This window comes from Alkalibaculum bacchi (genome assembly GCF_003317055.1).
Taxonomy (GTDB): Bacteria; Bacillota; Clostridia; order Eubacteriales; family Alkalibacteraceae; genus Alkalibaculum; species Alkalibaculum bacchi.
In genome coordinates, this window is sequence record NZ_QNRX01000018.1 from 1 (window position 1) to 57,671 (window position 57,671).

At 33.8% G+C, this 57,671-nt stretch carries 55 protein-coding genes, 1 pseudogene and 2 riboswitches (1 of these 58 running past the window's edge); of the genes and pseudogenes, 44 read left to right on the forward strand and 12 right to left on the reverse strand.

The window, feature by feature from the left end:
• Positions 1-120 precede the first annotated feature (120 nt).
• From DES36_RS11925 to DES36_RS15080, 6 genes are all read left to right on the forward strand, one after another.
• A complete protein-coding gene (locus DES36_RS11925) occupies positions 121-471 on the forward strand; it encodes a thioredoxin family protein (protein WP_113921436.1) in 351 nt (116 codons plus the stop codon).
• A gap of 146 nt (positions 472-617) precedes the next feature.
• On the forward strand, positions 618-941 hold the full coding sequence (locus DES36_RS11930; RefSeq protein ID WP_113921437.1) for an ArsR/SmtB family transcription factor: 324 nt from the start codon (positions 618-620) through the stop codon (positions 939-941).
• A gap of 78 nt (positions 942-1,019) precedes the next feature.
• A complete protein-coding gene (arsB, locus tag DES36_RS11935; RefSeq protein ID WP_113921438.1) occupies positions 1,020-2,078 on the forward strand; it encodes an ACR3 family arsenite efflux transporter in 1,059 nt (352 codons plus the stop codon).
• A 319-nt stretch (positions 2,079-2,397) separates the two neighbouring features.
• Positions 2,398-2,790, forward strand: coding sequence for an arsenate reductase ArsC (locus DES36_RS11940; RefSeq protein ID WP_113921439.1), 393 nt, complete (start codon positions 2,398-2,400; stop codon positions 2,788-2,790).
• Between the two features lie 695 nt (positions 2,791-3,485).
• Entirely contained in the window at positions 3,486-3,776 is a 291-nt protein-coding gene (locus DES36_RS11945) for a DUF2325 domain-containing protein (protein WP_113921440.1), read from the forward strand.
• A 1-nt stretch (position 3,777) separates the two neighbouring features.
• Entirely contained in the window at positions 3,778-3,930 is a 153-nt protein-coding gene (locus DES36_RS15080; protein ID WP_207657462.1) for a hypothetical protein, read from the forward strand.
• 76 nt (positions 3,931-4,006) lie between these two features.
• Here the strand turns inward: DES36_RS15080 and DES36_RS11950 are convergent, their stop codons facing one another.
• The gene (locus DES36_RS11950; RefSeq protein ID WP_113921441.1) at positions 4,007-4,930 is read right to left on the reverse strand and encodes a DUF2935 domain-containing protein; all 924 of its coding nucleotides are present in this window, start codon (positions 4,928-4,930) and stop codon (positions 4,007-4,009) included.
• A 280-nt stretch (positions 4,931-5,210) separates the two neighbouring features.
• Positions 5,211-6,137, reverse strand: coding sequence for a ketopantoate reductase family protein (locus DES36_RS11955; RefSeq protein ID WP_113921442.1), 927 nt, complete (start codon positions 6,135-6,137; stop codon positions 5,211-5,213).
• Positions 6,138-6,389: 252 nt separating this feature from the next.
• Here DES36_RS11955 and DES36_RS11960 point away from each other — a divergent pair, with 252 nt between their 5' ends.
• The 12 genes and pseudogenes from DES36_RS11960 (at position 6,390) to pylSn (ending at position 18,581) form a co-directional block, all read left to right on the forward strand.
• On the forward strand, positions 6,390-7,067 hold the full coding sequence (locus DES36_RS11960) for a hypothetical protein (protein WP_113921443.1): 678 nt from the start codon (positions 6,390-6,392) through the stop codon (positions 7,065-7,067).
• Positions 7,068-7,208: 141 nt separating this feature from the next.
• On the forward strand, positions 7,209-7,868 hold the full coding sequence (locus tag DES36_RS11965; protein WP_170128287.1) for a vitamin B12 dependent-methionine synthase activation domain-containing protein: 660 nt from the start codon (positions 7,209-7,211) through the stop codon (positions 7,866-7,868).
• Between the two features lie 465 nt (positions 7,869-8,333).
• Entirely contained in the window at positions 8,334-9,131 is a 798-nt protein-coding gene (locus DES36_RS11970; RefSeq protein ID WP_170128288.1) for a MerR family transcriptional regulator, read from the forward strand.
• 444 nt (positions 9,132-9,575) lie between these two features.
• Positions 9,576-11,030 (forward strand): annotated as a pseudogene (gene mttB / locus DES36_RS15190) ([trimethylamine--corrinoid protein] Co-methyltransferase).
• A gap of 365 nt (positions 11,031-11,395) precedes the next feature.
• The gene (locus DES36_RS11985; protein ID WP_113921448.1) at positions 11,396-12,031 is read left to right on the forward strand and encodes a corrinoid protein; all 636 of its coding nucleotides are present in this window, start codon (positions 11,396-11,398) and stop codon (positions 12,029-12,031) included.
• A 72-nt stretch (positions 12,032-12,103) separates the two neighbouring features.
• On the forward strand, positions 12,104-12,898 hold the full coding sequence (locus tag DES36_RS11990; protein ID WP_113921449.1) for a methyltetrahydrofolate cobalamin methyltransferase: 795 nt from the start codon (positions 12,104-12,106) through the stop codon (positions 12,896-12,898).
• A gap of 258 nt (positions 12,899-13,156) precedes the next feature.
• Positions 13,157-14,392: an ammonium transporter gene (locus tag DES36_RS11995; protein WP_113921450.1), complete on the forward strand. Its 1,236-nt coding sequence runs from the start codon at positions 13,157-13,159 to the stop codon at positions 14,390-14,392.
• A gap of 52 nt (positions 14,393-14,444) precedes the next feature.
• Positions 14,445-15,275, forward strand: a complete 831-nt coding sequence (gene pylSc / locus DES36_RS12000) for a pyrrolysine--tRNA(Pyl) ligase large subunit (RefSeq protein ID WP_113921451.1) — start codon at positions 14,445-14,447, stop codon at positions 15,273-15,275.
• Positions 15,276-15,295: 20 nt separating this feature from the next.
• Entirely contained in the window at positions 15,296-16,351 is a 1,056-nt protein-coding gene (gene pylB, locus DES36_RS12005) for a methylornithine synthase PylB (protein WP_113921452.1), read from the forward strand.
• Entirely contained in the window at positions 16,348-17,490 is a 1,143-nt protein-coding gene (pylC, locus tag DES36_RS12010) for a 3-methylornithine--L-lysine ligase PylC (RefSeq protein WP_170128289.1), read from the forward strand. The genes pylB and pylC overlap by 4 nt, the downstream gene beginning before the upstream one ends.
• Positions 17,474-18,313 carry a 3-methylornithyl-N6-L-lysine dehydrogenase PylD gene (pylD, locus tag DES36_RS12015; RefSeq protein WP_113921454.1) on the forward strand — a complete coding sequence of 280 codons (840 nt, stop codon included), beginning with the start codon at positions 17,474-17,476 and terminating at the stop codon, positions 18,311-18,313. Before pylC ends, pylD begins: the two co-directional genes overlap by 17 nt.
• Complete coding sequence (pylSn, locus tag DES36_RS12020) at positions 18,285-18,581, forward strand: pyrrolysine--tRNA(Pyl) ligase small subunit (protein WP_113921455.1); 297 nt, start codon at positions 18,285-18,287, stop codon at positions 18,579-18,581. Before pylD ends, pylSn begins: the two co-directional genes overlap by 29 nt.
• 87 nt (positions 18,582-18,668) lie before the next feature.
• Here the strand turns inward: pylSn and DES36_RS12025 are convergent, their stop codons facing one another.
• The gene (locus tag DES36_RS12025) at positions 18,669-19,193 is read right to left on the reverse strand and encodes a nucleoside-triphosphatase (protein ID WP_187387080.1); all 525 of its coding nucleotides are present in this window, start codon (positions 19,191-19,193) and stop codon (positions 18,669-18,671) included.
• Positions 19,194-19,316: 123 nt separating this feature from the next.
• Positions 19,317-19,435: riboswitch (molybdenum cofactor riboswitch) on the forward strand.
• Positions 19,436-19,493: 58 nt separating this feature from the next.
• Here DES36_RS12025 and DES36_RS12030 point away from each other — a divergent pair.
• The 10 genes from DES36_RS12030 (at position 19,494) to DES36_RS12075 (ending at position 27,961) form a co-directional block, all read left to right on the forward strand.
• Positions 19,494-20,597, forward strand: a complete 1,104-nt coding sequence (locus DES36_RS12030; protein WP_113921456.1) for a molybdopterin-dependent oxidoreductase — start codon at positions 19,494-19,496, stop codon at positions 20,595-20,597.
• Between the two features lie 15 nt (positions 20,598-20,612).
• Positions 20,613-21,146 (forward strand): molybdopterin-dependent oxidoreductase, encoded by a 534-nt coding sequence (locus tag DES36_RS12035; RefSeq protein WP_113921457.1) that lies wholly within the window; start codon positions 20,613-20,615, stop codon positions 21,144-21,146.
• Positions 21,147-21,159: 13 nt separating this feature from the next.
• Positions 21,160-21,735 carry an ECF transporter S component gene (locus tag DES36_RS12040; protein ID WP_113921458.1) on the forward strand — a complete coding sequence of 192 codons (576 nt, stop codon included), beginning with the start codon at positions 21,160-21,162 and terminating at the stop codon, positions 21,733-21,735.
• On the forward strand, positions 21,728-23,209 hold the full coding sequence (locus DES36_RS12045) for an alkaline phosphatase family protein (protein WP_113921459.1): 1,482 nt from the start codon (positions 21,728-21,730) through the stop codon (positions 23,207-23,209). The genes DES36_RS12040 and DES36_RS12045 overlap by 8 nt, the downstream gene beginning before the upstream one ends.
• Complete coding sequence (locus tag DES36_RS12050) at positions 23,210-23,722, forward strand: molybdopterin-dependent oxidoreductase (RefSeq protein WP_113921460.1); 513 nt, start codon at positions 23,210-23,212, stop codon at positions 23,720-23,722.
• Positions 23,719-24,402, forward strand: coding sequence for an energy-coupling factor ABC transporter ATP-binding protein (locus tag DES36_RS12055; protein ID WP_113921461.1), 684 nt, complete (start codon positions 23,719-23,721; stop codon positions 24,400-24,402). The genes DES36_RS12050 and DES36_RS12055 overlap by 4 nt, the downstream gene beginning before the upstream one ends.
• A gap of 5 nt (positions 24,403-24,407) precedes the next feature.
• Positions 24,408-25,073: an energy-coupling factor ABC transporter ATP-binding protein gene (locus DES36_RS12060; protein WP_207657463.1), complete on the forward strand. Its 666-nt coding sequence runs from the start codon at positions 24,408-24,410 to the stop codon at positions 25,071-25,073.
• The gene (locus tag DES36_RS12065) at positions 25,057-25,806 is read left to right on the forward strand and encodes an energy-coupling factor transporter transmembrane component T family protein (protein ID WP_113921463.1); all 750 of its coding nucleotides are present in this window, start codon (positions 25,057-25,059) and stop codon (positions 25,804-25,806) included. The genes DES36_RS12060 and DES36_RS12065 overlap by 17 nt, the downstream gene beginning before the upstream one ends.
• On the forward strand, positions 25,807-26,550 hold the full coding sequence (gene mobB, locus DES36_RS12070; RefSeq protein WP_113921464.1) for a molybdopterin-guanine dinucleotide biosynthesis protein B: 744 nt from the start codon (positions 25,807-25,809) through the stop codon (positions 26,548-26,550).
• Positions 26,551-26,794: 244 nt separating this feature from the next.
• A complete protein-coding gene (locus DES36_RS12075) occupies positions 26,795-27,961 on the forward strand; it encodes an iron-containing alcohol dehydrogenase (RefSeq protein WP_113921465.1) in 1,167 nt (388 codons plus the stop codon).
• A gap of 99 nt (positions 27,962-28,060) precedes the next feature.
• On the opposite strand, the gene DES36_RS12080 is transcribed toward DES36_RS12075, so the two are convergent.
• Positions 28,061-28,420, reverse strand: coding sequence for a winged helix-turn-helix transcriptional regulator (locus tag DES36_RS12080; RefSeq protein ID WP_113921466.1), 360 nt, complete (start codon positions 28,418-28,420; stop codon positions 28,061-28,063).
• 356 nt (positions 28,421-28,776) lie between these two features.
• Positions 28,777-30,477: an MASE3 domain-containing protein gene (locus DES36_RS12085; RefSeq protein WP_113921467.1), complete on the reverse strand. Its 1,701-nt coding sequence runs from the start codon at positions 30,475-30,477 to the stop codon at positions 28,777-28,779.
• Positions 30,478-30,823: 346 nt separating this feature from the next.
• Between DES36_RS12085 and DES36_RS12090 the strand changes: the two genes are divergently transcribed.
• The 7 genes from DES36_RS12090 (at position 30,824) to DES36_RS12120 (ending at position 38,821) form a co-directional block, all read left to right on the forward strand.
• Complete coding sequence (locus DES36_RS12090) at positions 30,824-31,384, forward strand: NADPH-dependent FMN reductase (RefSeq protein WP_113921468.1); 561 nt, start codon at positions 30,824-30,826, stop codon at positions 31,382-31,384.
• 320 nt (positions 31,385-31,704) lie between these two features.
• Complete coding sequence (locus tag DES36_RS12095) at positions 31,705-32,946, forward strand: M48 family metallopeptidase (RefSeq protein WP_113921469.1); 1,242 nt, start codon at positions 31,705-31,707, stop codon at positions 32,944-32,946.
• Positions 32,947-33,319: 373 nt separating this feature from the next.
• Positions 33,320-34,486, forward strand: a complete 1,167-nt coding sequence (locus DES36_RS12100; protein ID WP_113921470.1) for an iron-containing alcohol dehydrogenase — start codon at positions 33,320-33,322, stop codon at positions 34,484-34,486.
• 59 nt (positions 34,487-34,545) lie between these two features.
• A riboswitch (molybdenum cofactor riboswitch) is annotated at positions 34,546-34,650 on the forward strand.
• Between the two features lie 63 nt (positions 34,651-34,713).
• Positions 34,714-36,513, forward strand: a complete 1,800-nt coding sequence (locus DES36_RS12105) for an aldehyde ferredoxin oxidoreductase family protein (protein WP_113921471.1) — start codon at positions 34,714-34,716, stop codon at positions 36,511-36,513.
• Between the two features lie 104 nt (positions 36,514-36,617).
• Positions 36,618-36,839, forward strand: coding sequence for a MoaD/ThiS family protein (locus DES36_RS12110; RefSeq protein WP_113921472.1), 222 nt, complete (start codon positions 36,618-36,620; stop codon positions 36,837-36,839).
• Between the two features lie 299 nt (positions 36,840-37,138).
• The gene (locus tag DES36_RS12115; protein WP_113921473.1) at positions 37,139-37,855 is read left to right on the forward strand and encodes a HesA/MoeB/ThiF family protein; all 717 of its coding nucleotides are present in this window, start codon (positions 37,139-37,141) and stop codon (positions 37,853-37,855) included.
• A gap of 78 nt (positions 37,856-37,933) precedes the next feature.
• Positions 37,934-38,821 carry a DegV family protein gene (locus tag DES36_RS12120; protein WP_113921474.1) on the forward strand — a complete coding sequence of 296 codons (888 nt, stop codon included), beginning with the start codon at positions 37,934-37,936 and terminating at the stop codon, positions 38,819-38,821.
• A gap of 170 nt (positions 38,822-38,991) precedes the next feature.
• Here the strand turns inward: DES36_RS12120 and DES36_RS12125 are convergent, their stop codons facing one another.
• The 4 genes from DES36_RS12125 to DES36_RS12140 form a co-directional block, all read right to left on the reverse strand.
• Positions 38,992-39,780, reverse strand: a complete 789-nt coding sequence (locus DES36_RS12125) for a formate/nitrite transporter family protein (RefSeq protein WP_113921475.1) — start codon at positions 39,778-39,780, stop codon at positions 38,992-38,994.
• Between the two features lie 447 nt (positions 39,781-40,227).
• Positions 40,228-41,418, reverse strand: coding sequence for an MFS transporter (locus tag DES36_RS12130; protein WP_113921476.1), 1,191 nt, complete (start codon positions 41,416-41,418; stop codon positions 40,228-40,230).
• A 333-nt stretch (positions 41,419-41,751) separates the two neighbouring features.
• Positions 41,752-43,338 (reverse strand): ABC transporter permease, encoded by a 1,587-nt coding sequence (locus DES36_RS12135; protein ID WP_113921477.1) that lies wholly within the window; start codon positions 43,336-43,338, stop codon positions 41,752-41,754.
• 2 nt (positions 43,339-43,340) lie between these two features.
• Positions 43,341-44,243 (reverse strand): ABC transporter ATP-binding protein, encoded by a 903-nt coding sequence (locus DES36_RS12140; RefSeq protein ID WP_113921478.1) that lies wholly within the window; start codon positions 44,241-44,243, stop codon positions 43,341-43,343.
• Between the two features lie 252 nt (positions 44,244-44,495).
• On the opposite strand from DES36_RS12140, the gene DES36_RS12145 reads away from it, so the two are divergent.
• The 5 genes from DES36_RS12145 (at position 44,496) to DES36_RS12165 (ending at position 49,553) form a co-directional block, all read left to right on the forward strand.
• The gene (locus DES36_RS12145; protein ID WP_113921479.1) at positions 44,496-44,969 is read left to right on the forward strand and encodes a GAF domain-containing protein; all 474 of its coding nucleotides are present in this window, start codon (positions 44,496-44,498) and stop codon (positions 44,967-44,969) included.
• 61 nt (positions 44,970-45,030) lie between these two features.
• Positions 45,031-45,702, forward strand: coding sequence for a response regulator transcription factor (locus DES36_RS12150; protein WP_113921480.1), 672 nt, complete (start codon positions 45,031-45,033; stop codon positions 45,700-45,702).
• Positions 45,702-46,709, forward strand: a complete 1,008-nt coding sequence (locus tag DES36_RS12155) for a sensor histidine kinase (protein WP_113921481.1) — start codon at positions 45,702-45,704, stop codon at positions 46,707-46,709. Before DES36_RS12150 ends, DES36_RS12155 begins: the two co-directional genes overlap by 1 nt.
• A gap of 110 nt (positions 46,710-46,819) precedes the next feature.
• Positions 46,820-47,587, forward strand: coding sequence for an ABC transporter ATP-binding protein (locus tag DES36_RS12160; RefSeq protein WP_113921482.1), 768 nt, complete (start codon positions 46,820-46,822; stop codon positions 47,585-47,587).
• Positions 47,580-49,553 (forward strand): ABC transporter permease, encoded by a 1,974-nt coding sequence (locus DES36_RS12165; RefSeq protein WP_113921483.1) that lies wholly within the window; start codon positions 47,580-47,582, stop codon positions 49,551-49,553. The genes DES36_RS12160 and DES36_RS12165 overlap by 8 nt, the downstream gene beginning before the upstream one ends.
• A 167-nt stretch (positions 49,554-49,720) precedes the next feature.
• On the opposite strand, the gene DES36_RS15380 is transcribed toward DES36_RS12165, so the two are convergent.
• Positions 49,721-50,509 carry a CAP domain-containing protein gene (locus tag DES36_RS15380; RefSeq protein WP_113921484.1) on the reverse strand — a complete coding sequence of 263 codons (789 nt, stop codon included), beginning with the start codon at positions 50,507-50,509 and terminating at the stop codon, positions 49,721-49,723.
• A gap of 209 nt (positions 50,510-50,718) precedes the next feature.
• On the opposite strand from DES36_RS15380, the gene DES36_RS12175 reads away from it, so the two are divergent.
• Positions 50,719-51,948 carry an MFS transporter gene (locus DES36_RS12175; protein ID WP_113921485.1) on the forward strand — a complete coding sequence of 410 codons (1,230 nt, stop codon included), beginning with the start codon at positions 50,719-50,721 and terminating at the stop codon, positions 51,946-51,948.
• A 291-nt stretch (positions 51,949-52,239) separates the two neighbouring features.
• On the opposite strand, the gene DES36_RS12180 is transcribed toward DES36_RS12175, so the two are convergent.
• Positions 52,240-52,776 (reverse strand): nitroreductase family protein, encoded by a 537-nt coding sequence (locus DES36_RS12180; protein WP_242981765.1) that lies wholly within the window; start codon positions 52,774-52,776, stop codon positions 52,240-52,242.
• Between the two features lie 441 nt (positions 52,777-53,217).
• Here DES36_RS12180 and DES36_RS12185 point away from each other — a divergent pair, with 441 nt between their 5' ends.
• Positions 53,218-54,516, forward strand: coding sequence for a glycoside hydrolase family 1 protein (locus DES36_RS12185; protein ID WP_113921487.1), 1,299 nt, complete (start codon positions 53,218-53,220; stop codon positions 54,514-54,516).
• 250 nt (positions 54,517-54,766) lie between these two features.
• Here DES36_RS12185 and liaF read toward each other — a convergent pair whose 3' ends face one another.
• Positions 54,767-55,492, reverse strand: coding sequence for a cell wall-active antibiotics response protein LiaF (gene liaF / locus DES36_RS12190; protein WP_113921488.1), 726 nt, complete (start codon positions 55,490-55,492; stop codon positions 54,767-54,769).
• A gap of 216 nt (positions 55,493-55,708) precedes the next feature.
• Between liaF and DES36_RS12195 the strand changes: the two genes are divergently transcribed.
• Both DES36_RS12195 and DES36_RS12200 read left to right on the forward strand, forming a co-directional pair.
• Entirely contained in the window at positions 55,709-57,082 is a 1,374-nt protein-coding gene (locus DES36_RS12195) for an MATE family efflux transporter (protein ID WP_242981766.1), read from the forward strand.
• Positions 57,083-57,121: 39 nt separating this feature from the next.
• Positions 57,122-57,671, forward strand: the 5' portion of a protein-coding gene (locus DES36_RS12200) for a DUF5662 family protein (RefSeq protein ID WP_242981767.1). It continues 56 nt past the right edge of the window; the window shows 550 of its 606 coding nt (coding positions 1-550); the start codon lies at positions 57,122-57,124; its stop codon lies beyond the right edge, outside the window.

The window sequence follows — 57,671 nt, forward strand, 5'->3', positions numbered from 1 at the left end:
CAATTATAACAAATCTGGTGTTTTCATGCTATTTTTATACCTGTAAACCCGGAATTCCAATACTTGTATTCAATTATTTATGTGCGAAGTTTGAGTTATTAAATAAGGGAGAGATTAATGATGGCATTATTTAATTTTGGAAAGAAAAAGGAAAAAGATTCAAATTGCTGTGGAGGTAACTGTGATGCCGAAAGCATAGCAAAAGCTAAGAGTACAAAGATAGAAGGTGCTTTCGTAAAGGTACTTGGAACTGGTTGTACAAAATGCAACCAACTTGAGAAAGCAACAAAAGAGGCTCTCCAGCAACTTGGCATGGACACAACAATTGATCATATAACCGATTTTTCTCAAATAGCATCATATGGTGTGATGACAACCCCTGCTCTAGTTATTGATGGAAAGGTTGTCTCATATGGCAAGGTTCTTAAAACTGAAGAAGTTGTGGGTATATTAAAAAAAGCAAGAGAGTAGGAGAAATGAAAGCGTAAGGGACAATTAACAGTCTCTAATATATGGGCTATATGGATGAATATAAAAACATATTGACATTTATCGATATGGCTCATATAATAAACATATCGATAAATCTCGATATGTTTTGAGATGGGAGTAAAGCAATGGTAGATTATAAAGAATATACAGTAGTGTTTAAGGCATTATCTGATGAGACTCGCTTAAAGATCGTTGAGATGTTGTCTTGCAATGAAATGTGTGCTTGCGATATTTTAGATTATTTTCAAATAAGTCAGTCTACACTTTCATATCATATGAAAATCTTAACAGAGTGTAATCTTATATGTAGCAGAAAGGATGGATCTTGGGTAAAGTATTCACTTAATGACCAAGTAGCAAAAAAGATAAAAATATTCTGGGAGGATTTAACTAGTGGGAAAGATGACTGCATTTGCAATGAAGTAATAAATAAGAATAAGTGCAAATGACAAAGGAGTAAGAAATATAAGTATATGCGTATCTACTCATTTAATCATAAATATAAAACAATATAAGGAGTGTTCATTATGAGTAATGAAAAAACAGAAGGTATTGATTTTTTTGAAAAATACCTTACAGTATGGGTTCTTTTGTGTATGGCAGCGGGGATTCTTATAGGAAAATTTTTACCAGGAGTACCTGCATTTCTTGAAAAAATACAATATGCACAGCAAAATATTCCTATTGCAATATTAATTTGGATTATGATTTACCCTATGATGTTAAAAGTTGATTTTCAATCAATTAAGAACGTAGGAAAAAATCCTTTGGGTGTTATCATATCCAGTGGAACCAGTTGGTTGATTAAACCTTTTCTCATGTTCGGATTAGCTACACTATTTTTTACCGTAGTTTTTAAAGCTTTTATTCCTGCAAATCTGGCCCAAGATTATATAACAGGCGCAGTACTATTAGGTGCAGCTCCTTGTACCGCCATGGTATTTGTATGGAGTAAGCTAACAAAAGGGGATCCTGCACATACTCTAGTACAGGTTTCCGTCAACGATATACTAATTATCTTCCTTTTTGTACCAATCGTTTCGTTTTTACTTGGAGTAAATAATGTTACCCTTCCATGGGATACACTTATCTTTTCTATCGTATTATTCGTAGTTGTACCCCTTGTTGCTGGGGTCTTTACGCGAATGTACGTGATAAAGAATAAGGGAGAAGACTACTTTAATGAAAAGTTTGTTACTAAATTTGATGGAGTCACAACGGTTGGATTACTTTTAACTTTGGTAATCATCTTTTCCTTCCAAGGAGATGTTATTCTTGAGAATCCATTCCATGTTTTGTTAATTGCAGTACCATTAATACTTCAAAATGTTATTACGGCATTATTTGCATATTTTATGTGTAAATGGGCGAAACAACCACATAATATTGCAGCTCCAGCGGCCTTGATTGGAGCATCTGATTTTTTCGAACTATCTGTTGCAGTGGCAATTACACTCTTTGGAGCAGACTCACCAGTAGTACTAGTAACCACTGTAGGAGTGCTTACAGAGGTACCAGTAATGTTAGCCCTTGTTAAATTTGTTAACAAGACGAGACACTGGTTTCCTGAAGGTAGCAATAATTGAATATCAAAAAATTAATTACGAAGCGTATCAATTGAAAGAAGAGTTGAATCGAGCTGGGAACTATAGTAAGGCGTGGGTAATCAATTCACCTTTGTATCAAACAGGAACGACAAGTAAAATGTTAAAGGCAAAAGCTAGCAAAGAAATAAGAATGGATTAATAAAATCTATTCTCATGCTAATAGCAATATTGCAGTTATACCTTGGAGCGCGAAAGAAATTAAAGGTGGAGAATTAAATCAGTTGCTTTTATAATAAAAGGGTAAAAGGTTGATGTTAATGAGCTTCAACTTTTTATAATAGCACAGAGGAGGAAGAATATGAAAAAGGTTGCTTTTATATGTGTACATAATTCCTGTCGTTCACAAATTGCAGAAGCTCTGGGAAAGCATTTAGCTAGTGATGTTTTTGAAAGCTACTCTGCTGGGACAGAACTCAAGCCACAAATCAATCAAGATGCCGTTCGATTGATGAAGAAAATATACGATATCGACATGGAAAAGACTCAATACTCCAAATTAATCGATGAGCTACCCCCAATAGATATTGTCGTAACTATGGGTTGTAATGTAGTATGTCCTTATTTATCTAGTGAGGAAAAAGAGGATTGGGGTTTTGATGATCCTACGGGAAAAAGCGATGAAGAGTTTATAGTTATCATCAATAAAATAGAAAAAAAAATCAAAGAGCTTGCTGAAAGGTTGAGGGATTAATACAAGCAATACCTTGATTTTTAGATAATAATAGTGCTCTAGAAGTAGCACATATAACGATTGTTAAAATAAGAAAGCAATTCAAGTACGTAAAACTTGGATTCTTTTTTATGTAGTGCAGAAGTTCTTATTTTAATGCAATCAATCACAAAATACAAAGTTGGAAAATTTGCTAGGAGAACCTTAATAATATATCAAAGTAAATATTATCATAAGTGATAATAGATTAATGTATATATATTAAGCATTTATTGCCAGCCCTTTAGAATATCTATGATATCCTCTAGTAAATAATCCCTAATGTCTTCAGTAATTGTAATTACATTTTATTGTCTTTATCTAAAGTTGCAAAATAAATATCTCTAATATCCCGTATTTTATATCAATAATATGAAAAATATCGTTTGTTCGTAATAGTGTAGAAAACTTAGGAGGATTATCCATGAGATTAGAAATAAAGTTTCTACTAACCATAATCTTTATTGTATTAGTATGCGTAAGTTTGTATTTTCTATATAGAAAGAAGATGATTTGATTTGTGTTTGTCATAAAGTAGTTTTTTCTATCCGTAGTAGGGTATTTAAACGATTAAGTGGTTTTGATTTACCTCTTGACAGTGAGTTCAATTCCGAGTAAAATAGTAGTAAGTAAATGATAACGATTATCAAAATCAAATATGAGAAAGGAGTTTTTAAATGAGTATAGTATTAGTTGGTGGTCATGATCGGTTGCATAGTGAGTACAAGGGAGTTGGTTCTCAAAGAGGGCACAAATTAAAGATTTATACTCAAATGCCAACAAAATTTAACAAAGCAATTGGTCATCCAGATGCCATTGTATTATTCACCAGCACAGTTTCGCATAAAATGGTTGGCGTGGCAGTAAAGGAAGCAAAGAAAAAGGGGATACCCATAGTGCGATGTCATAATAGTAGCCTGGGATCTTTAGAAAAGTCTTTATTAGAATTAGAATCTACATCAAAATAGAATGATGATTAAAATCTTGAAATTAAGCCATGAAGAAACAAGCAAAAGAATAATACATATTAAAAATGAATATGAATATCGTGAATATCGGGACGGTGACTTTTTACTCGATTTTCTAGGAGATAGAAGTTACCGTCCCGATATGATTTTATAAGCAAGTGAAATAATAAAAAACTGTTTGCTTCGAAGGGAATCGTTCGATTAGTGCGATGGTCCCTTGCTTTTGAATATCAATATCTTTCAAACTCTTTTAATAATCGAATAAAGTGGTTTGATTCACGTAATACATGGTCACCTAATAATGGTATGATAATGGATCTAATGTTACATCCCAACAAACCCTCCGTAGCTTGAGTATTAAAATCACGAATTCTTAAGGTAGATTCAAGGCTTTTATCTGTAACCTCAGAAATAGGTAGAGTTTGATCCATAGCTTGCTTTGCTTCTTCTGTCAATTGATCAAATTCATCTCCAAAATCATCTGCGATTTCAAACAGAGCCTCTTCTGTTGGATCAAGAAGTCCACGAATGAACTTTGAATGCTCCGCCATAATTCTATTCCAGAAGGCTTCTTGTTCATAAGCTTGTTTTTCAATATCAACTTGTTCTCTTCTTTGAAATCTTTGAATCATGCTTAAATAAAGCCTTGCTTCCCTGCGTATATGGTCGATGAGAAGTGGGTAATTAACTGTAAACATATTACAGGATAGCACACTTGATAAAACGATGGATTTAAACTGTATTAGACTAGAAACCAAACGGATAGCCCTTTCATTAATCATATGTGTTCTTTGTACAAGTGCTGGATTGACAGAGGTTAAATCTCCACCTACTAGATTATATTCCGCTCTCGTAAGATTTGTTTGTATCTGAACTGCTGTTAAATCAGATGAAGCGATTTCCGCATTTAATGTATAAGGCGTAACCACTTCACCAGATTGAATAATCGTGGGACTAACAACACCATTGGATAAATATATGACATCTGCTAATAATCGATCAAATTCTAAACGAAATTGATCTGCTCGAGTTGTAAAGCTATAATCCCTAGGCGTAAAACCAACTTCTAAAAAAAATGAATGTTCTTTCATAATCCGAATGAAAAATAGATGTGTTCCTAATGATTGTTTCACAAATTGTAAATCGGATAACATTAATATAACCCTCCTTAGTGATACTATTGCATCACACTACATTTTATGAAACATAATATAGGATGTTCACATATATAATTAATTCTAGTTTTTAACCTTATGAGGCACTATCTTATTTTATAGAAAACAAATTAAAAAAAGCAAGAACTGAATTTTTATTATTATATATCATAATTTTACCTAAACTTGATTGTTATAAGTTAGGGTATTATGGTAATATAACATTAAATCTTTTGTTTTTTAGGAGATTGAACTTATCGTCCCGATATGTCTTTCGTTTTTAATCTATTACTGTTTGGTTTGCAATGGCTTTTTCTTTTGCTTTAATCAGTTGATACAATATATCATTTACAGGTGTTGGGAGTTTGTGCTTTTTACCTAGCCTACTTACAACTCCTGCAAACATTTCTACTTCTGTCTTCCTCTTTCCGCGCATATCCTGTAGCATTGAAGTCATACCATCTGGATTTAAAGCATCTAAAATAGGATACCATCGCATTAAGTCTTCTTCCGTAAGGTTTGCACCTTCTAATTTGGACAGTGCGATTACTTCTTTCATGGCTTCATCCATAAGCTCTCTGATCTCATCTATCTTCTGGCACTTGCCATAAGGAGCATCTAATACGGCGGAGACTTGATTGACTCCTACATTAATCATAAACTTCCACCAAATTTCCTTCATAATATCATCTGCAATTTCGTAGACAATTTGAGTACGATTAAAGAATTCAGAAAGAGCCATTACTTTTTTATCATTAGGTATAAGTGAATTAAAGACGATTTTTCCTTTATTTGCAGTAATTTTTCTACCTTCTTTGACTGCAGAAATTTCTACAATAAACGAGTAAAGGAGCCTCTCCATACCATATACGGCACCAATTTCATTTTCCGTATCTATGCCATTCATTAATGAGATAATTATGGTATTCTCTCCCATAAAAGGTTTCATGAGTTCAATTGCCTTTTTTAAGTGATGATATTTTACTGAAAGAATAATGAGATCCAAAGTTCGTGGGGCTTCAGGGCTAAGACCAGTAAAATCATAATCCTTTCCATTTACTACAATCCACCCTTGATCTTGATATCTTTTTATTCTCTCTTGCTCCCCTAAAATATACACACCCTGAGGATTGTAATCGTAGATTTGGGCTGCAAGCAAGCCTCCAATGGCTCCCATTCCTAAAATCCCGACTTTATTTATTTTCATGATTATCCCCCAATCTTTGTTATCGTACTTAATCTTCCATTAATAATGTTTATATTACCATAATATTCTAATGCCAATCAATGACAATTATGTAAGATATCGAGGATATCATTATAAAAATACTTGACTTTAAGCAAATCTTAAATACAAAGATAAAACAACAAACTAAGTCCATCTATTAAAAGTGGTGTTTTGTGTTTAATAATCTGGGAATAGAATGAATAGTAATCTATTATAAAAGGAGGTCTTAATATGAAGAAAATCATTTGGTACATTATTGTATTAGCTTTGACTTTTACTCTTGTAGCTTGCACAACACAAGAAATCTCTGTAAATGATAAAGAGGATACCCAAAATCAACAGGAACAAAAGGATCAAAATGATATTAATAAAGATAATAAAGAACAACCCTCACAAGATTTGGATTTACAAATTGAAGAATTTATTGAAATCGAAGGAATGAAAGAAAAAATCACTTTAAATTTATATGACAAAGGTATCGTACCCTTTAGAACTTATATACCCTTCGATTTCACAACAGAGGAAGTCAGCAGCGGTGAAGGAGATGCTTATTGGTTTTACGCAAATTATGGAAACAAGAAAATTGATGATGTCTACTTAAAATTATACTTTTTTTCAGAAATTTCAGAAGAAGAGCCAAATCTAGATGATAACGACAATACCTTTTCTCTCATGTTGGACGGTATGGAAACAGTTAACACAAAAGAAAAACGCTATGATTGGTCCATTAAAGAGTTTAAAAGTCCTGAAGAACCAACGTACGCAATGTTAGGAAAACATCAGGATCAGTACTTTGTGATGATTCTAAATTACCCTGTGGAATACGCTGAAGGCTTCGCTCCAAGAGTAAATAAGATTCTAGAACATTTTTATTGGACAGATACACAAGAATATTTATCTCCAAAGTAAGTCTTTAACAAGTTGGTATTATATATAGCTCATATTAAGCCCTTAGCTGCAAAAATTTAATAAATTAACACATACACACATATACATTAATAGAAAAATAAGGGAAGTGATAAATTTATGACTATACTAAGTAGAGAGATAATGAAGATACCAATAGAAGACATCCATGGTATAGAAGAGTTAGTGTGTCGTATAATGAACTTTGATTTACTCAATGCCTCTTCCAAACTTAGAGACGCCTATGAAAAGACTAAGGATGTAGCGTATCATAATTTTACGATGAATGCTGTGTGCGAATCTCATGAAATTGATGAGATAGAAAATGATATTATCAGATTAAAAAACAGAGAGCTTTTAAAATCTAAGCTTTTAGCAGATATATTTCACCATTCGACTGCACTTTCTTTTTTAGTTATTACTCTATACGGCTATGATGAAGTTGATGCCAAGGAGAATGATATGCTAATGAGTATGTTTTTAGATAGTTGGGGTACAGCCTTTATGGAGTGTGGTCAATCATGGGTACTAAAGAAAATAGCTAAAAGATTGAAAAAGCAGAACCTCTATACAACACACGCATTTAGTCCAGGCCAAGGTGAAATTCCCATGGAAATGCAAATACCTATATTTAAAATACTTAAACCAGCAGATATTGGAGTATCTCTCAATGAACACTACATGATGCATCCTAAGAAATCCATATCAGGTATAGTTGGAATTCAAACAGAGAAGGACGAAAATTCGATAAGACCTTGTGATATATGTGAACGAAGAGAAACATGTGCAAATGCCTATGCATAATCAACAATTAAGACGGATTACTCAGATATGCCTATAAAGGACATAAGCCCAAGGGCATACCAGGACGGTAATTTTTTCTCCTAGGAAATGGAGTGAAAATTACCGTCTTTAGATTTTCTCATACCTATACAACCTTCCTATGCGTATTATTAGTTCTATATTACCCTTTAAGTATCTTAATAAACAATTTCAATTCTATATGATTCATATGACTTTTGCAATTTTATTACACTATATACAAACCCATTTCAAACTATATGAAAATATACTTTTTTGTTTTTATAATACGATATGGAATATACGACAACAAATGATATTTAATGCAGTAAATTCAAGTATAATTATGAAAAAATACTATAATTTAACATGTTGTAGCAACACAGAGCTATGGACGCTGTAACATATTTTCTTTTTCCAACTCATAAACATAATACATCTAATATGGTTGCCAAAGGAGGAAATAAAATGGAATACAGTACAGACAAATGCTTTACTATTCAGCAAGTTGAAAAAATTTTGGGGATTCCAAGGACAAAAATCAGACATTACCTCAATAAGGACCTTATCATTGTTGAAAAGAATGAACAGAGCGGCTATTATTCTTATTCTTTTAGCGATTTGATTCGTTTAGCCCAAATTGTGTATTACCGTGAGATTCTCGATTTATCCGTAGACACAGTTGAAAAATTACTTCAAACAACTAATATTGAAATTATTGAGGACATATTAACTTGTCAAGCTAAGAAGGCAAAGAAAAGTATTAAAAAGAAGGAGGATCAACTAAATTACCTGGAATTTAATCAACAAATGATCAATCACGTGCACAAATTTCGGAACAAAATATCCTTAGTTCCTTTCGAAACCTTTTATGTATTTCCTTATTCCTGCTACTTCGATACTAATCTATCCGTATATCCTGTACTATATGGAGCAGCAGAATTTAGCTTTGATGGAGAAAATATTAAAAGGGAAAAACGCTGCTGTATTGTGTTTGAAAAAGATCTAAAGTACTTAAATGACGATTCGGTTTATGAGGTCTGTACCAATGAAAATGCATTCAATAGAGATTTGAGCGTATATACTGTGAGTTTGACAGAAAAGGATATTGACGATCCTTCCCTATTACTACCAATGATTCAGTGGTCAGCAAAACACCGCTTTCGTGTCAATAACCCTATTTATTTGGTACACTTTTTCCCGTTTTATAAGGGCGAACACTCTTATAAATATGTAGAGGCGTATTTACCAATTGATGTTCTCTAACGAAATAAAACAAAATACATAATACATTGTAATCCATGCTAATTGCTCAGTTAACACCTATTATTTGGTAGAAAGCTGCTAAAGCATGGATTTTTGTTGTAAAGTAATAATCCAACCAATGGTTTACAGACATTTAACCCCTATTGAGCAATTATGAGAAACCTACTTAATGGTTTTTGTCATGTTTTGTCATTTTAAAATACTCTTATTTTTTCAAAAATCGCTTGACTTGGTTGTTACAACTTAGTTTACACTAAACTCAACAACAGATTATTGGCTTAAAAATTTGAAATATTTTATTAGGAGGGGATAGATATAAAAGTAGGAGTATCATTTTATAAAAACCTTATGTTTAAAACATAAGGATGTCCCGTATAAAAAGAGGGACTTAAGTAAAAGAGTGTATTAATTTTAGGAAAGAGAGGTTAGTGATCAATGACTAAAATGAATCAACGAGCATCTTATACGCAAAAAGAAGGTTTTAGTGTTGATATGTTTACGACAGAAGAATTGCAACAAATTCATTTAGCAACACTACGGGTCTTGTTCCAAACAGGTGTAAAAGTTTATAACGAAGAAGCCCTTAATGTATTCTCAGATAATGGATGTTTTGTAGATCGCTCCGAAAGGATGGTGCGCATTCCCGAGTATATCGTTGAAGATGCCATAAAATCTGCACCTAGTTCTGTATTAATGGCAGGTCGTGATCCGAAACACGATATCGTCTTGGAGAGCAATCGTGTAGCTTGGACAAATTTTGGTGCTGGCGTTAAATTATACGATGTATTTTCTGGTGTCTTGAGAACTACGACGACAAAAGACGTAGGGGAAACAGCAAGAGTTGTAGATTATTTAGATAATGTAGATGTCTATTCTCAAGCAGTTGTAGCTAGAGATACTCCTAAGGAAACAGGCGACCTATTAGCAGCAGAAGCATTTTTGACCAATACATCTAAGCATTGCCATCATATCGACCTCGTATCAGGTGCAAATGCAAGAAGATACATTGAAATGGGTGCAGCCATAGCTGGTGGGATGGATGAACTTAGAAAAAGACCCATTGTATCTGCCTTAATATGTCCTACAAGTCCTCTACAGATTTCTGAAGAAGGCTGTGACATTATTATGGAGTTTGCCAGAGCTGGTGTGCCAGTAAATATACTTTCTATGGCTTTGGCAGGAGGAACATCTCCTATTACCATTGACGGTACTCTAGTCGTACATAATGCAGAAGTACTTAGCGGAATTGTCTTAGCACAATTAGTTAACAAGGGAGCACCAGTAATATATGGTAGCTCTACATCCATTTTTGACATGCAATATGCAACTGCACCAGTTGGGTCGCCAGAACTTGGTATGATTAGCGCAGGCGTTGCAAACTTAGCTCAATTTTACAATCTGCCTAGTTATACGGCTGGTGGATAGGCTGACAGTAAAGTAGTAGATTGTCAATCAGGTTGTGAAAAAACGATCACCGCTTTATTGCCAGCAATGGCAGGTGTCAACTTGATTTATGGATTAGGAATGTTAGATTTAGGGATGACATTCAGTTACGAACAATTAATAATTGACAATGAGATTGCCGGAATGGTCAATCGAGTTCTTAAGGGTGTAAGGGTTACTGATGACTCTTTAGCAGTAGATATAATCAATAAAGTAGGTCCTGCAGGCTCTTTCCTAGGTGAAAAACATACTGTCAAGTATATGAAGACAGATCAATCTAGAGCAAAGATCTTTGACAGAAATATGAGAAGTTCTTGGGAAGCAAATGGTAGTGTTTCGATTAATGATAAGGTTAAAAAAATCGCTCAAGAAATCATTAATGAACACCAACCAATGCCTATCGACAAAGATGTATTAGATCAATTTAAAGTGATTATCGCCAGCGCAGAAAAATAATTAAAATTAGGCACTCTTAAATCCCCTAAAATTTATTGATGCCTTGACTTTAGCTAAAACTCGCTCATGTAAACTAGGATTTGATCCTTTGTGATTCCGCCGGTTTCATGTAGGTGCATGGAACTTGCAGTAATTAAAAGTTTTAAAGAAAGGTTTACTATGAACGACTTTAGCAAGGTAGATTTCAAGGAGTTTAATGCCTAAACCATCCCCCTTCGGTGTAGGTGCATCGAAGGCAAAGTGAAGGGTTTGTAACTCCAAAATATGCGCAGATGTCATGAATGTATATCCTTCCTCGTCTAAAGAGGAGAGTTGATCTATAGACGAGGAATCCTTTGAGAATAAAGAATACAGGAGGTTATCCTATGTCAGTTTTAGAATATATTAAAAACAGTGTAATAGCTGGGGACGATGAACAAGTTTTAAAAGATGTAAAAATGGCCATAGATATGAAGGAAGAACCCTTATCAATAATCAATGATGGTCTAATAGCAGGAATGAACGTAGTAGGTGCACGCTTTAAGGTAGGCGATATGTTTGTGCCCGAGGTATTAATGGCTGCTCAGACAATGGCGGCTGGCGTAGAATTAGTAAAACCTTTAATTGCCGCTGGAGATATGCCAAATAAAGGAACAATTATTTTAGGTACAGTAAAAGGTGATCTTCACGATATCGGTAAACAATTAGTAGCCATCATGTTTGATAGTAATGGTTATAATGTAGTCGATGTAGGCTTTGACGTACCTACAGAAAAGTTTGTGGAAGCTGTTAAAGAACATAATGCCGAGTTAGTGGGAATGTCTGCTCTTCTTACTACTACCATGCTAGAAATGAAGACTGTTATCGATGCATTAGAAGCCGCAGGACTCCGAGACTCTGTTAAGGTTCTCATCGGTGGAGCACCTGTAACCGCAGAGTTTGGTGAAGAAATTGGTGCAGATGGCTATGCTCCAGATGCAGGTTCGGCTACAGAATTGGCAGATACTCTGTTAGGTATCTAATAAACTTTTTATCTTCAATTTCTGCTAAAGAATTGAAGAGGATTTTTACAAATACCTTCAGGAGGTAATCTTGTGATAATTATTGGTGAATTAATCAATTCGAGTAGAAAAAATATTAAGTTAGCAGTAGAAAACAAAGATGTAGCTTATATACAGGAAATTGCTAAAAAACAAGAGGCTGCTGGTGCAAATTATATCGATGTCAATGCCGGTACTCGTGTACACGATGAAATTGAAGTACTGTCTTGGTTGGTAAAAATCGTTCAAGAAGTGGTAAGTGTACCCCTTTGTATTGATAGCCCTAATCCTTTAGCCATTGATGCGGCTTTAAAACTTCACAAAGGTCAGGCACTGGTCAATTCCATAACCGCTGAAAAAGATCGTTACGATCAATTGCTCCCTATCATTCTAGACAACAATGCGTGTATTGTCGCCTTGTGTATGGATGAAACGGGAATGCCAGAAACAGCACAACAGAGAATCGATGTTGCCAACCGATTGGCAGATGGGCTTCTAGGTGCTGGTATAAAACCGGAAGATATTTTCTTTGATCCATTAGTTAAGCCTTTAAGTGTTGATGTGAATTTTGGAAATGAAGTATTAGATACCATCGAAACTTTGAGAAAGCAGTATCCGGATATTAATATCACTTCTGGATTAAGTAATATATCCTTTGGTTTACCAAATAGATCTGATATTAATCAAGCTTTTCTCGTTATGTGTATGACAAAAGGCATGAATTCAGCGATTATCGACCCACTAGATGAGCGCATGATGTCCCTACTTGTAAGCGCAGAAACGGCCTTAGGTAAAGATAAATTTTGCATGAAATACCTTAAATATCAAAGAGCAAAAACAAATAAGTAAAACACAAGTATTCTGTCTATATATGCCCTCATATCAAAACTGTGTCAACTCCAGTTTGGTGCAGTTTTGATCCCCTAAATTTTTTAGTATATAAAAAATTATCATGGAGGGTGAATCGGAGTGATTATGCGGACTCTAAATCCGTACAGCCGGGTGCAACTCCCGGACTCTTCGCCATTTTTATTAAATTGTAGTCCCTTGAATAATCTAACAATCAAATTATTATGTAATATAAAAATCATTGAAAGAGGTAGAAATATGAATTCTGGAGATATTGCTTTTATAATATTTTGTGCAATTGCAGTATTCTTTATGACACCTGGCGTATCAATGCTATATGGAGGAATGGTAGATAAAAATAATACAGTAAATGTTATTACATCAACCTTTGTTTGTTGTGGTTTAGGTATCTTATTATGGTTTACCCTTGGGTACACTCTCAGCTTTGGTCCTGATCTCGGCGGATTAGGAATCATTGGAAATTTTGATTACGCCTTTTTCAGAGGGCTTTCGATTTCAGAAGCTGGTCCCTATTCAAGTAGTATACCGAGTGCACTCTTTGCATTACTTCAAACTATGACCGCTGTTATTACACCTGCTATTATTGTTGGCTCTGTTGTGGGTCGAATGAAATTTAAACCAATGGTTATTTTTGTAATAGCATGGATGTTTTTAGTGTTTTTCCCACTTGTTCATATGGTTTGGGCAGACGGTGGTTTAATGGTTAAGTTAAACGTCGTAGACTATGGTGGTGGTACTGCGGTACATATGAGTTCTGGAATATCAGGATTGGTAGCATGCATCATGCTAGGGAAAAGAGAAAACTTAGGTAAAAAGGCAATCACACCTCATAATTTACCTCTATACTATATCGGCGGAAGCATCGTTTATGCCGGATGGTTTGCCTTTAATGGTGGCACTGCCTTAGGTGCAAATGGCACTGCAATACATGCAATCATAAATACTGCCCTATCTTCTTCTGTTGGCATTCTAACATGGCTAATGATAGAGGCTATTGTAAATAAAAAGGTCAGCCTTTCTGGCATAATGATAGGAGCAATTGTTGGATTAGTCGGCATTACCCCAGGGGCAGGATACGTACCTTTTTGGTCTGCACCGATTATCGGGTTCTTTGTCACAATTATTTGCTATTTTTCTATGACTTCCATAAAAACAAAATTTGGATATGACGATGCATTAGATGTCTTTGGATGTCATGGTGTTGGTGGATTATTAGGTATGTTATTTGTAGGCATTTTCGCTGATCCTTCTGTTAACTCTGCCCTAGCGATGAAAGGTCTTTTCTTTGGAGAGTATCAACTTTTAATAAATCAAATATTAGCCATTTTTATTACTATTATGATTTCCGTAATAATGACATTTGTTATTATGTCATTATTACGGAAGATAACGGTTATACGAGCTTCCTCACAGGAAGAAAAACAAGGTCTAGATATATCAGAACATGGTGAGGTTGCTTATAATAACGAGTAACATCAATGTCAATCTAACAACTGAGAAGAAGACTAATTTGAGAGGTGATTCTATGAAAATGACTCAAAGTCAATTGCAACGTTTAGGTGAGTTAGGCTGTTCTGTAGATTCACTAGCAGATTATCCATCTGCAAAAGATAGAGATGAAGCTTTTAGAACCTTGGAAAAAGCACAATTAAAAGTGAATCGAAAAAAATTGGAAACATATAGAGCCACTGTAAAGCAACCTAAATTATTAGAGTTGCAAGAGACAATAGCTGCTTGCCTACGGGATAAGGGATTTATCCAAGTTGCTACCCCTACTATTATCTCTAAAAAATTCTTAGAACAAATGACTATTGATAAAGACCACAAACTATTGAATCAAGTCTTTTGGCTAGACAATAACAAGTGTTTAAGACCGATGTTGGCACCTAATCTCTACGAGATTTCAAGAAATCTATTAAATATTCTTCATAAACCTTTGGGAGTGTTTGAAATCGGATCTTGTTTTCGGAAGGAATCTCAAGGAAGTAATCACTTAAATGAGTTTACTATGCTAAATCTGGTGGAATGGGGAACTCCATTAGAATCTCGAGTAGATCGAACAAAAGAAATGGCCCAATGGATTATGGAAGCGGCGGAGATAGAAGAGTATTCCTTTGAGACCGATGAATCAGTAGTCTACGGATTAACAGTAGATGTTCTATACAAGAATATAGAAGTAGCATCTAGTTCCATAGGTCCCCATCCTTTAGATGAAGCTTGGGGCATTCATGATTCATGGGTAGGTATCGGGTTTGGTATAGAGCGCCTTCTCATGATTCGAGATGAGTATTCTTCCATTCATCCAGTAGGCAGAAGTATTAGTTATTTTGATGGCATTAGGCTAAATATGAAGTAAGAAAAGGGGGACGTGTCATAATGCTAAAAGATATTTTAAGAAAAGCCTATGATGAAAAACCATTAGATGTAAATGATGTAAAACAAATATTGATGGCATCCCAAGGTGAACAGCAGCATGAAGTGTTCCATCTTGCTAGAGAATTAAGAGAACGGTATTTTGGCAATAAGATCTTTAGCTATGGTTTTGTGTACTATTCTACCCACTGCAGAAATAAATGTAATTTTTGCTACTATCGACGAGGTAATAAGGAGGCACCACGTTACAGAAAGTTAAAGTCCGATATTGTAGGTATTGCATGGGATTTAGCTAGATCAGGAGTCCATTTAATCGACTTGACTATGGGCGAGGACCCCTACTTTCTAGCCTATCCTGAAAAATTAGTGGATATAGTAAAGGAAGTTTATGATGTGACAAAGCTACCTATTATGATTTCTCCTGGTGTAGTAGAACCGCAGGTACTGAGTTCTTTGAAAAAAGCAGGGGCTGTATGGTATGCCCTATATCAGGAAACTTATGACCAAGAATTATTCGCTAAGTTGCGCTACAGACAAAGTTATAATAAGCGTCTCCGATTAAAAAAAATAGCAAAAGATCTAGGCTATCTTGTAGAAGAAGGCTTGATGACGGGCTTTGGCGATACTTTAGGGCAGCGTGCAGAATCCATTCTTTCTATGGAAAGTATTCATCCTTCTCAAGTGAGAACTATGACTTTTGTCCCACAAAAGGGTACGCCTATGGAAGGCAAGATTATAAACAATAATCGTAATGAACTCCTTATGATTGCAGCCATGCGACTATGTTATCCAGACAAGTTGATACCTGCCTCCTTAGATGTAGAGGGCTTGGTTGGATTAAAAGATCGGCTTAATGCAGGTGCCAATGTAATCACTTCATTAATACCACCTGAGGAAGGACTTGCAGGAGTTTCCCAGAGTAAATTAGATATTAATAATGGAAGCCGTTCCTTGATACAAGTATTGCCGATGGTGGAAGAGTGTGGTTTGAGATTGGGGACCCAGGAAGAATATCAAAATTTTATTTATACAGAAGAACAATGTATGGTGACCTTATGAATATTCTAATAATAGGAGGAAAGCTTCAAGGAACGGAAATTGCCTATCTAGCTAATAAGGCTGGCTGGACGGTTCACCTAGTAGATAAAAACCCTATGGCAGCAGCTATTGATTTATGTGATTATTATTATAAATTAGATCTCTTTGATACACAAAAGATTCTACGTATTTTCAAAAAAGTAGATGTAGTAATACCCGCATTAGAAAACACGTCATGCATTGCTATAATAGAAAGGTATGGCATCATGACCAACACCATAGTACTGTTTGATTCACACGCTTTTGATATTTCCTCATCTAAAATAAAATCGAATCTATTTTTTAGAGAAATAAATATCCCTATGCCCAGAGACTTCGAGGAATGCCTTCTAAACAATTTGCCTGTTATTGTAAAACCTAGTGATAGAAGTGGTAGTGAAGGTGTACAGATTTTCAATAATCCTGCTGATGCAAAATCTTTTATAGCAGAGCATCCGGATTATATTTGTCAACAATATGTAGAAGGCCCCTCTTATTCTATAGAGGTCATAGGCAATGGAAAGACATTTGAAAGTCTTGTTATTACAGAAATAATCGTAGATGAAGAATGTGATTGCCAATGTGTCATTGCCCCTGCCAGAATAGATGGAAAATTGGAGAGGGCATTTCACAATATAGCAACTAAAATAGCAGGAGCATTAAAGATCAAAGGTATATTTGATATTGAGGTCATTGAAAAGAATAATAGATTATATGTGCTAGAAATTGACGCACGTATGCCTAGTCAAACTCCTATTGCTGTTTATTTTGCCACCGGTATTAATATGGTAAAAGAGATGATTCTATATAATACAATAGACAATTATAGAATATGTCCTAGCCTATCTAAATATTGTATTTTGCAGCACGTCTATCTACAGGGGTCTAAAGTAAGGGGAAAAGGCGAAGGCATCATGAGCCAAGTTGGTCCCCTACTCCATAAAACAGACTATTTTGGAGTTGATGAGGCACTTATTAGCAATCCTAAAATTTATAATGGATTTGTGGCAGAGCTTATTGTTTCATCTCCTACTTATAATGATGCCAAATATCAACTAGAGCATTCTATTGAGAAACTTGAAGAGAAGCTGATGGAGGTAGAATATGACGCGATTGAATGACGAAGATATACAATCCATAATAAAACAATATAGAAAAAATGAAGAGTTTTTTATAAAGAATTTTAAATTTTCCTTATTAGAAATAGGCAATAAAGCTGTAAACAATGCAGCTAGTAAGGAACAATTAAAAAACTTGAAGGTGGCTTGCATCCCCATCACTTCAGGTTTTGGAGAAATCTCAAATTTTTCTCAGATCGTCTGTACTATTCTTACAGATTGTTGTGGAGTTAATGCCTTTGTAACAAAACAAAAGAATGTAGCGGGCATACAAGAGGCCTATGAGCAAAAATCAGACATTATTTTTATGGCAGATGACAACACATTCACTGCTTTTCATCTGAAAAAAAATCTATACATGAATAATGGTGAGGCAACAGGTAGAGGTTTTGCTGCAGCTTTAGATGTAGCAGCAGGGCCTTTACAAAATAAAGAAGTACTAGTATTAGGAGCTGGACCTGTAGCTTGTGCAGGTGCTACTTATTTACTACAAAGAAATGCCCATGTTAAAATGTACGACCCATGTATGGATAAAGTTAGGACTTATATAAAAAAGTATCCACAAGTCGAAATGGTGCCCCATTGGAATACTAGAACTTGGAACTATATCTTAGAAGCCACTCCAAGTGCAAATATTATCACCGAAAATCAAGTTACATCTCAAACCATATGTGCTGCTCCTGGTGTTCCCTTTGGATTAGATGAATTTTCAGTTAAGAAGTGTAAGTTAATTATTCATAATTTGTTAGAACTTGGTGTAGCCACCATGCTTAGTGGTGTTTGCAAGGAGGAAAGCCATGGAAAAGAAAATTACTACTCGCTATGAGAAAAAGAGTCAGAGGTTATTTAGTTTAATCAACAAAATTAAACTATGGCCTGCTCGATCAGGGATACTACATAGCGTTAAGAGTATTGAAAAGCAAGGAAACAGAGCTGTTATCACGACTTATTGCGGTGGTAGTTTTGTCGTTTGGAATTCTAAAAAGAGTCGCAGTCTTCGATGGCTTCGAAACAGTTATTTTAAGACCACTTGTAGAAAATGCGGAATTCCTGACTGGAAGATTGAGAAATACTCTGAAACTGAATTCAAGTAATTCTAAAATGGACGCAAAAGGAAGAAGATCCCAATAGGAGATTTGAATAAATAAATTAGAATATTAAGTTAAATTAATTATGAGGCTTCATACTTCTAGTTGCTTTTGCCAGCTTTTTAGAATATTTATGATGTCCTCTATTATATAGTCCCTGTTATCCTCAGTAATAGTAATTACAATTACATCCTCTCTAGCCATAATAGCATTTAAAAAATCACAATCATTTTCTTTTAATACCCCAAATACTATTTTTTTGCTATCTAGTAGTTTAAATACTTTATCGGTAAATAGACTCATATCATTTTCTGCACTGCCTAATTCATCTAGTACTATAAGATTTCTTTCCTTCAGACTTTTATCTAATATGGATAGAGCTCCTTTTTCAAAGGAATCTATAAAATGTTCTTTTGAGTTATCTCTAGAATCTACTTTTAGTATGGTATAAGTTGTGTTATTATCATACAGCGATTTGATAATATATTTTCTAAAATAACCTTCAAAAACTCTTTCTGTAGTATAGCCTCCAAGAGAGACATTGAGTTCTTTTAACGCTCTTTTTAAAAGTGTTGATTTTCCAATTCCGATTTTTCCAGTTAAAAATAGATTGTACATGAGAATCTCCTTTATCATAGAATTCATTATGTAATTAGACAAATTATATAATAGTGTAACATATTTTGATATCAATATAATATATATTGACAAATTTTTAATTAATAGATATAGTTTATATAAATATATATAAATCTCCGAGCACATTTTCCTAAAGATAGGTTCCATGGAATATGTGCCGATAGGCATGAAGAGAAATCTGAATGCCTCCCATTGTGGAAAGGAGAGCGAGCTTTTCTTTATGAATTTTGGCTCCTACCTCAATGGTGGGAGTTTTTTTAATTAAAAGGAGGGTTTTATTTGAGAAAAGATTTTAAAAAATGCATAATTATTTTTATTGTCTTCTCTGTGGTGCTGTTGGCATCTTGTAGCAATACCCAGGGGACTAAAACTGTTAATAAGGATGTAGTACAAAGTGGTGGCGATACAATTACCATAATTGGGTTGCAAGAAGGTGGCATTAAAGTGCCTGTAGATGAAATAAAAGCACTTGAAAAAGTCACGAAAGACGTGATATCGATCTCATCTAGTGGAGAAGAAAACGAAATGAATGTTACGGGAGGGCTTTTAGAAGAGTTGCTTCAAAAACACAAGGTATCCCTTAAGGATTTAGAGGGATTGAGATTTGTTGCTACCGATGGGTATTCTATTGATATTCCAAAAGATATCGTACAAAGTAGAGATATTATTCTGGCCTATGAAATAGATGGAGAACCTTTGCACGAAGAATCAAAGCCCATTAGAACAATCATCCCAGATGAAAGAGCCATGTACTGGGTAAGTCAATTGTCTGAAATTCAGCTAATAGGAACGAGTAAGTCTTCAGAGTCAAAAGAAGAGAGTACTTTAAGCAATCTGATCTTTTTGGATTCTGCTATAACTGCTTTAGAAACGGTTAACTACGGTGATACAGATGATCAAGCTATAAAGACATCTGATTTAATGGACAAGTATATAAAGGAAAAAGGTGGAGAAGTATACATAAAAGCTTCAGATGATTTTGAAAAAAGTGAATCTAATCAGGTATTTAGTGAAGCTTTTATAAAAACCACAGGAGAAAATGCACCTATGCTAGGGGCACCTGATATGCCTAAGGGTATGACCGTAAAAGATCTATTGTGGTTTCGTCTAGGGGATACAGCAGTTTTATCTGTAGAGAAAGCTTTGCAGGTAGATAATCTAATCAAGGAAGATGGACTATCCTTAGAAAACCTATTAAAAGATACTGGATTAAGTGGAGAAGCATATGAGCTAACTGCTATAGATGGTTATTCTGTAAACATCTCATCTGATGATGTAAGCCAAGGAATTATAAACAAAGAAGATGGAAGCGTATTAATTACTTTTAAAAACCTAGAAAAAAGTAAATCTGTAAAGAATTTATTATCTATAAAAATAAAATAAAAAGGAGCATAAAAAATGAAAAAGAAAATATTATCACTAATTATGATAGCACTTTTAGGATTTATGCTAGTAGCTTGTTCTTCTGAACAAGAAAAAACAAGTACAGAAGCAGAAAAACCAGCAGATACAGGCGCACAAACTGAAACAGAAACAGAAGGCCAAGAGCCAACATTCACAATCGCTATCGAAGCAGGTGAAGAAAGTATAGAAATTACTGAAAAAAATATTGGTGAAATAAAAGAGATAAACTTAACAGCTATGATCATTAGTAAAAAAGGTGAAGAAACAAACGAATATACAGGTATGCTACTAAAAGATGTATTAGCATATGCAAATGTAGGAGAGTATACATCATTAGAATTAGAAGCTATAGATGGTTATGTTGTTGAATATACAAAGGAAATGGCAGAATCCGATGGAACGATTTTAGCATACATAGTAGACGGAGAAGTTTTAGGAGAAGAAGCTGGACCAATCCAATCTCTAATAGATGGAGACCCAGCTAAGAATAGTGTTAAGCAACTAGCTAAAATTAGAGTTATTAAGTAATTGAGGCAATTCTATGCTTAATAATTTAGTTCGGAAATTTTCAATATTTGACATTATTATAATTGCCCTTATGGCCACCCTAGGCATAGCTACAAAACCAGTTATTGTTCCCCTTGCACATATCATTACTGGCCCCCTCTATATTCCTGGAGGGGCTATCGCAGGTGGCCTGTATATGATGTGGATTGTCTTAGGCACTGGATTAATAGGAAGAGCAGGAGTTGCCACCTTAACCTCTACAGTACAGGCTATTATGGTGGTAAGCCTTGGAATATATGGTACTCACGGGATTGTGAGCTTTCTTACATATATATTACCAGGGTTAGCTGTAGACTTATATGTGCTTATTTCCAGACCTAAAAGATTTAAAATAGGGCATTTCTTTATTAGTGGAATATTAGCTAATATTAGCGGAACTTTTTTAGTCAATGTGGTGTTTTTTCGCTTACCTATGGTGCCCTTGATACTAACATTAGCAGCTGCTGCCTTTTCAGGTGGTATAGGTGGACTTATAGCCCATGGAATAGTACAGAAATTAAAAAATAATCAAGTGCTAGAAAATTTGTATAGGAGAGATGTAAATGAATAAAAAATTTATCTTAATATCTATAATTTTTATCTTTGGCTTTACTATGATCTCTGCCTGTACAAAACAATCGGCAAGCTCAAGCTATACTCCTCCTCTCAATATTGTAGGAGATGTAAGTGAACCTTTTACCCTCAGAAGTTTAGAAGATGATTTTGATATGATAGATATAGAAACGAAGGATGGAAGTGTAAAGGGGATTAAGTTTGAAGATATTTTAGAAAAAGTAAGCCCTTTAAGTGACAATAGTGATATTTTTTTAGTTGGAATAGACGGCATGATGGCTAAGATTGAGGATATGAACTTAGAGGGCTCCTTTATATCTTTTTCAGATGCAAATGGTTGGGAAGCCATACACTATAATCACCCCCCAAGTAGCAATGTAAAGCATTTAAAGGAAATAATAATCGTGTCCACTGATGAAGACAGATTAGATATAGGAATGAATATCATAAATAGTGAAAAAAACATTCGAAATATCACCCCTGGGGAGTTATATGCTAATTCTGCTACCCTATTGACTTATTTTGAGGGAGAATCTAGTGTTGAAAAAGAAGGTGTACATTACAATACTAGCGTGTATACACAAAGAAGAATCTTTAAATTAGAAGATATGGTAGAAGAAAGTCTACAAAATGCCCTAGTGATGAATGCATTAGGAGATATAAAATCAATTGAGGCAAATAGCTATTTTGAGGCAAATTCTAATACTATAGACTATGTTAGCGCCAGTGGTAAAGAAAGACTTAAAGATGTAAAGGGAGTCATCTTAGATCCGCCTGAGGGCAGTATCCAAGATTCTTACTATGATATTGGTAAATATGTAAAAGAAGACGAAGACGTACTATTTATCGTATTAGATGGATTTGGATATCATCAGTATAAGCATGCCATAGAAAATAATCATATTCCTTTCTTAACAAGTCAACCAGAAGCTACAAAAGCCTTGTCTGTTTATCGCCCTGTGACCAATGCTGGATTAGCCGCAATCATTACAGGAAAATCCCCTGCAGAAAATGGGGTCTATTCTAGAAAGCAGAGACAGTTACAAGTAGATTCTATATTTAAATATGTTCAGGATTTAGGTAAAGAAGCGATCTATATTGAAGGAAATATTGGGATTTTAGACACAGAAATCCAGCCAGTATTAAATGTAGATGATGATGGAGACGGATATACTGACGATGAGGTACAGGAGTCTACTTTAAATGTTTTAGACAAGGGTTATAATCTTGTGTTTACACATTTTCATGGAATTGATGACTCAGGTCACAGTAATGGAGACTTTGCTTCACAAACTATGGACGTACTATCTTATATGGATACATATTTAGAAGAGCTTGTATCAAAATGGCATGGAAAAGTGATTATTACTGCAGATCACGGCATGCACTCTACAAAAGACGCTGGAGATCACGGTCAATTTAGATACGAGAATATGATTGTTCCATACATAGTAATGGAAGGAGGACAATAAATGAATAAGAAATCAATTGGCATCATTATGCTCATCCTAATTGCCATTATAGCAATTTTTGCTCTTGTAAATAGGGGGCTGATAAAAAACTCTCAAGAAGCACATGCAAATGCAGAAGTTTTAATTACAGGTGATAATGTAGAGGATAAGTTTACATATGATCAAATTATTAAATTAGGTGAAGAAGAATTTACTGCAATATTTGATTCCAGCAATACAGACCCAGAAGAACATAAGTACACAGGTATTCCTTTGAAAAATCTAATAGAAGAAGCAGAAATAAGGCTTGAAGATAAACAACAGGTAAATATTAGAGCAATAGATGGATATACAGTAGCATTAAAACCTGATGAAGTGCTAGAAGATGAGAATGTTTATTTAGCGTATAAGCAAGATGGAGAGCCTATAAAGAGCAAAGAAGAAGGCGGTAGTGGGCCATATCAAGTAATTATTAGAAAAGATGCATTTAGCCAAAGATGGTGTAAATTTGTTGCGGAGATAGAAATAAAATGATACATCCTATAGAAATAAAGGATTTGAAATTCAGGTACAAGTCTAGCTCCAGTAATATATTACAAGGTGTAGATTTGACAGTGCCAAAAGGGGAGGTTTTAACTCTAGTAGGGTTAAGTGGTAATGGCAAGAGCACTTTACTAAACATTATCTGCGGAATAATACCCCATATTCGTCAGGGAGTAATTGAAGGTCAAGTAAAATTATGGGGAGAAGAAGTTAGATGTTTAAAAATATTAGATATAACCAAGAGAGTAGGAATTGTATTTCAAGATCCAGATTCTCAACTTTTTTCGCCTACTATAGAAGATGAAATCGCTTTTGGTCCTGAAAACCTTCGAATTGAAAAAGATGAAATTGGAAGAAGAATAACCAAAGTACTTCAGATGGTCAATTTGGAAGAGTATCGGTACGAAAATCCCAATAATTTGTCTGGAGGACAAAAACAACTGGTGGCAATTGCAGCAGTTTTAGCGATGGAGCCAGATATATTATTATTTGATGAAATCTTGGCTCAAGTAGATATAGAGGGAAGAAAGAAGATTAAAAATGTAATTAAAAATTTAAAAAATCAAGGTAAAACCATAGTATCTGTAGAACATGATTTAGAAAATTTAGATATAGCAGATAGAGTGCTAAAACTAGAAAATGGAAAATTACAAGAATATAAAGGCTGGTGAATAGATTGAACTTCATAGAACTAAAGGAGCTATCCTTTGGCTATACAAGTAACAAGACTATAATAAAAAGGTTAAATCTAAAGATCAGCAAAGATGAAGTTACATCCATAGTAGGATCCAATGGTAGCGGCAAAACCACTTTAGGTAAATTGATGATGGGTATTTTAAAGCCTACTATAGGAGGCGTTTATATTCTAGATGAAGACGTTTCTCAAATGTCTTTAGCTCTAGTTGGATCAAAAATAGGATATCTTTTTCAAAATCCAGAAAAACACTTTTTTACGAATACTTTAGAAGAAGAATTAGGTTTTATTCTTAAATTTAAAGATGTAAATGAACTAAGTATACAACAACAAATTGACGAATTAATAGAGATATTTGAATTGAATCATTTGAGAAAATCGTCCCCTTTGTTATTAAGTCAAGGAGAAAAACAAAGGCTTGCTATTGCTACAATCTTAATTAATAAACCAGAGTATTTAATATTAGATGAACCAACTACTGGACTAGACATAGAAAGAAAACGAGAATTACTGAATCAATTAAATCAATTAAGAGAAGAAGGAATCGGCATGACCGTTATAAGCCATGACCAATTTATTATAGAGGAACTTTCTCAACGAGTGATAAAAATCCACAGAGGGGAAATCATTGATGACCAAAGAAATTAAATTTGATCCCAGGACAAAGTTGATTATTATCTTATGTATTTCTACCTTAGGTCTTTTAATCAAGAATATCATAGAACTGACTATAATTTTACTAATAACGATTATTATTGGGACGTTTTTTCAAATTGATTTAAAGAGAAGTATAAAGAAAGTAAAAGGCTTATTGTACGCTATAATAGCTCTAGCAATCATACAAAGTATATTCTCACCTGAAGGAGAAGCAATTCTTGCTATTAGAGATTTTACTATTTTAAGTACCAGTGGCTTGGAAAAAGGCTTACAATTTATCTTGCGAATGATGATTATTATATTTTCCGCTACCATAATCACCACATCAAGCTCCAGGGAGCTTATACAGGGATTTGTACAATGGGGGTTACCTTATGACATAGCCTTTATGGTAGCAATAGGAACGCGATTTTTGCCCATATTGGGGGAGGAAATCAAAGATTCTTTAACTGCAATTCAATTAAGGGGAATAGAAATCAATCAAATTCCCATAAGCAAAAGGATAAGTATGTATTCTTATATATTTACACCTATACTAGTGGCTACAATATCAAAAGCAGAGAAATTATCCATAGCTATAGAGATGAGAGGTTTTAGAGCTTATGATAATCGTACGAGCTATTTAACTTTAAAAATGTCGGGAGTGGATTATTTAATAATAATCATGAGTACTATTTTTACTATTACTTATATCATATTTTATTTTTATATTGGAGGGAATTAAATGAAGGTTTTTTCTGTAGCAGGAATCACCCAGTCAGGTAAAACCACCACCATAGAGAATATAATTAGAGAGTTGAGAAAAAGAAGATATTCTGTAGGTTCAGTGAAGGAAATACATTTTGAACAATTTGCTATAGATACAGAGGGTACAAATACCCATAGACATAAAAACGCAGGATCTCAATTAGTAACTGCTAGAGGCTATCATGAAACAGACATACTCTTTCAAAACAAACTAGACATAGATCACATCTTAAGCTTTTATAATCATGATTTTGTAGTATTAGAAGGTGTGGATGACTATGATGTGCCAAAGATTATATCTGCTCATAACGAGGAAGAAGTACTAGAAAGAATGGATGATCTTGTATTTGCTATATCAGGAAGAATATCTAATACAATAGATGAATTGCAGGGTTTACCAGCTATTAACTCCATGGAAAATATAGAAAAATTAGTTGATCTTATTGAAGAGAAAGTTTATGATAAACTTCCTGCATTTCCTGAGGAGTGTTGCAATGAATGTGGTTATAGTTGCCGTGAATTAGGCTCTATGATATTAAAGGGAAAAGCCAAAAGAGAAGAATGTGTATTAGAAAACACTAAAGTAAAGCTGCAAATAGGTGGCAAAGACATCAAAATGGTACCTTTTGTGCAGAATATATTGTCTAATGCAGTGCTTGGAGTAGTAAGCGAATTAGAAGGATATATGAAGGGCAAAGAGATAAGCATTCATATAGAGTAAAAATTTGATTTTAGTTTTTAAATTAATTAAATTAGAAACAAAGCCCATAGCGATAGGAAATCTGCTATGGGCTCTTATTATATCTATCTTATCGGTACTTACTACATTTACCTCATTCTGAAAATAATTCCAATAATTACCTATTAGTAACTATACTACTTTAAAGTGCGTACTTGCGCACGTTTGATAATTATCTTACAATATAGAAAAATGGTATTAAATTATAATTTGGGAGGAATGAACTATGTTAAGATTTACTGTACCAAGAGACATTTACTATGGTGAAAATGCGATCGATCATTTGAAAAATGTTAAGGGAAACAAGGCAATATTGATTTTCGGTTCAGAAAGAATTATTAAAGATGGTACTATTCCTAAAATCCAAGATTTATTAAAAGAAGCTAACATCGAAACGGAATTATTCTATGGAGTAGAAAGCGATCCTGGAATCAACACTGTTAGACGAGGCGCTGAAGCAATGAAAAAATTCCAACCTGACATAATCGTTGCCATTGGCGGTGGCTCACCAATAGATGCTGCAAAAGCTATGTGGTTGTTCTATGAATATCCTGAGATGACTATGGAAGAAGCTACAAAACCATTCTCATTACCTCCATTAAGACAAAAGGCACAATTTATTGCTGTATCAACTACAAGTGGTACTGGTACAGAAGCTACTTCATTCTCTGTAATAACAGATGATGAAACAAACTTTAAATATCCTCTTGCAGACTATAATTTAACACCAGATCTTGCAATTGCTGATACAAATCTTGTTAAAAACTTGACTCCAACACTTGTTGCTGATACTGGAATGGATGCTTTAACACATAATCTTGAAGCATATGTAGCAACTGCAAAAAATCCTATTTCTGATGGCTTATCAATTAAATCAACAGAAATGATTTTTGATACTTTATACAATTCATTTAAAGGCGATATGGAAGCAAGAGGTGAAATGCACGTTGCTCAATTAATGGCAGGTATGTCTTTCTCTAATGCTATTCTAGGAATTGTTCACTCAATGGCTCACAAATCTTCACATCACTATGGTATAGCACATGGTCGTTCAAATGCGATCTATTTACCATATGTTATCCAATTTAATGCTAAAGTAGCGGCAGCGGACTATGCTGATTTAGCGAAGAGACTTGGATTAAAAGGTGAAACAACAGATGAATTAGTTGCAGCGCTAGTTCAAGCAGTTAAAGATCTAAGAGCTTCAATGGGTATGCCAGCATCTCTAAAAGAATTTGGCGTGACAGAAGAAAAATTCAGATCTAATATAGACGAAGTTGCAGAATTAGCTGTAGGAGATCCTTGCACAGGAACTAATCCTAGAGAATTATCTGTAGCAGAAATGAAAAAATTGTTTGAGTATGCTTACGAAGGAAAAGAAGTAGATTTCTAAGCATAAATTAAAAGTAAAAGCTACAGAATCTAGATGTTCTGTAGCTTTATTTTATAACTAGGGAAGTTCAGATTTTCAATCAATTAAGGAATCTTATTCTCAAGATTCCTTTTTATTTTCTAATATGTCTTTATTATGTATTCCCCACTGATTCATTGCTACAAGTATGGGCACCAAGCTTTTTCCTCTTTCAGTGAGAGAATATACAACCATTGGCGGTACATAATTATAAATCGTTTTTTCTACAATATCGTGGTCACAAAGGAACTTTAACTCTTGACTCAGCATTTTTGTAGTTATATCAGGTATAAACTTTTTAAACTTATTAAATCGAATATTCTTATGTAAGTGTATATTCCATATTAAAATATTTTTCCATTTGCCAGCTAATACTTTTTGCGTAATTTTAAAATCATAACGGTTGCCAGCATTACTGCCATATTGTAATTCAGACTGCATTCTCTTCACTTCTTTCCAGTAACATAATTTGCGTACAAAAAGTCATAAAGTCTTTATACCAGTATGTCGGTGAATGTGAATAAATTAAAGCAATATATAATTAAGAAGATAATAAAAAAGCACTCCACATGACATTTTGTTGTACGTACATTTATCGGAAATGCGGACTATCACATTAATAATTGTAAGGTATTGCTTGATATATGTCAATTCTAATGTTATGAAAAGTATAATATTACAAATATATACATTTTGTATTCCAAGCCTCTTTAATAGGCTATTAAAGAAAATTTTTCTGTAGTACTTAGCAAATTGTGGATATTTAAGTATAGGACAAGAGATGATGTGTTTAATCATTAATGTAACTCTACAATAAAGTAATGTATGTCATCTTTTGGCTTTACGCCATTAGAAAATCTTTTAATTTCTTTCGTAATCTTGTAAGACAATTCCTTAGGTGATAAATGACCATATTCGCTCATTACTTTTACTAATCGAGCTTCACTAAAGTCTTCTCCGTGAATATTTGTAATTTCGATTAATCCGTCTGTATAAAAAAGCACTTTGTTCCCTTTATATAATTGTACGGTATATTCATTAAAGGAATTACAAAATTCTTCTCCAAATTTGCAAATGGGAAAGCCAGTGTGCTCTACAACTCTTACATTTCCCTCACCTTCATAAATCAATGGGAAGGTATTGAGCCCACCAGAAGAAAAAATCATCTCGTTGTTTTTTTTATTAAATATTCCGTATAGCATCACCGCATACATTTCTAAAGGAAAATCTGTATCATTATACTCTCTGTAAAGATTTTGAATAACTTCTTTTGGATGAAAAAACTCTTTTGTACTATTATGATAATTAGACATTACAAGGGTTTGCTTTAAAAAAATGGTCATCATTGCAGCTGGTACGCCATGCCCTGCTACATCTCCAATGTAAAAAGATAACTGATCGCTACCTAAATTTTCGAATCCATAAAAATCCCCGCCCACTTTTTCAAAGGCAATATACTCACTATATACTTCCACATTATCAAAATTCTCATGTTTTATAGGCATTATAGCCTTTTGTATGCTTTTTGCGTATTCAAGATCTTGTAACAATTGTTCATTTGCAATTTCAACTTCTTCTGTCCTGTGCCGTACTAATACTTCTAAGTTGTTTGCGTATTTGCTAATCTCTTTTTCTGCTTTATCCAGCTCTTCATAGGGATAATTAATATTGAAGATAAACAGTAACCTAAAAATCATATAAGATGCAATTAATTTATAGACATGACCTAAAAGATTATAAGTATCGTAAACATTACCATAATTTGTAAAAGCAAGTTCAGAAAACATACTTACAATTAGGGCTACAATCATATAGGCAAGTGTATTGCGTTTGCTTTTTCCATATTCTATAAGAAATTTAATAAAGGCGATAAACATCATTAAAATAATTACATATTCTAACCAATTTTTTAAAGGAGTAAGCCCTTCGCCCTCGATGAAGAGGGGAGGTAATACGGTAGGATAGTAACTTAGAATATAAAGAATAAAAAGTGATAGAAATAAAGGTAAACCTACAAGAATGCTTTTACGTATAGAATGCACGTTTACATCTATTGAGATGAAACTACAAAGTAGTATTCCTCCTGCTAATATAAATCGTCCAATAATCCAATATGTAGTAGCTCCTTGTACAGAACTTGGTACTAATAAACCAGGCATTCCATTGTAAGAAAAGGTGTGCCAAAAGTCTATACACCCTACAAGGAGTAATACTCCTGCTAATACCTTTATTCTGAGCCTTTTATCTCGATCTCCAACATAGTAAACCACAAGAAAACTAGCTACACACATGATAATGCTTGCAAATTCAACTATCGTATGAAAAATTAGATATTGGTTCGTTCCAAAAACTTGATATATGTATTTTTCTAAAAATCGAACAGAATAAAAAATTAATCCAGAAACAAGAAAGCTGATTATAGCAAATTTATAATCAGAGAGTTGATTATATATAATAGGGTTGGATTTCTTCATTTTATCAGAAACATCAGAATTCATATTTTACACACCAACTTTCGAACTGATAATTAAGATATTATTACCATCTTATAACATTATCTAGTATATTAAAAGCTTTTGCGCGTTTTTTGTGTTATATTTGATTCTTTTATAAACAAACATTGAGGAAGAAATAGAAGCTAATTTTGTAATAAAGCTTAGAAATTTCTTTCTAAATAGTTTCGTGAAAAATATGGAACTTTATATTTAGACATATCAAGATTAAAATTAATACATATCTTACATCAGAGGATTATTAACTGTTTTACAATACAAAGATACTACATCATTATGGTAAAATAGCTATAGTGAAATATTCTAATCATATTGTAAAGGAGAATTGTAAATGGATAAGATTAATATTGTGGCCATAGTAGGTTCTTTGAGAAAGGACTCCTTAAACCTTCAGCTTGCTAAAATAGCACAGAGTTATGTAGAGGGCAAAGCGAATTTTGAAATCCTTAACATTAGCGGTGTTCCATTTTTCAATCAGGATATAGAGTATCCGGCGCCAGAAGAAGTCCAGAGAATAAGAGAAAAAGTAAAGGTAGCAGATGGGGTATGGTTTTTTGCACCTGAATACAATCACTTTTTCTCAGGTGTACTAAAAAATACAATTGATTGGCTGTCTAGACCATTTAGCGAAGTAGAAGGACATGTCCTAAGTAGAAAACCAGCGGCAATCAGTGGAATAACACCAGGTCTCTCAGGTACTTTAGTTGCCCAAGATCATTTAGTGACTTTATTAAGCTTTACGAATATGGACGTAATGAATCGTCCTCGCCTTAGTATTGCCCATGGAATGGAACAGGTTAATGAGGATGGAAAACTTGAACTAACAGCAAGCTCTTCCTATTTGTTTAAACAGGCGGATGCTTTTATTGATTATATTAAAAACAGGAAATGAGTGTCTGCGACACTCTAGCTACCAGCTGTCAGTCATCAGCATATTGCATTCCTTTTAGGTCAAGATCCTTCGCTGCGCCCTAGGGTGACTGGGGCAGGAGTTAAGGTCAAAGGTAATGAATAGTTAATCAAGCTTTAATCTTAAAGTAAGTGAAAAAGGAATCCAAGAAGATAATCTTGGATTCCTTTTTAGGATACAATTAATTTTGGTAATAATATAAAGTTATAAATCATATATAAAGATTTAGGAGACAATATTTAAGTCTCTGTATAATTGATTTTTATCCTGTTATAAGAATTTATAGATAGGAAGGTGATGGAGTGAACAAAAAGTTACAGAGGGCGATGGTGTTGTTTTTTGCATTATTAATACTTTTTATAATGGTGGTTTATTTTGCTGAAATAAATAATATGAATGACCTTAGGGTAGAATATCCACAGTTACAAGAGGAAGCTTACTCTTTTCGAAAGGATAATTTAAAGGTTTGGGGAGTTCGATTACTACTTACCTTTATAATCCCTTTGCTTTTCTTAACTTCAGGTTTTTCACAGAGGATAAGCACTTTAGCAGGAAATAGGAAGGGGGTGTTTCAATCAGGTATTCTTTATGGAATGATATTTTTTAGTCTGATATTTCTTATTAGTTTGCCACTAGATTTTTATTCATCTTATATCTTACCTCATAAATACGGACTAAGCGATCAGAGTTTTTTTAGGTGGCTTGAAATAAATATAAAAGAATTTTTAATTAATGATTTGATTATTTCGCTATTTTTATGGATTCCATACCTTATTATTTATAAACATCCTAAGACTTGGTGGTTTAAAATAGCTCTGATTATTATACCGATAATAATTTTTATTACCTTTATTTCACCCCTAGTGATTGATCCGATTTTTAATGAATATACCTCAATTGAAGATGAGAAGCTTGGTCAAGAAATTGAAGGATTGCTCTCAAAAGCAGGTATAGAAGATGCTGGGATCTATAAAGTAGATAAGAGCAAAGATACAAAAACTATGAATGCCTATATGACAGGTATTTTCGATTCTAAAAGGATTGTCCTGTGGGATACAACGATTAATAATTTAGAGGAAGATGAGGTATTAAGCATTACTGCTCATGAGATTGGACATTATGAAAAAGGTCATATAGGCAAGAGCATTATTATTAGTTCCATTAGCATATTCTTGATTATTTACTTAGTATACCGTTTGTCAACATGCATTCTTAAATTATCCAATGGTGCTTTTGGCTTCAAAGACTTATGTACTTATGCATCCATTCCTTTGTTGATTATAATGCTCAATCTGTTTTCATTTTTATCTAATCCTATTTCTAGCTACCTATCTCGTAGTATGGAAATTGAGGCGGATCGATATGAAATTTCACTAACAGAGGATAGGGAATCTGCGGTCAGTGCCATGGAAAAATTAACAAAAACAAGTCTAGGTTTACCACGCCCGTCTAATATCTATAAAATATGGTATCACACTCATCCAACTTTAGAGGATAGAATAGAATTGTATAGATCAGTAGAATATGAAAAGATCGAAAATTAAAAAAAGTCCAAGTCAAAAGGCTTGGATTCTTTTTTGCACAAAGTCTCAGCTCAAGGTGGTTTAAACATTTATATTTTAATGATTGTTAAATTAAATATTATCATAAATCGATTTCATTCACATATTATATTAAATATTGATTATAAAAAAAATATTTATATAATATCATTTGACAATTTAACAGTTTTTTTGAGTCTTAAAGAACACGCAAATTCTTGACCTGTAAGGGATTAAAGTATAAAATCTGATTAAATTTTTTTCAATTCAGTGATTTAAGTAACTAGACTACTTAAAAGTAAGTACTTGCGGAAGTTTGATAATTATCTTACAATTAAGAAGAATCAAAATAATTATAAATTAGGAGGAAATTATTATGCTAAGATTTACTGTACCAAGAGATATTTATTATGGTGAAAATGCGATCGATCATTTAAAAGATGTTAAAGGTAAAAAGGCAATATTGGTTTTCGGTTCGGAAAGATTAATTAAAGACGGAACTATTCCTAAAATCGAAAGTTTATTAAAAGAAGCCAATATCGAAACAGAATTATTCTATGGCGTTGAAGCTGATCCTGGAATCAATACTGTTAAACGTGGCGCTGAAGCAATGAAAAAATTCCAACCTGACGTAATCGTTGCCATTGGTGGCGGCTCACCAATAGACGCTGCAAAAGCTATGTGGTTGTTCTATGAATATCCAGAAATGACTTTGGAAGAAGCTACAAAACCATTCTCACTACCACCATTAAGACAAAAGGCACAATTTATTGCTATAGCAACTACAAGTGGTACTGGTACAGAAGTTACTTCATTCTCAGTAATAACAGATGATGAAACAAGCTTTAAATATCCTCTTGCAGACTACAATTTAACTCCAGATATTGCAATCGCTGACACAAATCTGGTTAAAGGCTTATCTAAAACACTTGTAGCTGATACTGGAATGGATGCTTTAACACATAATTTTGAAGCATATGTAGCAACTGCAAAAAATCCTATTTCTGATGGGTTAACAATCAAATCGACAGAAATGATTTTTGACAACTTACATAAATCTTTTGAAGGCGATATGGAAGCAAGAGGTGAAATGCACGTTGCTCAAATGATGGCAGGTATGTCTTTCTCTAATGCTATTCTTGGAATCGTTCACTCAATGGCTCATAAATCTTCACATCATTATGGTATAGCACATGGTCGTTCAAACGCAATCTATTTACCATATGTTATTCAGTTTAATGCTAAAGTAGCAGCAGCAGACTATGCAGACTTAGCGAAGAGACTTGGATTAAAAGGTGAAACAACAGATGAATTAGTTGCAGCATTAGTTCAAGCAGTTAAAGATTTAAGAGCTTCAATGGGAATGCCAGGATCTCTAAAAGAATTTGGTGTAACAGAAGAAAAATTCAAATCAAACATAGACGAAGTTGCAGAATTAGCTGTAGGAGATCCTTGTACAGGAACCAATCCTAGAGAAATATCTGTTGCAGAAATGAAAAAATTGTTTGAATATGCTTACGAAGGAAAAGAAGTAGATTTCTAGAGCATAAAACTATTATTATGTATTGTTGAAAAAATATGAATTGTATATTATAATAAAAGTATAAATAAAGAATCCGAGTTATATTAGCAGGAAATATAACCATTGGGTATTAACCGTTTAATTAATGCCTCCCGTGTTTGGAAAGGATTCTATGTAGCTTGAATTGTTAATCGTTAACAATACACGCAGGCATAGAATGCGTGATAAATATAAGGAGGTTTTTTTTAATGAAAACTGCTTACAATGGTAAACTAGCGAGAATTAATCTTTCTACAGGAGTAATTCAAACGGAAGAACTTGACTTTGACCTAGCAAAAAAATTCATTGGCGGAAGAGGCCTAGGAACAAAAATCATTTATGATGAAGGAATAGCTACTGTTGATCCTTTATCAGAGCAAAATAAACTTGTCTATATTCCTGGACCAATGACAGGTACATCCTCACCTACGGCAGGTAGATACATGGTTGTTACAAAGTCACCACTAAATAATTTTATTGCCAGTTCAAACTCTGGTGGTGTTTGGGGCGCAAAATTAAAATACGCAGGATGGGATGCGCTTATCGTTGAAGGCAAATCGGATAAACCTGTGTACATAAATATTGAAGATGAAAAAATTGAAATCCTTCCTGCAGACCAATACATGGGAAAACTAAGTGAAGAAGTAGATGATTTATTAAAAGAAGTTTATCCTAAGTGTTCTGTACTTAATATTGGACCTGCTGGAGAGAATCTGTCTCTAATGGCAGCAATTATGAACGACAAACACCGTGCTGCAGGTAGAAGTGGCGTAGGTGCTGTTATGGGATCTAAGAACTTAAAGGCCATTACAGTTACAGCTACGAAAACAGTTATTGAACCAAATGATGCTGACAAATTAAAAGAAGCTACTAAAGCTTGTCTCGCAAAAATTAAAGAAAACGGTGTAACAAGTGGTGGACTTCCATCTTTTGGTACAGCAGTATTAGTTAATATTATTAATAGCACAGGATCCCTTCCAACTCGAAACTGGCAAGAATCTTATTATGATAAAGCTGATGACATATCTGGTGAAACACTAAAAGACAATCACCTTGTTAAACAAGGATTTTGCCATAGATGCCCTATCGGTTGTGGTCGAGTTATTGATCTAAAGGGTAAAATAACTGGCGGACCAGAGTATGAACCATTATGGGCATATGGAAGTAACTGTGATGTAAATGATTTAGAGGCTATTAATGAAGCAAACTATCTATGTAACGAGTATGGTCTAGATGCTATTTCAACACCATGTACGATTGCATCTGCTATGGAACTTTATGATAATGGCTATATTAAAGAAGAAGAATGTGATGGCATTCCACTTGCTTTCGGAAGTTCAAAAGCCATTGTTGAGTGGACTAGAAGAATCGGAGAAGGAAAAAGTCCATTAGCTAAATTAATGGCACAAGGATCTATGGCTTTATGTGAGCACTATGGTCATCCAGAGCTATCTATGACTGTAAAAAAATTAGAGATTCCTGCTTATGATGCTCGTGGAATCCAAGGAATTGGTATTGGTTATGCTACTAGCAATAGAGGCGGATGCCATGTTCGTTCTTATACTATATCTCCAGAAGTTTTAGGACTGCCAGCTCCTGCAGATCGTACAGAAATAGAAGGAAAAGCTGCTTTGACTAAAATCTTCCAAGATTTAACCGCTGTTATCGATTCTATGGGATTATGTTTATTTACATCTTTTGCACTAGGTGCAGATGAATATGCAAATCTATTAAATGCAGCTACAGGAACAGAATATACTGCAGAAGAACTTCTTCTTGTAGGAGAAAGAATCTATAATATTGAACGTATGTTTAACAAAGCTGCTGGAATGAAGTCAGAAGATGATGGATTACCAAAGCGTTTAACAGAAGAGCCTATTACAAATGGTCCTTCAAAAGGCATGTTAAGTAAAATAAACATTACATTACCTGAATATTACGAAGCACGTGGATGGGAAAATGCGTTCCCAACTGAAGAGACTCTAGCACGCCTTGGGTTAGATAAATAGTATCTATATTAAATAATTTTATATCCCAATAGATGACTTTTCTTTTAGAAGAAAGACATCTGTTGGGATGTTTTCTAATTTTAAGTGTTAGGAGGTTAATGTAGATGATTGAAGTGAGGCTTTTTGCAACATTTAGAGAAGGGAGAGAAAAAGTACAGTTTTTAGACCCTAAGACCTATAAAAATGCGTACGAAGTGCTTGACTATCTTCAAATTCCTTATGAGGATGTTGCAATCTATCTAATAAATGGACGACATGCTAAATTAGATGATTACATAAAAGAAGGAGATATTCTAGCCATCTTTCCACCTGTAGGAGGTGGCTGAACATAACAGATATTCTTTAATGAAGGACTTGTTATAATAAAATTATAATATATTTGAAGCAAGCTGCAAATGTAGTGGTTCCATCTATACTTTGCCAATACGAAGATAGAAGGATTTGTTTACAATTAAATAATAAACTACTAAAGGGGTGATAATCAATCACCCCTTTAGTGTATCTTTAAGACATTGTTAATAAATAGCAAAAAACTATAGTATATTATATTAACAGATGGTATTCTAAGATAAAGGATAAAATATGGAGGATATATAACAATCTTCTTCACTTAGGAGGTAGAAGAATGAGATATGAACGTCAAATAATTATGGATGAAATAGGGCAAGAAGGACAAGAAAAACTGGGTAAATCAACTGTTGTAGTAATCGGATGTGGAGGGCTTGGAAGCCCTGTGCTAACGTATTTGACTCTTGCAGGAATAGGTAAATTGATTATTATCGATTATGATGAAGTGAGCGAATCCAACTTAAATCGCCAATTTCTTCACGGAGAGGGGGATATAGGTAGGCTAAAGATTGAGTCCGCAAAAGAGCAGCTCCATGCACTTAATAGTGAAACTGAAATTATTGGGATTAAAGAAAAATTAGATGAAGATAATACAAGCAAAATCATCCAAAGCGCAAATGTTGTAGTGAATTGTGTAGATAATATTCAAACGAGGATACTCGTCGGTAGAGAATGCATAAAACAGGGTATTCCATTAGTCGAGGCTGGAGTACAAGGGTTTTATGGCTGGATCATGAATGTTAGACAAGAAACAGCTTGCCTAGAATGTATTGGTTTTGAAAACATCAAGCTAAAGCCCCCTTTACCGATTATCGGAGTTACAGCAGGAGTGATTGGTTGCCTACAGGCAAATGAATGCATAAAAATCCTTCTAGGACTGAAAGGAACATTAGATGGAGTAATGCTACAATATGATGGAATAGATGGTAGTTTTGATCGTATTAAATTGCAAAAGGATTTTTCTTGCAAAGGACACAGTTGTAAAAATAATTAAGGCTATTTGTTCTGGTATTACTAGATATCTAAACTATCTAATATAAATAATAAAAGCATAAAATAGGGAGAAGTGATTATGGGGGATTTTATACTGAGCAGTTCCTCGACTGCAGATTTACCAAAAGAGCATTTTGAAAAAAGAGATATCCATTATATTTGTTATCATTATTTCTTAAACGATGAAGAATACGTAGATGATTTAGGTCAATCTATGCCTCTAGTAAAATTCTATGAAGCAATGCGACAAGGGGCATCGACAAAGACGACACAGATTAATGTAGATGAGTTCGTGAAGTACTTTACACCATTTTTAGAGCAGGGATTAGATATCCTCCATGTAGAACTATCAAGCGGTCTTTCAGGAGTGATTAGTTCTGCTAATATAGCAAAAAACACTTTATTAGAGAAATTCCCAGACCGAAAATTATACATAGTTGATTCACTTGCCGCATCTGGAGGATTGGGTCTACTCATGGAAACTCTTGCGGATTTGCGAGACGAAGGTAAGGATTTAGATGAATTGTATAGCTGGATTGAAGAATATAAGCTCAATATGCATCATTGGTTTTTTGTTTCAGATTTGACTTATCTCGTTCGAGGAGGTCGAGTATCAAAAGTTTCAGGATGGGTTGGCAATATGCTAAATATCCATCCACTTTTGAACATTGATATGGAAGGTCGTCTCATTCCGCGATTTAAAGTCAGAGGAAAGAAAAAAGTAATCAATCAGACTTTAAATCAGATGACGGAACATGCTGAAAATGGTTTAGACTATAGCAAAAAATGTTTTATTTCACATGCGGATGCTCTGGAAGATGCACAAAAGTTGGCTCAACTTATTGAAGAAAAATTTTCAAAATTAAACGGTAAAGTTCAACTATCCAATATTGGAACGACCATTGGTAGTCATACGGGCCCTGGAACGGTTAATCTATTCTTTTGGGGTGATAAGAGAACAGACTAAGTGCTATATAGCAATTAGTCTGTTTAAACTAGGATGAGAGAATTGTGATTAAATTATAACAAAGGTACCAGTATGAATCGATTACAAATTCACACTGGTACTTTTATATTAAACTATTATTAACAAACTATTAAGTATTATTTGTGATATAATTTCAAATTTACAATATTTTAATTGCTTTCAATAGCTTCTGATTTTTTCGTATCACGAGCTATAGAGAGATAAGGAAGAGCTACAAAAACGATACCACCAATCATATTACCTATAGTAACAAAAAAGAGATTGTAGAAGTAACCAGATAAGGTTATAGCATGACCAGCTGGGTTTAATAGTCCCATAGTTAAAGTGCTCATATTAGCAACACTATGCTCGAAGCCCATTGCGACGAAAGGATATATACACCAAAAGACCATAATTAACTTGCCACTCTCTGATTTAGCACGAGTAGCACTCCATACAGCTAAACATACTAGAATATTACAGAAAATAGCGCGAATAAATAATTGCCCTAAAGGAATAGTCATTTTTGCATAAGCAGTAGCTGCAACAGCTTCTGTCATTCCTTCGAAATTAAGTCCTGAAGCGTAGAATGCCACAGCCGCTAATATAGAACCAATCCAATTACCTACATAACACATTAACCAAACTTTTGCTGTCTCTTTCCACGTTACAGTACCTTTAATAGAGCCTACAGCCATAACAAAGTTATTTCCTGTAAACAATTCTGCTCCCGCGATGATAACTAGACTCAAACCAACACAAAAGCTAAATCCTTGTATTAGTTTTACAAAAGGTATACCAGTCATCATTCCTGCTACGCAACCTATAAGAATTGATCCAAATCCTATAAACATACCTGACATCATGGCTGAAATTAAATAGCCCATAGGATTATCTCTTAAAAAGGTCCATTTTTTCTTCGCAGCAGTTGCTACACTAAGAATTTCTTCTTGAAACATGAGTGCACCCCCAAAAATTATTTGTGATTAATTTATTAATAAAATTATCACAAACTACATTTAAAATATACCATAAACTATTAAATAATACTAGCATTATTTGCTATTTTTATAATTTTCTATATCATCTTTGTCATGAGAATAAATGCAATATTTTTAGTAGCTTATTACAGGAATTTAAGGGGAAAAGGCATATGTAATTTCTATATGGGAATATTATCCAGTAAATATTTGTTGGTTTTATAATTTTCTATATCATCTTTGTCATTGGAATAAACGCAATATTAGTAGTGGTTTATTATAAGAATTTAAGGGGAAAAGACATATATTAATTGCGATATAATGGTATTTACTGTAATAATATCCATTAAAGTATTAGGTGAATTTGAAAAGTAAAATTATAAAAAAAAGAAGCCGTAAGATAAACTCTACGACCCCTTAGGGATATTATGCAGGAAATGCTCCCGCTTCTTCTTTACGAATACTTACATCGACAACTTTTGAAGTCATGAAGAATACGATGGCCATGAGAATAGCACCAATAGCATAGGTCCATTTAATTTCTGAGTTTTGTATAACGATACCGTTTACAAAGGTACCTAAAGCACCCCCTCCAAACAGACCAAATGATACCAAAGACATAACGGTTCCCCTTAATTGAGGCATAAGACCTTGAGCGATTGTCGTAAGGGTAGAGTGAATAGATATAAAGGCGTAACCAAATCCAAATAATCCAATCGACAAGAGTAGCGGTGTAGTGGCAAAGAATAATATAGCTAAAGAAACAGTTCCTAGGATTGCTGCAGCAGGCACGAATTTCTTATTGTATTTTTGTCGTAGTCGCGGTGCTAATCTTCCTCCAATAACGGTGCCCAGTCCAAAAACGGTTAGGATTAAGCCCACTGTTAAAATATTGTATCCTGTATGATCCGTAATAAACTGACCGGAATAAGTAAAAGTTCCAAAAACACTAAAGCCAACTAAAAAAATGGTGCAAATAACTTTGACTAATTCCTTATTCGCAAATGCCTTCTTATATACTCCTACAATATCCAATTTATTTATGACACCAGGCTCTTTTTCTAGAGATTTTAGCATCATAAAGGCAACAATTAATTCTAGGAAACCATAAATAAAGTAAACGGCTCGCCAAGAACCAAAATAAGCGATGGCTCCTCCTATAGCTGTGGCAGATGCACCACCAAGAAACATCATCCCAAAGAATTTTGCTATCCATTTTTGTCTGTTTTTATCTGTACAACATCCACCTATAAAAGCAATAGAAACTGGGAAAATTCCTGCGCCAAAGGCTCCATTGACAGACCTGAAAAAGATTAAAGATGGTAGATTATAAGATAATGCACCCAGCATACTAAATATGGCGGTTCCAAAAGCAGCTATATTGATAATCCTAGTCTTTCCAAATCGATCGCCTAAAGGACCAAAAAAAATAGTAAAAATTCCAAAACAAAGCATATAGGATGTTACAGAGAGTCCAGTTTGGGTAATCGTAATGTTTAAATCTTTGGATATATTGATCAGTAATGGAGCCACTGCATAATTATCTCCATTTGCTAAAAAACCCATAAATCCCAGGATACTAATTGTAACAATAAATTTTTCAGTATCGTCTTTCAAATTTCTTCCCTCCAAATTATCTTTTCGTTACATACTTGCTGTGTTTTTTATATAAACAATCATAGGAGATGATTGCTGCGACATATAAAGTAATGTAAGTGTACCTACTTTTCAAATGGAAAAACTTAGAATATCCCTTTAAAGGGTATCACTTATAATATTTTAATGCAAGGGTATTGTTTTATAATATTATAATAAATGTATAATTATAATTTAATTACAACTAATGAGATAAAATAGTAAAAGAAGAACCCACTATCAGCTGTGGGTTTTTATGTATTAATGATAATGAGATAGAAGTTTAATGTGTATAGTAGATAACGTGGTACTGCTTTACTGTATATCTCTCTTATTGTACCCAGTAAATCCAACAAATCCTAAAAATAAAGCTAGCGCACTTAAAGCGTATACAGGGGTCCAGTTTATTAGGTCTTGAGATATTTCTGGTATATGGTTAAATGTAGATAGATCATTTAGCCACTGAGGAAAGTCTAGGAGATTTCCAAGGTATAATACTATAAAAGTAAAAACAATATATAGCCATACAAGGCTACTGCCTTTAGACCACGTCCCAACGAATAGAAGGCTTAGTCCGATTATGACCCAAATTGCTGGTAAATAGATAAATACCTCTACCATAGTATTGCCTAATACAAGGTTTTGCTCCATGACTCCTATGGAAGTAAGATAGAGCCCTAATCCAATGGAGCCTTGCATGATGATCGTAGAGAAAAAGGCAATAATCGTATGATTACTCATTACTTTATTTCGAGAAAGGGCGCGACTGTAGAAGTTTTCCATAAGCCCTAGTTTTTCGTCCTTTTTTAGCCTTAAAATCGTCAGTACTGCAGGTATGGCTGTAAAGATAGACATAATTTGAATGAGCATAGTAATAAAACGCTGTGTCATATCTGTCTCATCACCCTGAGGTAGAAAGGCTTGAAGGTATTCCATATCTGAAAAATAAGTCTCTAAATCTCCGAGTATGGCACCAAAAGCTGCGCTCATGAGAAAAATCCCGAGAGTCCAAACAATAATACTATTTCTTTCTAATTTCCAAGTTAAGCCTAATGATGTTTTTAAATACCACGGAGCTCGTTGTCTACCACTGCGAGTAGGTAGTATTCCTACATTAATATCTCTCTTTATGTTTAGGTATAAAGCTAAACCAGCAAATATTACCCCAGTTACTATTAATGCGAGTACAGGCCACCACTCATTATCCACAAATACTCCTGTTCGAACAGTCCACCCTAGTGGGGAAATAAGGGCAAGCCCTTCTAAGCTGACATCTCCTATTGCTCGGAAGATATAAAACACAATAAGTGCACCAAAAGATAGGCTAGATGTTCCTCTAGAAGTATCTGAAAGTTGGGCAAAGAAAGACGTCAGTCCAGCAAAACATAAGCCTGTTGCCCCTAAAATAGCACCATATAGAAAAGAAGATTCCCATGTACCCCCTTCAAGCCCCACTAGACCTAAGCCAATACCCGTAAGTATACTTAGGAGCAGATTAAGCATTAGAATCTTAATTCCAGAAGCCATGAGATAAGATAATCGACCTGTAGGCAAAGCGCGAATCATTTCAAGCCTACCTTCTTCTTCATCTTTACGAGTGCTTGAACTGACAAAGAGGATATTCATAATGATGACTGCAATAGTTGTAAAAAGGAGCATCTCAGTAGCAAGGGCAGCGCCAAGATTGTACTTTTCAACATCGTATCCAGGGCCTAGCATGGCTTTCATGGCTGGATTATCCATGGTCAAAGCAAAGCCGTAAAGTTCTTCTTTTGTTTTATATACATCGCCATAAGCAAAGGCTACGCTAACAGTAGTAGCTACTATAGAAATAATCCATATGGTAATTTTTAAAGCATTTTGGCGTACCAAAAGCTTGATAAGCTTTCCAGTTCCGTTCATAGTTACTTATCCCCTTTACTAGAATGATTGCCTTCATAGTGACGCATAAACAAATCCTCTAAAGTAGGAGGAGAACATTCTAATTTAAGGATTTCAAATGTGCTTAAGTAAGAAATGATCTTTCCAATTTCCTCAGTATCGGCCTGAAATTCTAAATGGTTACTATTTTGTGCTATATTGTGAATCCCTTTTATATTTTCTATTCCATCTAGAGTTTTCCTAGTTGAGACAGTCACCTTTGTTCTCGTCAAGTGGCGCATTTCATCTAAAGTACCTTTTTCAATAATTTGTCCTTCACGAATAATGGCAACCCGGTCGCATAATTTTTCTACTTCTGAAAGGATATGGCTAGATAATAGGACGCTTTTTCCTTGTTTTTTGACGTTTAAGACACATTCCTGAAATATGCGTTCCATAAGAGGGTCTAGTCCTGAAGTAGGTTCATCTAATATGTACAAATCTGATTGGGAAGCAAAGGCTGAGATTAGTGCGATTTTCTGGCGATTTCCTTTCGAATAAGCCCGACATTTTTTGCTTGGATCTAAGTCAAAGAGCTCAATCAGTTCATCTCTCTTTTTCTGGCTACTATTGCCACGTATACTTAAAAACAGGTCAATAACTTCTCCTCCTGTCAGATTTGGCCAAAGATTTGCTTCGCCTGGCACATAGGAGATTCTTTTATGAATTTCAACAGCGTCTTTCCAAGCATCTTTATTCATAATAGTAACTTGACCAGATGTAGGTTTAAGCATGCCCAAAAGGACTCGAATTGTTGTGGATTTACCAGCTCCATTTGGACCAATAAAACCATATATTTCACCTGGATCCATGCTTAAATCGATATTATTTAGTGCAGTAAACTTACCAAATTTTTTCGTCAAGCCTTTGATTTCAACAAAAATCATAATATCCCTCTTTCTTGATTATAATTATACTAATTTAATTATAATTCTATATATCTCATTTTAGCATAGGGGAAGGGTACATTCACTCATTTATTGTAAGAATCGAACATTACAATAAAATGTAGGATAAATTATTATCTAGGGTATCATTCACATCTTAATCTATGAGATTTTATTATATTCTTACTATCTTGCTTATGATAAAATAATAAGGATTAAAATAACAGAATTAATATACTTATGAGGTGGATTATGGAACAGAAAGCAAAAAAATATGAACTGATTTTGAAGCAAATAGAAGGACTTATTAAGAATGAAAAAGATTGGCTTGCTAATTGTGCCAATTCTGCTGCTCTTCTATTTCATAGTATGGAAGATATCAATTGGGCAGGATTTTATTTATATAAAGAAGGGCAACTCGTTCTTGGTCCTTTTCAAGGAAATTTAGCTTGTATTCGAATAGCTATGGGCAAAGGAGTATGTGGCACATCTGCACAGGAGAGAAAGACTGTAATCGTAAAAGATGTACACGAGTTTGAAGGTCATATTGCCTGTGACGCTGCCTCTAATTCGGAAATCGTTGTACCAATTATAAAAGGAGATCAATTAATAGGAGTACTCGATATAGATAGCCCACTTACAAATCGTTTTGATGAGGTAGATGGTAAATATTTAGAGGAGTTTGTCGAGATACTCAATCAATATTGTCAATGGACTGTTAATTAATAGAGCATGAAAATATTGTGATTATATATAGTGAACTATATTATATAAAGGGGGACAATAAATGTATAAAATCATAATTGTAGAAGATGACATTACTATAGCAAAAACCATTGCAGAATATCTCCGTAGATGGGATTATAATGTTACATACATTAAGGACTTTAAGAAAATAACAGAACAAGTAATTCAGTTTGATCCACAGCTTATATTACTAGATGTGATGTTGCCTTACTATAATGGATTTTACTGGTGCTCTGAAATACGAAAATTGTCTAAAGTACCTATTATATTTATCTCCTCAGCGAGTGATAAAATGAATATCGTAATGGCGATGAATATGGGTGGAGACGATTTTATTGCAAAACCCTTTGATTTAGATGTCTTGACGGCGAAGATTAATGCCCTTATGAGGAGAACCTACTCCTTTCAAGGACAAGTTAACTATATAGAGCACAATGGGGTCATACTTAATCTTAGCGATACGACGGTTTCATATGATGATAAAAGAATCGAACTGACTAAAAATGATTATAAGATTATTCAGATTCTTATGGAAAACCTAGGTAAAGTTGTTACTCGTGAGGAAATTATGCAGCGATTATGGGAAAATGACCATTTTGTCGATGACAATACATTAACTGTAAATATTAATAGATTACGTAAGAAACTCTCGGAGATTGCCTTAAAGGATTTTATTATTACCAAAAAGGGCATTGGATATATGGTGAAATAATGAAAGATTATATAGATGTTTTATTTTTTTACATAAGGGCAAAGCGAAATATAATACTTGCTTTAGCAGGGGCTTATCTAATTTTTTTAATGGTATTTGCTTTATATTCCTTACCATTTGAGTCCATAAATTATACATTTGTTTTAATTTGTGCTTTTATCTTTATAATCGGCGTAGTTGATTTTAGATCTTTTTATAAAAAACATAATTTTTTAAAGAGACTTAAGACAGGTATAATGATAGCAGATTATAAATTGCCTGTTTCGAAAGAACTGATAGAAAAAGATTATCAGGAACTCATTCAGATTATTGATAAAAATCGATTAGACATTGTAAATGAAAAGGATAAATCTTATAGTGAAATGATCGATTATTATACGATATGGGCGCATCAAATAAAAACCCCTATAGCTGCAATGAGATTATTATTGCAATCGGAAAAAAGCAATCTTCATATGGAGCTATTAGATCAATTGTTTAAGGTCGAACAATATGTAGAAATGGTACTACAATATCTTCGAATTGAAAGTATAAGCTCGGATCTTGTTTTTAGAAGGTATCCTCTTGACAGTATTATAAAACAGGCGATAAAAAAATACTCTAGTACTTTTATACGCAAAAAAATTAAGCTTAATTATGAAGAAATTCATATAGATATTTTAACAGATGAAAAATGGCTCGTATTTGTTATAGAACAAATATTGTCAAATGCCCTTAAGTATACAAATAAAGGACAAATTTCAATATATATGGACCATCAATTACCACAGACATTAATAATAGAGGACACAGGCATAGGAATAGCAGAGGAAGATCTGCCTCGTATATTTGAAAAAGGCTATACAGGTTTTAATGGACGTAGTGATAAAAAATCTACTGGTATAGGACTTTATCTATGCAAAAGGATCTTAAATAAGCTGTCACATACTATTAATATTGAATCATTCATAGATAAAGGTACTAAAGTGAAAATAGGTCTTGATGCAATAGATATGCTTATAGAATGACAAACTTACTAAAATGTAAGATTGAAAGAGAAAATGTAAGCCAAAGAAATGGCAGTACGTTTTCTCTTTCTTTATAATGAACAGGAAGATGAAATAAGGAGGATATCAATATGCCACTTTTAGAGGTAAGTAATTTAAAAAAAATATATACAACCAGATTTGGAGGAGCTCCTGTTCAGGCACTTACAAATGTAAATTTTTCTGTAGAACAGGGAGAGTATATAGCTATAATGGGAGAATCTGGTTCCGGAAAGACGACTTTATTAAATATTTTAGCTGCATTAGATAAACCAACTAATGGAGATGTTTTGTTAAATGGCAAGAGCCTTTTATCAATAAAGGAAAAAGAAATATCAGCTTTTAGACGAGATAATTTAGGATTTGTATTTCAAGACTTTAATTTACTAGACACTTTTTCCATTGAAGATAATATCTTTTTGCCCCTTGTACTCGCAGGAAAAAGCTATGAGGAAATGAGCAATAAACTAAAATCTATCGCCAAACAGCTTGAAATTGATGAAATATTAAAAAAATTTCCTTATGAAGTATCAGGAGGTCAAAAGCAAAGAACAGCTATTGCTCGTGCTTTGATTACAGAGCCTCATATTATACTTGCCGATGAACCAACGGGTGCTCTTGACTCTCGCGCTTCAGAAAAACTACTAAAGATCTTTACTAAAATTAACAACGACGGTCAGACCATTCTAATGGTTACACACAGTACAAAGGCTGCAAGTCATGCAAAGAGGGTGCTATTTATAAGAGATGGAGAAGTGTTTCATCAAATATATAAAGCCTCTAGTACGAATGAAGAAATGTATCAAAAAATCTCAGATACACTTACATTAATTGCTACAGGTGGTGCAAGAGATGAGTAAGGGATTTTATGCTAAACTTGCACTAAATAATATAAAAAAGAACTCAAGAGGATATATACCTTACTTGTTGACCTGTATTGGGACGATTATTATGTTTTACAATATGTGTTATTTAGCAGTTGTAAAAGATATTGGGCACATGAGTGATAGTCAATCCTTAAGACAAATGTTGTTCCTTGGAGCCATAATTATTGGTATATTTTCTGTAATATTTCTTATCTATACCAATAGTTTTTTAATTAAGCAGAGAAAAAAAGAATTTGGGCTATTTAATATATTGGGAATGGAAAAAAGACATATTGCTAAAATTATGATCTTTGAAACCCTTTTTATAGCTATAGTAAGCTTTATAATCGGCATTTTAAGTGGTATTCTTTTAAGTAAGCTAATAATCTTATTGCTTTTTAAAATATTGAACTATAATGTAGTATTTGGATTTGAAGTTCCCATAACTGCTGTAATAGCAACACTTTTGGTATTCGGAAGCATCTTTATATTAAACCTTGTATTTAATATAATCCAAGTACACCGTTCAAAACCAATTGAGCTATTAAAAGGTTCAGATGTAGGTGAAAAGGAGCCAAAAACAAAATGGTTATTAGCCTTAGCTGGAGGTATAAGCTTAAGTATTGGGTATTATCTAGCTTTGTCTACAGATAATGCAGTAGCAGCATTAAATGTGTTTTTTATAGCAGTTTTATTTGTGATGTTTGGAACTCATTGTTTATTTAATGCGGGAAGTATAGCCATACTAAAAGCTCTGCGTAAAAATAAGAAATACTATTATCAAACAAATCATTTTATATCTATATCAGGTATGATTTATCGCATGAAGCAAAATGCAGCAGGTCTTGCTAATATTTGCATTTTATCTACTGCAGTGATCATTACACTATCTACTACAGTATCTCTATATGTGGGAATGGAAGATTTGCTCCGCACGAGATATCCTAGAAATATAATAGTCAGCGCATCAGATATTTCTGATGAAACAGCTTTTAGAATGAATCATATTATTCAAAATCAAATAGAAAAAGGAAATCACTCCGTCGAAAATAATATAAGATATAGACCTATGAGCTTTATAACATCACAAAATGGCTCGTCCTTTACGAAGATGGATGAGAATAACTTCTCCTATAATGATTTAGCCCTATTGGGATTTACTACCCTAAAGGATTATAATGAATCAGAAAATAAAAACGTAACGTTAAAAGAAGGAGAAGCTTTATTATATACAATACATGGAGAGGTACCAAGTGATAAAATAACCTTAAATAATTATGAGCTCAATATAAAAGAAAGAATAAGCGCCTTTGCATATGAGGGTGAAACGGCTGCGACCTTATCCAATAGTTATTTATTAGTAATAGATAGCTTAGATACTATTAAGCAGATTTATAGCTCTTTAGAAGGAAATACCAATATGCCTGAGCTATCCTATTACTATGGCTTTGATGTAATTGGGGAGAGCGAGGACGAAATAGAGCTTACTACTTCGATACAAAATGCCCTAAGTGATTTAGAAATAGATATAAGTGTAGAAGGTGCAGAAATCAACAGATCTAGTTTTTACACAGTATATGGTGGACTGTTTTTCTTGGGTTTATTTATAGGTTTGTTGTTTATTATGGCTACAGTTCTAATAATATACTATAAGCAGGTGGCCGAAGGTTTTGATGATAAGGAAAGATATGAAATTATGAAAAAGGTAGGTTTAAGCCACAAGGAAATAAAACAATCCATTCATTCCCAGGTAATAACTGTTTTTTTCTTACCATTAGTTACAGCAATCATTCATATTGCTTTTGCTTTTAATGTTATTACTGAATTGCTCTCTATCTTTAATTTAACCAATATATCTTTATTTGCTATTTGTATAGCTATAACGATACTTGTTTTTGTAGTATTTTATATAGCTGTTTATTTCCTAACAGCAAGAACATATTATAAGATTGTAAGTTAAGATAAAAAAATCATATACTTTAGCTATAAAAAGCCTCCTGAATTTAGGAGGCCTTTTATACTATACTATACTATACTTAGAAAATTCTATTTTCTATTCAAGCAATCATTATTTACTTAGTGTTGCAAATTGATCCCAAAGAAAGCCCCTAAAGCTAGTGAATATTATTATCCTATAAACATTTGTGTCCAGTGAGCTGTTCCACTAGGGCTTACAGCGTAACCAACACCTATTTCGGTAAAATTAGGGTTTAAGATGTTTTTTCTATGCCCTTCAGAATTCATCCAACCATTTACTACTTGTTGCGCTGTTTTTTGACCTTTTGCTATGTTTTCACCAGCTGTTCTATAGCTGATTCCAAAGCTTTTCATCATGTCAAATGGTGAACCATATGTAGGTGACTGATGGTCAAAGTAGTTTTTGTCAATCATGTCTTGAGATTTCGCTCTAGCTACACTTGATAATTCAATATTCGCTTTAAATGGTGCTAAACCATTTTTTTGTCTTTCTTGATTTGTAAGATGGATTACTTCCTGTTCAAATGCATTTAGTGAACTATTTTGTTTAGGTGCTTGATTTTGCTCTGTGGTATCTTTTTTGTCTTCTGTTTTACTTGGTGCTGTAGGACTTGTATCCTTTTTCTCTTCTGTTTTACTTGGCGTTGCTGGAGTTACATCTTTCTTGTCTTCTGTATTCTTTGTATTTGTAGTTGGTGCTTCTTTTTGACCTTCAACAGTATCCTGTTTTGGAGCAGTATCTTGTTTTGAACCATTTTTTGCATTTATTATAGACGCTATGTACTTTTGAACATCCTCTCTTTTTAATATATTATTGAAAGAATATCTATTATTGACATTATTATCTGGGCACTTTGTGACTGTAGCTGCTCCTACGCTACTTGGAATCATTGTAGCTAATACCAGTCCTATTGTAACAGCTTTTCTAAGTTTATTCATTTGTACTTCCTCCTTTTGTTTGTTACATCTTGTATACATTATAGTTACAATTATGATGTAATTCAAGTGGTAAATGGTGGCAGATATATTGAAATATACTTAATATTTGATTTTGTATAAATAATGAGTCATTTATTGTATAATGAAAAGATGTTTAAAAAATTCATAGACGTAATTGCTAAACATAGCAAAAATAAGGGGGAAGATACGTGAATACGAACTGGAAAAGAAATATTATTTTATTTGTAATAAGTCAGTCTATTTCTCTTTTTGGTTCATCTCTAGTCCAATACGCAATTATGTGGTATATCACTCTGAATACTCAGTCAGGGGTTATGATGACTATATCGATTATCTGCGGATTTCTGCCTACATTCTTCTTATCGCCATTTGCAGGAGTATGGGCAGATCAATATGACAGAAAGAAATTAATAGCGATCTCTGATGGATTAATTGCAGGAGTTACTTTTATTATGGCCTTGTTCTTTTATTCAGGAAAGGAATCTTTAGGATTATTATTTATGGTATCGGGGATACGGGCGCTAGGGACAGCAATACAAACACCAGCGGTTAACGCCTTTATTCCACAGCTAGTACCTGAAGAACACCTTATGAGAGTTAATGGCATAAATGGAAGCATACAGTCCATAATTTTTCTTCTTTCACCGATGATAAGCGGAGCTTTGTTGACATTAGCAACTATAGAGGTCATATTCTTAATAGACATCATCACAGCCATCACAGCCATAGGGATTTTGATTTGGTGCTTAAAAGTCCCTCCTCACAAAAAGATGGATAAAGGTGCAAAGATAGATTATTTTAAAGATTTGAGTAAGGGATTTACTTATATTCAAAATAATAAATATGTAAAAAGTTTCTTTACTTACGATGCCATATATTTATTTTTAGTGACGCCAGTGGCTTTTTTGACACCATTACAAGTAACTCGTCGATTTGGGCAGGATGTATGGAGACTAACTGCTATTGAAATTGCCTTTTCTCTAGGTATGATTCTTGGGGGAATACTTATGACCACCTGGGGTGGGTTTAAAAATAGGGTACACTCTATGGTTTTTTCTTGCTTCATTTCAGGATTTTTTACATTATTAATAGGTGTAGCACCTAATTTTGTATTGTACCTTTTATTTACTATGCTAATAGGTGTAGTCATGCCAATCTTTAATACCCCGGCTATAGTATTATTGCAGGAAAAGGTAGAACCTGATTATTTAGGGAGAATTTTTGGAGTATTATCAATGATATCTAGTTCAGTAATGCCTATGGGCATGCTTTTATTCGGCCCCATTGCGGATATTATAGACATAGGGTGGCTCTTAATTGTTACAGGTGCTTTACTAAGTTTCCAAACGATCTTTATGGTCAAAAATAAGACTCTAATAGAAGCGGGGAAACCGCCTTCTAAGAGCTGTATATTGTAGATTCTAAGTTCTAAGTAGAATTTTTAGTCACTGTCGGTGATTTTGTAGAAAATAAGAATTAGTATAGTAAAACGAGTCATTTCACTATACTTCTTTAAAGAGGCTTAAATAATTCTAAATTCTAAATTTTTTAATTGTCCAAAGGGCATAACCCGTCCAACCAAAAAAGAAGAGGCTTAACCTCTTCTTTTTTAATAAGTTATTGTTTTTAATCAAGCTCTGTTCAAGTGCTACAAATCAAGTGTAATGGTTATCATTGGTATCCTAGAAGGTTATATTAGATATTAGAAATTATGCCATTTCTGATGTATCATGGTACATATTGATATGTATTCGTTCACAATCTGTTTCTTTTCTGATATAAGGTTCTTTTTCTTCATCACTATACCCTAAAGCGACAATACACTCAACTTCATAATTATCAGGTATATTAAGGATCGTTTTGATATAATCTTCTGCAGATTCGTGATTACTCCTCTTACGATTTCGAATTTGAGTCCAGCAAGTTCCAAGGCCTTCATCATAAGCCGCTAATTGAATAGTATAAGCTGCGATGGTTAAATCTTCAATCCACACATCTGATACTTCTGTTTCTGAAAGGACTACAATAGCAGCAGGTGCATCTGCTAAAAATTGAGAACGCTGATCTCTACATGCAGATAGCTGTTTTAAGATTTCCCTATCTGTTATTACAATAAATTCGCATAATTTTCTGCTAGTAGAAGTAGGAGCGACTAAAGCGTTTTCAAGGATGCTATCTAATACTTCTTGTTCGATGGCTTGATCCTTGTACTTTTTAACACCTCTTCGTCTTAAAAAATCTTTCATGATTATATTACCCCCTAAAGATGGTATCGTTGAATTATTATTTGGTTATGACAATAATATAGTATATAACAAATCCCTCATGTAAAGCCATTTAGTCGTATCCATAAACCAATATATAAAATTCATACTCTAATTATACCAAATTGAGAGATTAGTACAAGCTATGGTAATTATATAACAATCAATATCATTTGCTTTATTTGCTAATAGCACTCTTTTATTCAAGTAGAATAAATTAATAATAGCCGATTATAAAAGCAAAAAGTCAAAGTAAAGACAGAATTTTCCACCAAACACAAAAAAGGTAAATGCTTTTATAGATTGGCTTGTTAAAAAAATGCTAAAAACAATTAATAGTCAATATCTAACAATAGTCGACAAAGAGTAAAGGATCGTTTAGTAATTGTTTAACCATCTGTTGTTTGATACGAGGAGGAATTTATGAAAGCTTTCAAATTAGGCAATGACTTCATATTTGGTACAGCAACATCTAGTACTCAAATTGAAGGAGGAGATAAAAATAACACTTGGTATGAATGGAGTAAAGAGGGGAAAATCAGGGATTTAAGTAGCCCATTTACAGCCTGTGATCATTGGAATAGAGTGGAAAAAGACATCGGTTTACTAATAGAATTACATGTTCAATCTCATAGAATGAGTTTAGAATGGAGCAGAATAGAACCTGAGCCTGGTCAGTTTTCAAAAGATGCAATCGACCATTATAGGAAAGAAATCAAATTACTGTTAAAAAATAATATTGAGCCCCTCATTACTCTACACCATTTCTCAGATCCTTTGTGGTTTAAGGATATGGGTGGTTGGATGGAAGCAGAAAATATAGAGTTTTTTACGGAATATGTTGAATACGTAGTTAAAAATATTGGGGACTTAGTATGTCAATGGGTGACGATTAACGAGCCTAATGTTTATTCAACTCTAGGCTATGCTATAGGGATTTTTCCACCTGGACAACGAAATATATTTAAATGTTTTAAGGTAATGCGAAATTTAATCAAAGCCCATATCAAAGTATACGATTTAATACATGAAACAAGAGAAAGAGAAGGATACCAAGGGAAGACCATAGTTGGCTATGCTTTGCATATAAGAATATTTGATGGTCTAAGCTTTTTGGGAAAGAAAACAGCTCAATGTTTAGATTATATATTTCACACCTTATCAATAGTAGGTATGACTACTGGTCATTTGAAATTTCCATTATCAGAGAAGGGATATATAAATAAAAGAAGAACAACAGACTTCATAGGAGTAAATTTTTATACGAGAAATATTGTTGAATTCATATTATGTCCATCTTTTTATTTTTATCATTTATTAAATGATAAAGATTTGTCAAAAAATGACCAAGGATGGGATATATACCCGGAAGGAATCTACAGAGTTTGTAAAAAATATTATAAGAAATATGAGTTGCCGATCTATATTACAGAAAACGGCATAAGTGATCGTTATGACAATCGAAGACCTAAATATATAGGAAATCATCTATTCCAGATAAAAAGAGCAATTGATGAGGGAGTTGATATACAGAGATATTATCATTGGTCTTTAATGGATAATTTTGAGTGGATAGATGGAGAAACTGGCAGATTTGGCTTATATCACTGCAATTTTCAAACCCAAAAGCGCACTCCTAGAAAAAGTGCAATGTTATATGCGGAAATTTGTTATTATAAAGAGGTCACACAGAAAATGATTGAAGAATTTTCACTAGAATAAAGCATAATAAGAGCAAAGTCTGCAAAAAATAGGCTTTGCTCTTCATAGTTAATTTGTAGCGATCCCTTGACCTGTGAGACTTGACCCTATCAATGGTGGCTGTTCGCTGATAGCTAAAGTCCACAGGCACTTTCTTATGAAATAGGAAACCTCCTTTTGACTTTCGCTCTTGCTTAAGTCATCCTGAGCGTAAGCGAAGGATCTTGACCCAAAAAGAATACGGGACTAAAGACCAACTAATTGCTAGCGACTAATGCGCTACAGGCACTTTCTTATGACGTATTTCAATACCGCCTAATATAGCACGGGAGTAGAATTTTACTGTTTTATTTGAAGGGATTGGGCTTTTCTGCAAATAGGAAGTATTTGCAATAATTCCACCTGTTGATTTATTAATCAGCTCAACCCCTCCTAAAATAGCTGTGCCTTCACATTCTATATTAATATCTTCTGGAACAATGATTTCAACTCCACCCATTATTGCAGTTAAATCCACAATAGTCTCTTCTTGGGGGATTTCTGCTAAAGTTAAATCAAGCTCGATACCACCCCAAAAGGCGACAAATGAACTATCTTTTAGAACCCATTTCTCTGATTTTTTCTCGACAGATCCTAGTATTGCAAAATTAGATTTGCCATTTCCTTTTTTTCCAAAAACTAAATTAATACCTACTAGTATTAATATTACTGGCCATAGTAAGCTCCAAAATGAATCCATATTAATATGGAATAGATCCATATTATTGCCAATCAAAATAATGCCAAATGCAATAAATACGATACCAGACAATATCTCTCCTGTACTTCCCCTATTTAATAAAAAACGTGCTCCAATAAATATGAAAATTATAGGCCAATAGGTAGAAAATAAGTCTTCTAAATTAATATCTACTAATCCAATACTATTTAATAATAAAACAATACCTAATAGAATAATAAAGGATCCCATAAGTAGATTGCCTTTTGAACGAAGCATAAAACTCCCCCTTTGTAATGATTTGAATAATTACTTTATTATACTATAATTAGTACCATAATAGCTCTTGTTTAGGAAAGTTTACTTAAATTTAACGGTAGGAGCTTACTAGATCCTCACTACAGCTTGATTTTGAACAGTCTTACTGATTTGTAGTTATTTACTAAAGTATGATAGAATAGAAAAGTGAAAATATCGTTAGAAAGTGGTAGTAAATTGAAAAATGTAATGACAGCAGATGAAAAATTCAAGAAGATGACGGAAGCACCTATTAATAAATTAGTTTTATCTCTGGCCATTCCTACTATAATCAGCATGTTAACATCATCTATATACAATATGGCAGATACATTCTTTGTCAGTCAGATTAGCACAAGTGCCTCAGGCGCAGTTGGAGTGGCTTTTCCTTTGATGATGATCATTCAGGCAATTGGTTTTACTTTAGGTATGGGCTCAGGAAATTACATATCTAGATTATTAGGTCAAAAGGACCGTGAGTATTCCTCAAAAGTACTGGCAACAGGATTTTTTACTGCATTAATTGTAGGAGTGATCCTAGCTATAATAGGCATTTTACTATTAGATCCCTTAGTTTACATGCTTGGTGCTACAGAGACCATCGCTCCCTACGCGAAAGATTATATACAGTACATTTTATTAGGAATGCCTTTTATGATTACTTCTTTTGTACTAAATGGAACTCTTCGTTTTCAAGGAAGCGCTTTTTATTCCATGATTGGCATTACAACAGGTGGTATTATAAATGTAATACTAGACCCTATATTAATTTTTAAGTTTAACATGGGCACAGGTGGTGCAGCATTAGCTACTGTAATAAGTCAGTTTATCAGTTTTTGTATCCTCGTATACAATTCAAGTATTGGTGGAAATATTAAAATCAAATTCTCTGATTTTACACCAAAGTGGGTAATGTATAAGGAAATCCTTCGTGGGGGCTTGCCATCCTTTTACAGGCAGGCCTTAGGTAGTGTGGCTATGATTTTCCTAAACTTTAGTGCAGGCTTTTATGGGGACGCAGCCATAGCTGCTATGACCATTGTGGGTCGAGTTATCCATTTTGCAATTTCTGTTATGCTCGGTCTTGGGCAAGGGTTTCAACCTGTGTGCGGGTTTAACTATGGCGCTAAACACTATGACAGAGTATTAAAGGCCTTTTGGTTTACAGTAAAGCTGTCCATAACTGTACTGAGTTTACTAGGACTTATAGGATTGATCACATCACCTTCTATTATCACTGTATTTCGAAAAGAGGATTTAGAGGTTATTTCTATTGGTTCATTAGCTCTTAGGTTACAGTGTTTAACTTTGCCACTATCAGCGTGGATTATCATGACGAATATGCTAGTGCAAACAATCGGCAAGGCCAAAGAGGCAACCCTTGTGTCTATATCAAGACAAGGATTGTTTTTTATACCATCTATATTGATTTTACCAAGAATCTTTGGTCTAGTAGGGGTACAAATTAGTCAGCCTGTTTCAGATTTGCTCTCCTTTGTAGTAGCATTGATTGTTGGAAGGAACGTTTTACTAGAAATAAAAGAAGCTATAAAAGAGGAAAATCAATCATAGTATATAGTATACTTATATTAAAAAATGGAGATAAATTAAATGAAATGGTTACAGCATTTTCGTACAATCACTCGACATAAATGGCTCGTCATGAAACACTGCTTTCGCGTTGGACTGTATAAGCAAGGATTTCTTCATGATTTATCAAAATATTCCTGGACTGAGTTTTCCATAGGGGCGAAGTATTTTCAAGGGTATCGAAGTCCTAATGCTGCGGAAATTGAAGAAAAAGGGTACAGCACAGCTTGGCTCCATCATAAAGGAAGAAACAAGCATCATCCTGAGTATTGGACAGATTATAATGCAAGAGGAGATCATTCTTATTCACCAATAAAAATGCCCACAAAATACGTTGTAGAGATGTTCTGTGATCGGGTGGCAGCAAATAAAATTTACAAAACAGAGACATACCAAGATAGTGATCCTTTAGCATATTTTGAAAGAACAAAAGCTCATCTAATAATCCACGAGGAATCTAGTGAGTTGCTTAGAAAATTGCTCACTATGCTCAAAGACCATGGAGAAGAAAAAACATTCCTATATATTCGAGAAAATATCGTAAGAAAAGAAGGAGAAAACCTCACCTTCC

Coding starts and splice junctions, on each gene's coding strand:
- DES36_RS11925 (WP_113921436.1), top strand. CDS start 121: ATGGCATTATTTAATTTTGGAAAGAAAAAGGAAAAAGATTCAAATTGC.
- DES36_RS11930 (WP_113921437.1), top strand. CDS start 618: ATGGTAGATTATAAAGAATATACAGTAGTGTTTAAGGCATTATCTGAT.
- arsB (WP_113921438.1), top strand. CDS start 1,020: ATGAGTAATGAAAAAACAGAAGGTATTGATTTTTTTGAAAAATACCTT.
- DES36_RS11940 (WP_113921439.1), top strand. CDS start 2,398: ATGAAAAAGGTTGCTTTTATATGTGTACATAATTCCTGTCGTTCACAA.
- DES36_RS11945 (WP_113921440.1), top strand. CDS start 3,486: ATGAGTATAGTATTAGTTGGTGGTCATGATCGGTTGCATAGTGAGTAC.
- DES36_RS15080 (WP_207657462.1), top strand. CDS start 3,778: ATGATGATTAAAATCTTGAAATTAAGCCATGAAGAAACAAGCAAAAGA.
- DES36_RS11950 (WP_113921441.1), bottom strand. CDS start 4,930: ATGTTATCCGATTTACAATTTGTGAAACAATCATTAGGAACACATCTA.
- DES36_RS11955 (WP_113921442.1), bottom strand. CDS start 6,137: ATGAAAATAAATAAAGTCGGGATTTTAGGAATGGGAGCCATTGGAGGC.
- DES36_RS11960 (WP_113921443.1), top strand. CDS start 6,390: ATGAAGAAAATCATTTGGTACATTATTGTATTAGCTTTGACTTTTACT.
- DES36_RS11965 (WP_170128287.1), top strand. CDS start 7,209: ATGAAGATACCAATAGAAGACATCCATGGTATAGAAGAGTTAGTGTGT.
- DES36_RS11970 (WP_170128288.1), top strand. CDS start 8,334: ATGGAATACAGTACAGACAAATGCTTTACTATTCAGCAAGTTGAAAAA.
- DES36_RS11985 (WP_113921448.1), top strand. CDS start 11,396: ATGTCAGTTTTAGAATATATTAAAAACAGTGTAATAGCTGGGGACGAT.
- DES36_RS11995 (WP_113921450.1), top strand. CDS start 13,157: ATGAATTCTGGAGATATTGCTTTTATAATATTTTGTGCAATTGCAGTA.
- pylSc (WP_113921451.1), top strand. CDS start 14,445: ATGAAAATGACTCAAAGTCAATTGCAACGTTTAGGTGAGTTAGGCTGT.
- pylB (WP_113921452.1), top strand. CDS start 15,296: ATGCTAAAAGATATTTTAAGAAAAGCCTATGATGAAAAACCATTAGAT.
- pylC (WP_170128289.1), top strand. CDS start 16,348: ATGAATATTCTAATAATAGGAGGAAAGCTTCAAGGAACGGAAATTGCC.
- pylD (WP_113921454.1), top strand. CDS start 17,474: ATGACGCGATTGAATGACGAAGATATACAATCCATAATAAAACAATAT.
- pylSn (WP_113921455.1), top strand. CDS start 18,285: ATGGAAAAGAAAATTACTACTCGCTATGAGAAAAAGAGTCAGAGGTTA.
- DES36_RS12025 (WP_187387080.1), bottom strand. CDS start 19,193: ATGTACAATCTATTTTTAACTGGAAAAATCGGAATTGGAAAATCAACA.
- DES36_RS12035 (WP_113921457.1), top strand. CDS start 20,613: ATGAAAAAGAAAATATTATCACTAATTATGATAGCACTTTTAGGATTT.
- DES36_RS12040 (WP_113921458.1), top strand. CDS start 21,160: ATGCTTAATAATTTAGTTCGGAAATTTTCAATATTTGACATTATTATA.
- DES36_RS12045 (WP_113921459.1), top strand. CDS start 21,728: ATGAATAAAAAATTTATCTTAATATCTATAATTTTTATCTTTGGCTTT.
- DES36_RS12050 (WP_113921460.1), top strand. CDS start 23,210: ATGAATAAGAAATCAATTGGCATCATTATGCTCATCCTAATTGCCATT.
- DES36_RS12055 (WP_113921461.1), top strand. CDS start 23,719: ATGATACATCCTATAGAAATAAAGGATTTGAAATTCAGGTACAAGTCT.
- DES36_RS12065 (WP_113921463.1), top strand. CDS start 25,057: ATGACCAAAGAAATTAAATTTGATCCCAGGACAAAGTTGATTATTATC.
- mobB (WP_113921464.1), top strand. CDS start 25,807: ATGAAGGTTTTTTCTGTAGCAGGAATCACCCAGTCAGGTAAAACCACC.
- DES36_RS12075 (WP_113921465.1), top strand. CDS start 26,795: ATGTTAAGATTTACTGTACCAAGAGACATTTACTATGGTGAAAATGCG.
- DES36_RS12080 (WP_113921466.1), bottom strand. CDS start 28,420: ATGCAGTCTGAATTACAATATGGCAGTAATGCTGGCAACCGTTATGAT.
- DES36_RS12085 (WP_113921467.1), bottom strand. CDS start 30,477: ATGAATTCTGATGTTTCTGATAAAATGAAGAAATCCAACCCTATTATA.
- DES36_RS12090 (WP_113921468.1), top strand. CDS start 30,824: ATGGATAAGATTAATATTGTGGCCATAGTAGGTTCTTTGAGAAAGGAC.
- DES36_RS12100 (WP_113921470.1), top strand. CDS start 33,320: ATGCTAAGATTTACTGTACCAAGAGATATTTATTATGGTGAAAATGCG.
- DES36_RS12105 (WP_113921471.1), top strand. CDS start 34,714: ATGAAAACTGCTTACAATGGTAAACTAGCGAGAATTAATCTTTCTACA.
- DES36_RS12110 (WP_113921472.1), top strand. CDS start 36,618: ATGATTGAAGTGAGGCTTTTTGCAACATTTAGAGAAGGGAGAGAAAAA.
- DES36_RS12115 (WP_113921473.1), top strand. CDS start 37,139: ATGAGATATGAACGTCAAATAATTATGGATGAAATAGGGCAAGAAGGA.
- DES36_RS12120 (WP_113921474.1), top strand. CDS start 37,934: ATGGGGGATTTTATACTGAGCAGTTCCTCGACTGCAGATTTACCAAAA.
- DES36_RS12125 (WP_113921475.1), bottom strand. CDS start 39,780: ATGTTTCAAGAAGAAATTCTTAGTGTAGCAACTGCTGCGAAGAAAAAA.
- DES36_RS12135 (WP_113921477.1), bottom strand. CDS start 43,338: ATGAACGGAACTGGAAAGCTTATCAAGCTTTTGGTACGCCAAAATGCT.
- DES36_RS12140 (WP_113921478.1), bottom strand. CDS start 44,243: ATGATTTTTGTTGAAATCAAAGGCTTGACGAAAAAATTTGGTAAGTTT.
- DES36_RS12145 (WP_113921479.1), top strand. CDS start 44,496: ATGGAACAGAAAGCAAAAAAATATGAACTGATTTTGAAGCAAATAGAA.
- DES36_RS12150 (WP_113921480.1), top strand. CDS start 45,031: ATGTATAAAATCATAATTGTAGAAGATGACATTACTATAGCAAAAACC.
- DES36_RS12155 (WP_113921481.1), top strand. CDS start 45,702: ATGAAAGATTATATAGATGTTTTATTTTTTTACATAAGGGCAAAGCGA.
- DES36_RS12160 (WP_113921482.1), top strand. CDS start 46,820: ATGCCACTTTTAGAGGTAAGTAATTTAAAAAAAATATATACAACCAGA.
- DES36_RS12165 (WP_113921483.1), top strand. CDS start 47,580: ATGAGTAAGGGATTTTATGCTAAACTTGCACTAAATAATATAAAAAAG.
- DES36_RS15380 (WP_113921484.1), bottom strand. CDS start 50,509: ATGAATAAACTTAGAAAAGCTGTTACAATAGGACTGGTATTAGCTACA.
- DES36_RS12180 (WP_242981765.1), bottom strand. CDS start 52,776: ATGAAAGATTTTTTAAGACGAAGAGGTGTTAAAAAGTACAAGGATCAA.
- DES36_RS12185 (WP_113921487.1), top strand. CDS start 53,218: ATGAAAGCTTTCAAATTAGGCAATGACTTCATATTTGGTACAGCAACA.
- liaF (WP_113921488.1), bottom strand. CDS start 55,492: ATGCTTCGTTCAAAAGGCAATCTACTTATGGGATCCTTTATTATTCTA.